Below are 57,671 nucleotides of genomic sequence, written 5' to 3'. Positions count from 1 at the left end.
AAAAGGCGTTTTTACTGGAAAAGTTGAAATAAAAGCAGGAATATTCGGTTTAAAAATCACAGAAAATGTTCCTATAAAAGGAACAATTACTGAAGGCGGTAGCATTAAAGTGTATGAAGAATATATTGGACCTTTTCTAGTTGTTATCGTTTTAACATTAGAAACATTGAATAGAGCTTGTGCAGAGGTAACGGTCTACTATAGTGGATTTAGTGCTAATGATAAAGTTTGTGTAACATTTTAGAATAAAAACTAGTCCATCATAATGGTTTCGAAAATAGTGGATTAAGTGGACAAAGAGATTAATAATTATCAAGTTAACCTCGAATAGATAAATTAGTAATTCGAGGCCCACTTCATCTTCATGAAACCTAACCGACATGAAAAACGGAGAATTAAAGAAATGTATTAATTCTTATATAATAAAAAATGTAGACAAAGCTATTCAAATTTGAATAGCTTTTTTTTGAAAGAATTTACGTATATTTTGTATCTTTGCTGATCCTAAAATAAATTCTCAGATTTGTTTTAGAAATCTATTTTTCGCAGCCATTTAACTCTATTTCAATTCATGTCAGATCAAGATTTATTTTATTTATTAGCCTTATTAAAAGTGGATGGAGTTGGGGATATAATGGCAAAAAAGTTACTGACACATTTTGGTAATGCAGAAGCCATTTTTAATACTAAAATGAATCAAATTGCTGCTATTGATGGAGTTGGAACAGTTTTATTAAGGAATTTAAAAGATAAAAGTGTTTTTGAAAAAGCAAATCTGGAACTTGAATTCATAAAATCGAACAACATAAAAGTATCCTTTTTTAAAGATGAAGATTATCCTGAGCGACTTAAACATTGCATAGATTCTCCAGTTTTAATTTTTTCTTCGGGAGATATAAATTTAAAGGGTAAGAAAATAATCAGTATTGTTGGAACTCGCCAAATAACAGGTTATGGATCAGAATTTTGCAGGAAATTAATTGAAGATCTTGCACCGCTTGATCCAGTAATTGTAAGCGGTTTTGCTTATGGTGTAGATATCGTTGCACATCAATTAGCGATGGAATATAACTTACAGACTATTGGTGTTTTGGCACATGGTTTAAATCAAATCTATCCAAAATCACACAAAAAATATGTTGCAAAAATTGAGGACAATGGTGGGTTTATTACCGAATTCTGGAGTTCGTCAAATCCGGAAAAAGAAAATTTTGTGCGCAGAAATCGTATTGTCGCCGGTATGAGCGAAGCTACAATCGTCATAGAATCAGCTGATAGGGGAGGATCGCTAATAACTGCAAATTTAGCAAACGATTACAATCGGGATGTTTTTGCCGTTCCTGGTCGTGTTAGTGACAAGTACAGTCAGGGATGCAATAATCTAATTAAAACGCAGAAAGCAAATGTACTTACCAGTGCGGCAGATTTGGTTTATATACTAAACTGGGATATTGAAAATAAAGCCAAACCTGTTCAGAAACAGTTATTTGTAGAATTAGAAGAAGAGGAGCAAAAGCTTTATGATTTTTTACTAAAAAACGGGAAGGAATTATTAGATACTATTGCCTTAAAATGCGATTTCCCAATTTATAAAATCTCAGGTATGTTGTTGAATATGGAGTTAAAAGGTGTGATTAGACCTTTGCCGGGGAAATTGTTTGAAGCAATTTAAAAAAGTAAAAAGTTGCCACGAATTACACAAATCAACACAAAACTAGTCTGTGAAATTAGTGCAATTTGTGGCGATATTTTATTTCCCAAAGCCCAACACTTCACGAACTTTTGCCAGAACGCCATCAGCAACAACTGATGCTTTTGCAGCACCTTTTTTCAATAAGGCATCAACTTCGTCCAGGTTATTGATATAGTAATTGTATTTTTCTCTTTCGGTTTTAAATTTTTCGGTAATCAATTCAAACAAAGCTTGTTTTGCGTGACCATAACCATAATTTCCACCTAAATAATTAGCTCTCATTTCAGCGATTTGTTCTTCAGTTCCTAACAAAGAGTAAATTGCAAAAGCATTACAAGTATCAGGATTTTTCGGTGCTTCAAGCGGTGTACTATCTGTTTCGATGCTCATAACCTGCTTGCGCAATGTTTTATTATCAAGGAAAATATTGATAATATTATTGGCCGATTTACTCATTTTTCCGCCGTTTGTTCCTGGAATCAACATACTGTCTTCCTGAATTTTAGCTTCAGGAATTACAAAAGTTTCTCCCATTTGGTGATTAAAACGAGAAGCGACATCACGAGTAATTTCTAAATGCTGCAACTGGTCTTTTCCAACCGGTACAAATTCAGCATCATACAATAAAATATCTGCAGCCATTAACATAGGATATGTAAATAATCCTGCGTTTACATCTTCTAAACGATCCGCTTTATCTTTGAAAGAATGTGCTAAAGTCAAACGTTGAAACGGAAAAAAACAACTTAAATACCAGGTCAATTCAGCAGTTTGAACTACATCAGATTGTCTGTAAAAAGTAACTTTATCAGGATTTAAACCACAAGCCAGCCATGCTGCAGCGGTGCTATAGGTATTTTCTCTTAATGTTTTTCCATCTTTAATTTGTGTAATCGAATGTAAATCAGCGATAAATAAATAAGATTCGTTCGCAGGATTATTTGATAATTCGATTGCAGGAATAATTGCTCCTAATAAATTGCCTAAGTGTGGCGTTCCAGTACTCTGAACACCAGTAAGTATTTTTGCCATTCTAGTTTTTTCTTAACCGCAAATTTCGTTTTTTTACCCCAAAGTGCATAAAGTTTTTTACGCAAAGTTTATTTTGACGTTTTTTTACCTCAAAGAGCACAAAGTTTTTTCGCAATTCCATGATATGCCAGAGCGATTTTTAGCTTCTATAATCAGGAAAAATCTAATATTCTAAAAATCTCACTATCTAAAAATCTAAATTCACTTCTGTTTTCTTACATTTGAAACCATGAAAGGAATTAAAATTGTTTTTTGGGTTTTATGGCGCGTTTGGTTTTACATTTTGATGGCCATTCCAATATTGATTATGCTGCCGTTTTTACTGATTTCTATTATTTCAGAAAGCGGATACCCCTATTTTTTTAAAATGGCCCGCATTTGGGCTAAATTCATCCTTTTCGGGATGGGTTTCTATTATAAAGTCGAGCGTGAGCAAAAGCTGATCAAAAATAAGAGCTATATGATCGTGGCAAATCATACTTCGATGACAGACATTATGCTGATGTTGGCTGTCGTTAGAAATCCATTTGTTTTTGTTGGAAAAAAAGAACTTTCAAAAATTCCATTGTTTGGTTTTTTCTATAAACGAACTTGTATTTTGGTAGACAGAAATTCTTCGAGAAGTAAAAATGAAGTTTTTAAAAGAGCACAAGACAGACTTAATCAAGGACTTAGTATTTGTATTTTTCCCGAAGGCGGAGTTCCGGATGATGAAACTATTTTATTAGATGAGTTTAAAGATGGAGCTTTTCGTTTAGCAATCGAACATCAAATTCCAATTGTACCCGTTGTTTTCGCAGATAACAAGGAACGATTCTCTTATACTTTTTTAAGTGGAAGTCCTGGAAAAATGAGAGGAAAAATTCTTCCTTTTGTAGAAATGGAAGGACTGACAAGCGAAAATCGAAAAACACTTCGGGATGAGGTAAGGCAATTGATTTATAAGGGATTGCTTGAATTTAAGAAAGAGAATAGAGGAAAGAGAATAGAGGAAAGAGAATAGAAGAAAGAGAATAGAAGAAAGATGATAGAGAATAAATAAGAAAACCCGATAACTTTACTGAGTTATCGGGTTTTCTTTTGAATTAAAATCCCCCATTTTATATTCAAAATGCTATCGATGAATTATTTTTTCTGAAATAAAACGCAATACTTTTTTAAATTTTAATTTGGTTTTTCTACGGTTTTTATTGTACAACACTTCTATTTTCTCTTTCATGGTTTCAAAATATTAAGGATTGATAATAAAGAGCTTATCTTAAACTCAGTTAACGTCTCAATATAATAGAGAGCGAAAACTGAAAAAGGTTGCGTGAATCATGGAATTTTTTTTCGATAATAATAAAAACCCGTTAACACCAAACAGTTAACGGGTTTTATCGAACAAACAACCAAATTTATTCTGAAAAAAAGTTCAATTTTGGTATTATGGCCTAATACCTAATCAAATCTTATGTCTGTTTACTAGATGAACTTATTATAAAATGGTTGCGTCATTTTTATTCTTTTTTTGAAATAAAAAACCCGATACGCTTTTAAATGCATATCGGGTTTGTATAAAATCTTAATAATAAGTGTTTTGAATAATTTAAGCGTTTGCTAAATCTTTAATATGCGCTTTAATTTTTATTTCTAATTCATCTGCTAATTCAGGATTATCTTTAATCAAAGATTTTACAGCATCACGACCTTGTCCTAATTTTGTATCTCCGTAGCTAAACCATGATCCAGCTTTTTTAACGATCTCAAATTCAACAGCTAAATCAAGAATTTCTCCGGTTTTAGAAACTCCTTCTCCGTACATAATGTCAAATTCAGCAGTTTTAAAAGGCGGAGCCACTTTGTTTTTAACCACTTTCACTTTAGTTCTGTTACCAATTACGTTTTCACCGTCTTTAATTTGTGATGAACGACGAATATCTAAACGTACTGAAGCATAAAATTTCAATGCGTTACCACCTGTTGTAGTTTCAGGATTACCAAACATAACTCCAATTTTCTCTCTCAACTGGTTGATGAAGAATACTGTACAATTTGTTTTGCTGATAGTTCCGGTTAATTTTCTCAAAGCCTGAGACATCAAACGAGCATGAAGTCCCATTTTAGAATCTCCCATTTCTCCTTCAATTTCACTTTTTGGAGTCAACGCAGCAACAGAGTCAATTACCACAATATCAATTGCTCCGGAACGAATAAGGTTCTCTGCAATTTCTAAGGCTTGTTCACCGTTATCTGGCTGAGAGATGATCAGGTTTTCGATATCTACGCCTAATTTCTCTGCGTAATTTCTATCAAAAGCATGTTCAGCATCTATAAAAGCTGCAATTCCGCCTGCTTTTTGAGCTTCTGCAATTGCATGTAACGTTAATGTAGTCTTACCAGAAGATTCTGGTCCGTATATTTCGATAATTCTACCTTTTGGGTAACCATTTACACCAAGAGCTAAATCTACACCAAGAGAACCTGAAGAAATAGTTTCAACTTCTACAATGGCTTTATCCCCCATTTTCATTACGGTTCCTTTTCCGTAAGTTTTATCTAATTTGTCAAGCGTAAGTTGTAGCGCTTTTAATTTGGCATCTTTTTCTGAACTCATCTTTTCTTTCTCTTTTTCTTTTTCTTTTTCTTTTTCTTTCATGTAAAATATTATAATTTTTTCATTCTCATAAACAAATCAGAAAAACTAAAGATCCTGATTTAGATTTTTACGGCTTGTAAGGTTGTAAAATTAGTTCTTTTTTTTGGAGTTTGATTTCTCCAAATTGTTCCAAATTGTACCAAAATTAGTACTATAAAAACAAAGCCTTTAATTCTGTGGCTTCAGAAGGTTTTATTTTACCGGCCAATAATAAACTCAATTGTTTACGACGCAAAGCAGCATCAAATCGTTGTATTTCAAGGTCAGTTTGCGGGGCAATTGGCGGAACTTCAACTGGTCTTCCGCTATCATCCACTGCAACAAAAGTATAAATGGCTTCGTTGGCTTTGGTTCTGCTTCCGGATTCACGGTCTTCTACCCAAACATCGATGAAAACTTCCATAGAGCTTTTAAAAGATCTGGAAACCTTTGCTTCTATTGTCACTACGGCTCCCAGAGGAATAGCCCTGTTGAATGCTACGTGATTTACAGATGCCGTAACTACAATTCGGCGTGAATGTCTGCGGGCAGAAATACTTGCTGCGCGATCCATACGGGCTAATAATTCGCCACCAAAAAGGTTATTTAAAGGATTTGTTTCGCTCGGTAAAACTAAATCGGTTAAAATAGTTAGAGATTCTGAAGGATGTTTTGGACTCATTTTTTTAATAATAAAATTTTATTTTTTTACTCGCTATGCGAGCATTTTTTTGCCACATGTTAAAATGATTTCATAAATCTTTTTAACATGTGAAATCAGTGGTATATTTTTAATTCAACCAGTAAACAGCCATTACAGCCGGGATAAAATAGATGACAATGGTTCTTGCGCCATCATAATCTTTGGCTAATCTTTGTCCAAAAAGCATCATTAGCAAACTGATGCAGGAAAAAATAGCGCCATAAAAACCAAATTCGCGACCGCTGTTTGTCAATAATTGTATTGCCCCTACAACGCATAAAATCCCTGAAATTAATTCAAGAATCAAAAGATGTAAAAGCGCAAGCGGCACTTGGTTTTTTAATGGTGTTTTAGCAAAATGTCCTTTTAGCCAATCGACATTATCTTTCCAGTAAAATATTTTTTCATATCCTGATTGTAAGAACGTTAAGGCTAAAAATGCCAATAATAGAATGGAGGCAACATTGTTATTCATTTGAAACTATTTTTTATGAATTAAACGAGTAAGTTTTATAGATAAATCTGTCAAAATTATTTTCGCATTTCCATTTCTTTCAATGTGATACATAGCGTCAGAAAGTTCTTTGAAAATTTCGTGAATATTATTTCCGTTTACAAAAGGCGCAAAATTTTCAAGTTTAAATTTTTCTACTTTTGGTTCGATATAAACTAAACTTGGAGCTTCATAATTAAGCAAAAGTGCCTGACGAAACATTTCGATACAAAACTGAATGAATTTTTTCTGGCTTTCGCGACCAAGAGAAGCAATTTCTTCACTCCAGGAAATTAAATCCTGAATAGCAGCAGCATTTCCCTTTGCCCTAAAGGCAGCGCGAACCCAATTGACAAACCATTGTTCAAAAGGATATTCAGAATCGTCTTCTTTCAATAATGAAATCGCTTTATTGAAATTTCCTTGTGCCTGATGTGCAATTTTAAAAGCGGACTTTTCGTCTAGATTTTCTTTAGAAATTAATGCTTCGGCAATGATTTTTTCCGGTAATCCGTTAAAGTGAATTACCTGACAGCGAGAACGTATCGTTTGTATTATATCTTCTTCATTTTCAGAAATCAGAATAAAAATAGTTTTATCCGAAGGTTCTTCAAGGAGTTTTAATAATTTATTTGAGGCGGCGATATTCATTTTATCGGCCATCCAGATAATCATGATTTTATATCCGCCTTCGTAAGATTTTAACGAAAGTGATTTTAAAACTTCCTGTGCATCTTCGACACGAATTTCACCCTGCTTGTTTTGAACACCTAAAACTTTGTACCAGTCGAACAAGCCTCCATAAGGCATTTCCTGAATAAAAGTGCGCCAATCCTGAATAAAATCTAAACTTTTTGGTTTCGTTTTCACGTCCTCAGTAGTGACTGTTGGGTAGATAAAATGTAAATCCGGATGCGAAATGTTTTGAAACTTCAAATTACAGGAATCATTTCCGTTTGAATTTTCGTTTCCTGTGTTGTTACATAAAATATATTGCGCGTAAGCAATTGCAGTTGATAATGTACCACTTCCTTCTGGCCCAATGAATAATTGTGCGTGCGGAATTCTTCCGGAAGATGCACTTTTTATCAAGTGACTTTTGATGTAATCTTGACCTAAAATTTGAGAAAATTGCATGAAGCAAAGATAGAAGAAAATGATGTAGTCAAAAATTTTAGACAGAAAGTTTATCGCTTGGTTTTTATTTATGCCGAAATAAATTTTTTTTGTTTTTTGGAGTTTATTAACCAACTTTTGTTAATAACAATGATAAATGGAGTAGATATGGGTGTTTTTTGGTGATATTTTTTTTCCAAAATTGGCTAAAAGTAAGTTTTTTTTGGTTATTTTTTTCGGAAAATCATTTTTTTTTATAGTTAATATCTTACGGTTTGAGTTTTAACAAATTTAACAAAAACCTCGTTAAAACGCACATTTTCTCGACATAACGCTGGTTTTTAAGCTTTTTTTAAGCTTTTTTTTTGAAAAAAGAAATCAATAAAGTTGCAATTTAAGTTAATTTATATATTTTTGTTTTCATCAACAACCATTTATAAAAAGAATCTATGAAAGGGAAAATTATTTTATTAAGCGCACTTTTTTTCATGACAACCGGAGCTATTTCGGCTCAGGCAAAAAATGCTCCAAGAAGTATTATTAGTACGACAGCTCTTATCCGTAAATACCACGATCAAAAAGAATTGAGCGGTATGCAAAAGGGAGAACTTTTAGAATTATACATTGAGCGTATTAAAGTTTTGGTAAAAACCCTTCCTTACATAGCTTTGGTTACTAAACCTGGTGTTACAATGGCAGATTTAGGTATTCCGGACGACAGTGAACACAAAAAAGTATTAGACGCGCAGGCTGTTGGTACTACAACTTTCTTAGATACTACGGTAGAATTTCAAAGAAAAATGATGCCATATTCTGATAAAGGAAACTTAATCGCTGCGATTTTATTTTACGAAAGCACATTGAAATCTTTACATGAGTTCAACGAATTGAACGAAATGTAATAAATAATTATATTTTTTAAAACCTTTTTTAAAGTGTTTACGTAGATCATTAAAATTTTTTGCGTCATTTTGAGAAAAGAGATAAAAAAGCAACTCGTTCTCGATGTGTTCTGAAAAAAAACAGAAAACTCGAGATGAGTTTTTTCATTTACGCATACGCATACCCAAATTTATTATTAACCGTAATACCCCCTTATCATGAAAAAAATTACTCAAATGATCTGCGTTCTTTTGACTGTTACTGCTATGAGTGCTCAGCAAGAGAAAGGAATTATGGGCTACAACAATTGGTTGAACAACTGGACCGAATTTAAGCCTAACAAAGTAGAGTATGGAGAAGCAAACCAAATTTTAGCAGGAAATATTTCTGTTAATACTAAATTGCTGAAGAGGAATATTTATGTTTTACAAGGCAATGTTTATGTAACCAACAACGCTGTTTTGACTATTGAGCCAGGAACTTTGATTATTGGTGATTTTGAAACAAAAGGAGCCTTGGTAGTTACAAAAGGTGCACAACTTATTGCAGATGGTTTAGAAACTGATCCAATTGTATTTACTTCTAACCGCAGCCAGAAAAAAGCTGGTGACTGGGGTGGAGTTGTAATTCTTGGTGATGCTCCAATAAACAAATTTGGAAACGTAGGTTCTTACAACATGGATCTTGATCCTACTTTGACTACTTATGGTGGTGATAATGCAGCTTCTAATTCAGGAGTTTTAAGATTTGTGAGAATCGAATTTGCAGGAAAAAAAGTAAAAGGAGTTGATACTTTCAACGGTTTAACTCTTGCAGGTGTTGGAAATAAAACAATTCTTGAAAACATTATGGTAAGCTACGCTGGTGGAGATTCATTTGGTCTTTTAGGTGGAGATGTTAATGCTACAAAATTTGTTTCTTATAAATCAATAAATGACGATTATAAATTCTCTCAAGGAGTTCAATGTCGTTTCTATAACTCATTAGCTGTTAGATCTTCTTATTTTTCTAGTACTAAAGACGGATCTCGTTGTATGGAAGTAAAATCATACGAAAAGAAAAGTGAAACTGATTTTACTAAAAAACAGACTTTAGTAGTTGCAACTAATATTACAATGCTTAATGACAGTGAAAACATTAAAGCTGATATTCAGGCAGGTTTAGTAAAAGAAGCTGTATATGTGGCTGAAAATGCTTCTCTTGAAATGAAAAGAAGTGTAATCTCTGGATTTAATCCTGCAGTATTATTAGACAGCAAAACAGAAATCAATGATGCCAACCTTAAAAAAATCAAATTTGAGGAAATGTATTTCAACTTATGTAACGGAAATATCTTTACAGAATACAACTCTAACAACGAAGATTTAGAAAGCTGGTATGGAAACAGTGTATTCTTTAACGTATACTCTCAAAGTGACAATAAAGAAACATTTATTGATATTTTCAACGCGAAAAAACCTGATTTCAGACTTCAATTAGGTAAAATCACAGCTTCAAGCGGAAATAGATAAATAGATTCAGATTTTTATTTTAAAGCGTAAATTTTATTAATAAAGTCCCCAGACACAATTTATGTACTCGTCTTAAAACGGACCAAATAAAGATCAAGACATAATGGCTCAATCTAGAAAAAAATATTTTTTATATATAATATTTTTGGTTTCACCTATTACGTTAAGTCTATATGCACAAAGTTCATTAGAAAGACCTACGGCTTCTATTGATGCTATTTGCAACCTGACTGCGGCTACAAACCAAAATGATAGTGCTGATACAATAATCAGCAAATTAGATAATTCTAATCAGTTTATAGTAGGGCCATCCATCCCCAAGGATGGCCTTGTTATGGCACTTGATACGAATAAAGAAGACAGCTCAAACTGTGAAGAAAAACCTTTTATAGCAGCTTTTTATTCTGTTCTTGCTAAGGACATTATTGAGAACTATAAATACGATTTTTCAGAAACATTTATTGATATTTTGTTTTTTGAGAATATAGATTTGGCCAGAAAACGCACTATATGATTAAAAAAACTACTCTATCTTTAACTAAATGCTTTCTGTTTTTGAGTATCCTTTTTGTTGTTAATTCAAAAATACAAGCGCAAACTATTGTACCACAAACACTTGATGGTCTGGAGAAGTTATGCGCGGGTAACAATTTCAACGAATTTTATGCAACATTTAGTTATATAGATTTTCCTGCAGGAACTACTTTTGTGATTGAACTTTCAAACAGTCAGGGTAGTTATGCAACTCCTATTGCTACTACGAAACTTCTGGCAACAGATCTTTCTTCTACTTCACAAACTATAAAATTTGCTGTACCAACTACTATAGTTGGTGCAGACACTTATAGTTTCAGGGTTAAGAGTTCTTTAGCAAGTGCTCCGGCGAGTACCAGCTTTAAAAACACTTTAGGTAATACCTCTTTCCCTATATATTTTAAAGACTACGAAGGCTCATTTTTTATCAATAATAAAAATGATGTTGCGTTATTATGTGCTGGCGGCAGCTTGACATTATCTATTAATAACGATACACCTGATGTTGTAAATTCATCTCCGGTTAATTATCCAAAAGTTAAATACAAATGGTATAAAGATGATGTTGCAATTGCAGGACAAAGCTCTAAAGAGTTAGTTGTAAATGCTCCCGGAAAATATTATGCTGAGATTGATTATGGTTTATGTTCTGATGTAAACTTTAGTTCAAATCGTGTTACCGTTAGTACTTCAGGTTCTGGCGGATCAGCTGTTTCTATTACTTCCAGTTTAGGAAATCCTTTTTGCGCAAGCGTTGACGGTACAGTTTTAACAGCAACTCAGGGTAATCATTATGTATGGAAAAAAGATGGTGTTGCATTTGGTGGTGACACTCGTACAGTAACCGCAAAAGATGCCGGAGTTTATACTGTTGCCGTAGATTTTGGCGGTTGTAGTTCTACTGGAACAATTGACCTTAAAAACAACGGTTTTAATGCCAGTATCGACGTAGCTGACGAATTTGAACTAATAGAAGGAGGGACTCAAAATGTTACGGTAACAACAGATGCTGTAAGTCCAACATTTGAGTGGTATTTAAACAATAATCTTATTTCTGGCGCAACAACAGATACATACGTAGTTACGGCAATAGGTACTTATAAAGTAAAAATTTCTCAGGTTTCAGGATGTTTGTCTTCTAAGGAATTCATCTTTAGAGCAAAAGGCGAAGTTGGACCGGCAACTGTTATTCCAAACGTAGTTAGCCTTTCAAATCCATATTGGAACATTCCTGATGCATACAAAACAGCCTCGACTAAAATAATAATTTTAAGTTCGAATGGTGAAATAATGTTTGATGATGTGGGCAGTAATTATGACCCAGAAGTCAATTCGTTTATAAAAGATTTTAAAAATGTAAATCCAGTATATTACTATGTCATTCAAGCCGACACAGGTGAAAAAAAAGGATCAATAACTGTGATAAGATAATATGAAGAAAATTTTACTATTCATAACTTTATTTTACGGTTTTTCAAATACACTCTATTCACAGACAGCTTCTGAGGATGGAGTTGTTTCGTTTTCGTTACCTATCAGAAATTCTTTAAAGTTTAATAGATATTTAATTAACCCTGCATTCAGTTTTGTTCGTGAAACAAATGCCTATGCAAGTTTTTATAACAAAAGACAATGGGTGCAATTTGAGAATGCACCAAATACTTATTTAGCCAATTATTCCGGACGTTTTAGAGAAAATGAAGCATTTGCTTTTGGCTTATTCCAGCAAAATTATGGTGTGATGACTGTTTTTGGCGGAATAGGAAACTTTGCACACAACATCGTTTTAGAACAGGATAGTAATTTAACTTTTGGTTTAAACGTAGGTGTTTATCAAAGCGGCCTGGACAAAGGGAAACTTATCACGGATGATCCAAATCTTCTAAATGGTGATTATCCTTCACACACTTTACTTACAGTAAATCCGGGTATCAATTACGGGACAGCATTTCTTGATTTTGGAGTATCGGTAAACAACCTGATCCTATATAATTTTGGTGGTGGTATTGTAAAAGAAGATCCTGAAAGAGCAATCGAACTTCATGCAATGTACACCGGATATATTGACAGTTACGGTTTTTTTGACAGAAGTAAATTTTCTGGAATCGTAAAAACAGAAATTAAACAAGAAAAAACAGTTATTTCAGGACTTGCCATGATCGCTATTCCGCAAGGAGTTTGGGCACAGGCCGGATATAATACTTTATATGGAGTTTCAGCCGGACTTGGTGTTAATATAACTCCAAGTATTGCTATTGAATATAACTATGAAAGAGGAATGGGTAATTTCACGAACATGGGAGGTTCTCATGAATTTGCGATTGCTTATAAATTCAAAAACAAAAACTATTATTATGGTGATGACGAAGAAGGAGCATTATTAGATCCGTCTAAGCCAAAAGCCGTAATCGCGAAACCATCAAGCGCTACAACAGCAGCGAGAGCTGATGGTGTAGAAAAAGCAAGACTGGCAGCAGAAGCTAAAGCGAAAGCTGATGCCGAGGCAAAAGCAGCAAGACTTGCCGCTTCAGAAAAAGTGAAAGCCGATGCTGAAGCTGCTGCAAAAGCAAAATTAGAAGCCGACAATAAAGCAAAAGCAGATGCTGAAGCTATTAAAATAAAATTAGCCGCCGATGCTAAAGCCAAGGCAGATGCCGCAGCTGCAGCAAGAGCACAAACAGCAACTGCAAACAGAGCAGTTGGTACAGAACAAAGAACACAAGCACAATTGGCCGCTGATAAAGCAAGAGCCGATGCTGAAGCGCGTAGAATAAAATTAGCTGCAGATAATAAAGCAAGAGTGGATGCTGCTGCTGCTGCAAGAGCACAAGCCGTTGCCAACAAACCAGGAGCTACTGCTGCACAAAAAACACAAGCACAATTAGCTGCTGATAAAGCAAAAGCCGATGCTGAAGCGTTGAAATTGAAATTAGCTGCTGATGCTAAAGCGAAAGCCGATGCTGAAGCTGCTGCAAAAGCAAAAGCTGCTCAAAATGCAACACCTCAAAAAACGCAGGCACAACTTGCTGCTGATAAAGCGAAAGCAGACGCAGAAGCGTTGAAATTGAAATTAGCCGCAGATGCCAAAGCGAAAGCAGATGCTGAGGCTGCTGCAAAAGCAAAAGCTGCAGAAAATGCAACACCTCAAAAAACACAAGCACAATTAGCCGCTGAAAAAGCGAAAGCTGATGCTGAAGCTGCCGCAAAAGCAAAATTAGCTGCAGATGCAAAAGCAAAAGCTGATGCAGAAGCACTTCAGGCAAAACTAGCTGCTGATGCAAAAGCAAAAGCAGATGCTGCCGAAGCAAAACGTAAAGCAGATGCTAAAGCAAAAGCGGAAGCTGCAGATTTACAATCTATTTTAGCTGCAGATGCAAAAGCAAAAGCAGATTCAGATGCTTATCAGGCAAGATTAGCAGCTGAAGCAAAAATAGCTGCTGCCGCTGCTGCAAATACAAAAGCAAATGTTGATGCTGCGAATAAAGCAAAATTAGCTGCTGCTGCAAAAGTGAAAGCTGCGGAAGAAGCTGCATTAAAAGAAAAATTAGCTGCTGATGCAAAAGCAAAAGCTGATGCTGAAGCAAGAGAAGCAAGAATCGCTGCTGAAGCAAAAGCAAAAGCCGATGCTGAAGCTCTTAAAATAAAACTAGCTGCCGATGCAAAAGCGAAAGCAGATGCTGATGCGCTTCAGGCAAAATTAGATGCTGATGCTAAAGTTAAAGCAGATGCAGATGCATTGCAGGCAAAACTTGCTGCTGATGCAAAAGCTAAAGCTGACGCAGAAGCATTACAAGCGAAATTAGCTGCCGATGCAAAAGCAAAAGCCGATGCAGAAGCATTACAAGCAAAATTAGCTGCCGATGCAAAAGCGAAAGCAGATGCTGAAGCACAACAAGCGAAATTAGCAGCTGATGCAAAATCTAAAGCGGATGCTGAAGCATTACAAGCAAAATTAGCCGCTGATGCAAAAGCCAAAGCCGATGCAGAAGCTCTTAAAATAAAATTAGCTGCCGATGCAAAAGCCAAAGCAGATGCTGATGCACTTCAGGCAAAATTAGCTGCAGATGCAAAAGCAAAAGCCGATGCTGAAGCACAACAAGCGAAAATAGCTGCAGATGCGAAAGCAAAAGCGGACATGGAAGCATTACAAGCACAACTTATGGCTGATGCTAAAGTTAAGGCGGACGCTGAAGCAACTGCAAAAGCAAAAGCTGATGCTGAAGCGAAAAAATTACAAGAAGCAGAAGATGCTCGTTTAGCAAAATTAGCTGCCGATGCAAAAGCGAAAGCAGATGCCGAAGCACAACAAGCCAAAATAGCTGCTGATGCAAAAGCCAAAGCAGATGCAGAAGCATTACAAGCAAAATTAGCTGCCGATGCCAAAGCGAAAGCCGATGCTGATGCACTTCAGGCAAAATTAGCTGCCGATGCAAAAGCTAAAGCAGACGCTGATGCATTACAAGCGAAATTAGCTGCCGATGCAAAAGCCAAAGCAGACGCTGATGCGTTGCAAGCGAAATTAGCTGCTGATGCAAAAGCTAAAGCAGACGCTGAAGCATTACAAGCGAAATTAGCGGCAGATGCCAAAGCTAAAGCAGATGCAGAAGCACAACAAGCGAAATTAGCTGCCGATGCAAAAGCCAAAGCAGACGCTGATGCATTACAAGCAAAATTAGCTGCCGATGCAAAAGCCAAAGCAGATGCAGAAGCGTTACAAGCGAAATTAGCAGCAGATGCAAAAGCCAAAGCAGATGCAGAAGCACAACAAGCGAAATTAGCTGCTGATGCAAAAGCTAAAGCAGACGCTGATGCGTTACAAGCGAAATTAGCTGCTGACGCAAAAGCAAAAGCAGATGCCCAAGCATTACAAGCAAAACTAGCAGCCGATGCAAAAGCGAAAGCAGATGCTGATGCAGTTCAGGCAAAATTAGCTGCTGATGCAAAAGCCAAAGCAGATATGGAAGCAGCACAAGCTAAATTATTGGCAGATCAAAAGGCTAAAGCAGATGCTGAATCTACAGAAAGATTAAAAGCTGAGGAAGAAACAAGACAATTGAGATTGGCAGAAGAAGCACGTGAAGCAAAATTACTAGCTGATGCAAAAGCTAAAGCAGATGCTGAGGCTCTTCAGGCTAAACTTGCTGCAGATGCGCTTGCAAAAGCGGCTTCAGCTCCAAAAGACGATACAGCTAAAGCGATAGAGAGTTTGACGGAATCTATTGAAAGTTCAAGTAAAAATCAAAAAGATTTATTATCACAGTTTAATACAACAGTGGCAAATAAACAAAGAGACTTGAATGACTTGAGAGAAGAGAATGATTTAAGTGAAAAAGGAATTTACAGAGAGCCTAAACCATTTAAAAGTGTTGCGGCAGAAAATAGTCAGTTAGAGGCATTGAAAGCACAACTTGCTGAAGCAAACAGAGCTCAAAAAGATGAAATTGACAAGTTGACTAATTTATATAACGAAAGACTTAAAAAAGTTCCTAATAAAAATGATGCTCTGAACAAAGCTTATCTTGAAAAGATAAATCAGTTGAAAGCAGCACAATTAAAAATGGAACAAGACAGCGCTACTTTACTTTCGAATTTAGAACGTATTAAAGCGGAAACTGAGATAGAGAAAAAACGTAGAATCAAACGTGCAGCTTACGAGAATGATCAAGGAAGATATGCGCAGGACGTTGCAGCTCTTAAACGTATAAAAGAAACAACAAAATTGAGTAGTACACCATTAACCGCAAGTGATTTTGATTTTGGTGAAGACCAATCGAATATGCAAATTATCAAGAACATTAAAAATTCTGATAATGGTTATTATTTAATTATTGCCGTTCACAGCAGTGTTGAAAAAAGAGATCAATTCTTAACCAAAGCGGTGGCAGCCGGACGTTCAGATGTTAATTTCTTTTACAATGTGACAACAAGTAAATATTATATCTATTACGAGAAATTCGATGGATTATCTGAAGCAACTAAAGCATTAGAAGCAAAAGGTACTAAGCCATATAACGGGAAAATGGCTATCGTAAAAGTTGAGAATTAATACGTATAAGATTGAGTCGGTCCTTCTTAAGAAATTAAGAAGGACATAATAATAAATGTTATAGAATACTAATTGTTTTATTCACTAATGCCCCTTAGAGGATAAGATGTAAGTAAACAAAAAAATGATTATGAAAACACCTACTAACCTAAGATTGATTTTAATAGCTTTGATTTTCTTTCAAAGTTACTTTGTAATTTCTCAAAATCTTAAGTCATTTACGCCAAGATTTGACAAGAGATTGAAGGGTGATATGTTACTTATTGGTAACAATATCCTCAACAGGGAAACCAATAATAGGAGTCCAAAAGACGCTTATAATGGTAATGGATACAATTCTGATTTCAATATGAAATATATTGATGTCGATAATGATAACACTACATTCAGTTCCAGTAGTGCTACATTGACGGTACCAAAACCTGCCTGTTATAAAATTGTTTATGCTGGTTTGTATTGGGGTGCGATCCTTCAGCAAAATGATCGTACCGGTATAGAAAAAGTAAAACTTAAATTACCTACAGGTGCCTATAATGATATTACCGGTCAAATCATTTATGATGCCAATGCGGCACCAATTGGTGGTGATAATAATAAAGCATATGCCTGTTATGCAGATATTACATCTTTAGTTTCGGGACAAACTAATGCTCAGGGATTGTATACTGTTGCAAACGTTAAGTCTAGTGAAGGAACAAATGGCGGAACTGGTTTATCTGCCGGTTGGTCTATTTTTGTTGTTTATGAAGATCCAACATTGCCTGCAAAATTCATTACCTCGTTTGATGGTTTTAGCGGTATTGGAGGTGCTACAACTTTAGATATTGATGTTGCCGGATTTAAGACCATTCCTACTGGTCCTGTTCGTGTGAAATTTGCTTTTGCAGCCTTAGAGGGAGATCAGCCTATTGCGGGAGATTATCTGCAAATTAATGGTACAACTATTACGGCTACAAATGCTGCAAATGCAATCATCAGACCATCAAATAACTTCTTTAACAGTAGTGTAACTTATGTTGATCCGGCTACGGATAAAACAGAAGATTTCTTAAATCGAAATCCTGCCAGTACAAATACCCTTGGGTATGATGCCGGTATTTTGAATATTAACAATCCGGGAACGCTATTAAGGCCCGGGGGGATTGTAATTGATAATAATGAAACTTCGGCAAAAATTAAGTTAGGAAGTACTCAGGACGTTTATTTTTATTATTTTAATGCCTTTGCGGTAGATATTATCGAACCGCATATTGTACTGACAAAAATTGTAAAAAATTCTGCGGGTGTAGATATTGGAAACCAAAATGTAACATTAGGCCAACAATTAAATTATGAAATTGGTTTTAAAAACACGGGTAATGATGATGCTAAATCTTTAACGATTAGAGATCAGTTACCTATCAATATTATATTTAATTATCCTACTGATATAAATCCTTTACCAGCCGGAGTATCGATTCAAAGTTATAATCCTGCTACGAGAAGTATTGTATTTAAAATTGATGATTCAGTAGTTAAAGCAAATTCAATAGCGGATAAGGTTATCAGTTTCAAAGTTAAGGTTGTTCCTGATTGTAATTCATTGAGTGAAGCATGTTCTAACAGTATTGATAACTCGGCTTACGCAACTTATAAAGGAACATTGAATCCGGATTTTCAAATTTCTGATGATCCAAGTGTTAATACGAATACAGGATGTATATTAACTCCAAAAGCAACTAACTTTTTAGTAGGTGTTGATGGTTGTAAATATACAGCAACTGCTACTTTATGTAAAGATGATGTAAATCTTGTAGCTGCAAACGGGTATACTTCTTATACCTGGTTTAGTGACGAAGCTCGTACTAAACAAATAGGTACAGGACAAACTCTTACTGTTAAAGAGCCTGGAATTTATTATGTTTATAATTTAGCCGCAGCTCCATGTAGATCAATTTACCAGGCTTTTACTGTAACAAGATTTGGTGCTACAACAACAAATCCGGTTATTCCATATGCAAAAGCTCCATATAAAGGTGAGGTATTAATTTGTCCTAACAACGGAAAAGAGTTACCTAATCTTTTCTTGTGTGGTGCAAATGATTCGAGATTAATCGAAACTCATATTTCAGATGGTTCTACTCTTGTTTGGGAAAAACTGGATGAGGCAAGTTGTGCTGCTCCAATTAGTGCAAGTTGTGCTAATGAAGGTACTTCATGTTCCTGGACGCAGGTTGCGACCGGACCAAATTATGAAGCTAAGATAGCGGGACAATACAGGTTGACATTAAATTATGCAGGTGGTTGTTTTAACCGTTTCTATTTTAATGTATTCACCAACTCATTAAATCCAACAGAAAAACATACAGATATTATTTGCGGAAAACCAGGTACTATTACAATTGGTGGTGTTCCTGCAGGATATGAGTACAGTATTGATGGTACAAATTATCAGCCAAGTAATATTTTTAATGTAAATACTGCAGGATTCTATACGGTATACATCAGACAAACTGGTGTAAATCTAAATCCTTGTATTTTTACAGTTCCTAATATTCAAATCAGACAAAGAAATTTTGCTGTAGTTTCAGAGGTAACACAACCATTGTGTTATGGTGAAAAAGGTAGAATTAAAGTAGCGGTGAATGATGCAAATCCACAATATTATTATAAGGTTTACAGTGATGGAAACTTATTATATAATATAGGACCAGTTGCTGCTGCTGAATATACTTTTGATAATTTAACGACCAATAAAAACTATGTTGTAGAAGTTTCTACAGATGATGGTTGTAAAGACACAAAATATATTTATATAGGTCAGGTTTGGAACGAGTATAAAGCAACGGCTACTTTAGTAGAACCATTGACAGCTTGTAGTGATGGAAAAATTAAAATTACTGCAGAAGGTGGAAATACTCCGTATTCTTATTTTATAAATAGTGATACTGTTTTTCAAACTTCAAATGAATATGTAGTTACTGCTCCGGGAACGTATGTAATTAAAATTGTAGATAAAAATAACTGTACATTAACAAGAACTGTTGTAGTTCCTAATAGTACAAAACCAACTTATACAATTACAAATACAAACAGTACTTGTTATAATGATAACTCTGAAATTAGAGTAAATGTTACTAATGCTAACGGATATAGTATGTCTTACAGTATTAATAATGGAGGAACTTATCAAACAAATCCTGTATTCTCTAATTTACAACCTGGAACTTATAATGTAGTAGTAAGATATGGTATAGCTTATACTCCTGAATTTGGTCAGCCAACTATTAAATACTGTTCAGATCCTGCGGTACAAAAAATCATTGCCGGACCAACATCTGCTGTAACAGCATCTGGTGGTGTAGCTGCATTGGCAGGATGTACATTAGGTCAACAAGGTGGTAAATTAAGAATTAATAATGCACAAGGAGGAACTACTCCTTATCAGTACAGTTTTGATGGTGGTGCAACATGGCAGGCAACAAATGAAAAAGATGTATTGCCAGGTTCTTACATCCTAAAAATTAAAGATGCAGTTGGTTGTGAGTATACAATTCCTTACACGGTAACTCTGGATCAAAAACCAGCTGAACCAACTATTAAAGTTGAAGATCCTGTATTTAATTGTAACGGTACTGCAACAAGTACAGTAACGGTTACAAACGGTACATCTGCAAACTATAAATATGAATATTTTAGAAATGGTATTCCAAATACTCCAATTACAAATAACGTATTTGCAAATGTTCCGTCAGGAACACATACAATTTCTGTTAAGTATACAGTAACTACAGTTTCTACTTATAGTAATTTATTACAGGAAGATTTTGGTAAAGGTGGTTACACAACTACTCCGGGAATTAATCCTGCTTATTGTTTTGAAGACGAATCTACGCCACACCCAGTTGGATATCCTTGTGGAGATTTTAACGATTACCAAATCAATGATGGTAAATATGCAGTAGCAAGTTCTATTAAAACTACTTTTGGAAATTCTTGGATTTTTGCAAAAGATCATACCGTTCCACAAGATCCGTTAGGAAGATTTCTATGTGTAAACGTAGGAGGTTCTGCAGGAATTGGAGGTATTTTATATAGTAAACCAATTAAAGATGTTATTGATAATCAGTCTGTAATTATTTCGCTATGGGCAGAGAATCTTATTGTAAAAACATCGACATCTCACGCTGATCCAAAATTAACGATTCAGTTAGTAAACAATTTAAATAATGTAGGTGGGCCAGAAGAAATCGTTGCTACCACAGACACGTCTAACCCATGGGTTGTTCCTAAAACTGAAAAATGGGAATATAAAGAGTTAACATTAAATCCTGGTATTGGTAAAACTAATTTGAGTTTTGTAATTAGATCATACAGTAATGAGTTTAATGGTAATGATGTACTTATAGATGATATCTGGGTTCGCCAGATACCGGAATCTTGTCTTGCTACAAAAGATTTCCCAGTTGTTGTGGGTACGGATAAAGCATTTTCTGCTGCAATCGTAGGACATAAAGACCTTACTTGTTTTGGTGCTAATAACGGAGAAATTACTTTATCAGCTCAAAATTTTGGAACTGCTTATGGTTTTGATTATTCATTAGATAACGGAACAACGTGGACAAACTCTAAAACATCTCCTGTTACAGTTACTGGATTAACAGGTAAAACATACAATATTTTAATTCGTTATGATGATAAAGCTGCAAGTTGTAGTTTCCCATTTAGCCAGCCTATTGGTGTTCCTGCCGAATTAAAAATTGATGCAAAAGTTACTAAACTTGCAACTTGTACTACAGGAGCAACAATTACAGCTACTGCAACTGGAGGAACTCCTGCTTATGAATTCGAATTAAGAGCTGCAAATGGCGTTACAGTTGTAAGAGCTTTCCAAAACACTGGAGTTTTTGCAAATGTTCCTACAGGAACTTATACTGTTGTAACCCGTGATCAATATGCGTGTTCTTCTACTGCGTCTGCGCAAGTAGTTGTAGATGCGCCAGTATTGCCAACAGCAAGTTTGGCTGCTACTTCAAATTATTGTTTCTCATCTAATAAAGGAGCTACACTTGTAGTAACTGCAACAGGTACAGGAGCTATAACATATAGTTTAGATGGTGCACCTGCACAAAACACGAATACATTTACAAATGTTGGACCAGGTACACATACTATTACAGTTACAGATAGTAATAACTGTCCTGTAACAATTTCAAATATTGTTATTGCACCGGAATTAAAAGCGGCTGCTTCAATTACAAAAACATTAGATTGTACAACTCCTAATGCAACTATTAAAGTTGACATTACAGATGGAGTTGCTGCATATACTTATAAAGTTAAAAAAGATACCGGAGCTTATGGCGGTGTTGTAAATGTTACAGGTAATACCTTTAATTACTCAGCTACAACCGGAGCAGGACTTTATACTTTTGAAATTACAGACTCTAAAGGATGTATTACAACTGTTACTGCTACTATTAGCCCAATAACAAATCCTACTGTTACTGCTTCACCAACACAAATTACTTGTAATGGCTTACAAAACGGTACAGTTGAATTACTTGGTGCTGGTGGTTCAGGCGGATATGAATATAACTTTAACAATTTAGGTTGGTCAACAAATACGTTATACTCTAATTTAAGTCCAAACGTTGATTATACTTATCAGGTTAGAGATAGTAAAGGTTGTACTTCTGCAAGTGCAATTATAAGATTAACGCAACCTACAGTTGTAACAGGATCAATTGCTGCTACAACAATTAAATGTAGTGCTACAGGAACAGTTCCTGCAGTAGTTACAGTTACTGCTGGTGGAGGAACTGGTGCTTATACGTATAGTTTTAACGGAACTACTAACTTTACAACAACAAATACATTCTCTACAACAACAGCTGGAACAGTGACAGCTTATATTAAAGATGCTAATAATTGTCAGCTTGGACCATTATCGATTACTATTGGTGCTTTAGATCAAATCACAGATATCACTATTGTTGATAGCGGATACGATTGTTCTACAACTCCTCCAGGCGGACATGTAACTTTAACAGCTGTAAAATCTGGAAGTTTAGCGACTATCACATACCAAATTATTTCAGGTCCTGCCGGATTTAATCCTGCGACAAATACAACGGGTGACTTTAAATCATTAGCTCCTGGTGATTATATTTTCCAGGCTACTGATACTGCTACAAATTGTTTATTTACAAAAGGTCACACTATAAAAGGTACTTCTGATATTACAGCAGGAGGATCAGTACTTACTAACATTAAATGTTTTGGATCTACAGGAACTATTGAATTTACAGTTAGTGGAGTAAAAGCAAGCGGATTCGACTACATTATTAGAAACGCTGCTAATACAATTATTCAACAAGCTACAAATGTAAGCCAGGCAACAACAACTATTGCTGTTACTGCGGCTCAGCCTGCAGGTACTTATACAATTACTGTAACAGACAGATTAACAAAATGTCAGGCTACTTATTCAGTTATTTTAGCGCAGCCAGCTGCGGTGTTAGACGTTACTGCAACGGCAACTACAGTAAATTGTAATAAATTTACAGCTGAAATTACAGCTACTACAACAGGAGGAACTCCTGCTTACACCTATGCTGTTGCAAGACAAGGAGCTCCGGTTCCTACAGTTTATGATGATGTATTGACAGTTAATACTGTGAATGGTACAGTATTAAACTGGATCGTTTACGTTAAAGACGCTAATGGTTGTACAGATAATTTCCCAATCACTATTGCTGTAGATGCCAAACCGGTAATTACTTCAGTTACGGTTGACAACCAATGTCAGACAGGTTCGATCTCAAGCTTTACGATTACGGCAAATGCTACGGGATTAAATCCTCTATCTTACAGTATTGATGGAACGAACTTCCAGCCAGGTAATACTTTTACAGTAACTGCAGGAACATACACAGTTACAGTTAAGGATAAAAATGGTTGTACAACTAGTGCAGCTACTCCGGTAACTGTTTATCCTCAGGTATCTGCTTTGGCAGGTGTGACTAAAGAATTAGATTGTACAGGTACTCCAGACGCGACTATCAAAGTTGATGTTAAAGGAGGAAAAGCACCATATACTTATACAGTAACAAAAGGATCGGGAACACCAAGTTCTCCGGTTGGTCCTATAGCTGGAACATCATTTACAATTTCTGTAACTCCGGCTAACGCTGATGGTTACACATTTGTAATTACAGATGCTAACGGATGTTCTACTACTACATCGACTACTGTTGCCCCAATTACAAACCCAACTGTTACTGCTGTAAAAGTTGATGCTTCTTGTAATGGTTCAGCAACAGGTTCTGTTCAGTTAACAGGAGCTGGTGGTTCAGGAGGATATACATACAGTTCTAATGGAACAACTTATGCTTTAACTTCATTATTCGAAAATTTAGCAGCAGGTTCATATACTTTCTATGTAAAAGACAGTAAAGGCTGTACAAATACTGTAGCTGTAACTATTGCTCAGCCTACTACTTTAACAGCTACTGCTACTGCTACTAATTTTACTTGTAGTGTTACAAATACAAAACAATCTGCTACGATTACAATTGCAGTACCAACAACTGGTACAGCTCCGTATGAATATAGCTTCAATGGAAGCCCATATAGTAACAATAATACCTTAACAATTAATGATAACGGAAATGATCAAACGATCAACTATTCTGTTAAAGATGCAAAAGGATGTACAACAGCAATTCAACAAATTGTTGTAAAAAAATTAGATCCACCAATTATTGCATCAATTACCGGTACACCAATTTTATGTGCTCCTGCTGCAAGTACTACAAGTACAGTAACAGTTACTACTACAAATGGTGTTGGAAGTTTAGCTTATGTAATTACTGCTCCGGCTTCTGCTGTTACAAATGTAACAGGAGCTACAACAGGAATTTTCACAGGATTAACTCCGGATACTTATACTTTTAAAGTTACTGATGCAAACGGATGTTTTGCAATTCAGTCTTATACTGTAAATAGTCTTACACCAATTGCTGTTACAGCATCTAAATTAACAGATGTTTTATGTTTTGGAGGAAATACAGGTTCAGCAAGATTCACTATTAGTGGCTTTAGCGCAACAGGAAATTATGCTGTTGCAGTAACTTCTACTCCTGCAGGATTACCTTATACAACTGCAACAACAGGTGATGTTATTACATTAAATGGTTTAGTTGCCGGTACTTATAATCTTGAGGTAACTGATAACACTACAAATTGTAAAGACAATAAATCAGTTACAATTACACAACCAACTCAAGCTCTTGCAGCTACTGTTGATGTGGTAAATGCGAATTGTAATGTAACTACTTCAAAAGTAACAGTTAATGCTACTGGAGGAACTACAGCATATTCTTATGCTTATGTACAAAATAATGTTGCACCTACTTCAGCTGATTATGTATCAAATAACACGGCTAACCTTAATGCAACAATTACAGATTGGGATATTTGGGTAAAAGATGCAAATGGTTGTTTGATTAAACTAGATGTAGCAGTTACTACAGATGTAGCACCTACTGTTACGGCTTCGGTTACAAATCAATGTACTTCTACAGGAACATCTTTTATAATAAAAGCTGTTGGTACAGGAGGTGTTGCACCTTTAACGTATTCTATTAGTAATGGTGTTACACCAAGCCCTGCAGATACTTTTACAGTGACTTCTCCTGGAACATATATTGTTACGGTTAAAGACGCTAATAATTGTACAGCTACTGCTACAGTTACAGTTAATTCTGTTTTAACAGCAAATGCTGTTTTAGTTAGCGATATTACTTGTTTAACTCCAGCTGGAGCAAGTATTACTATTAATGCAGGCGGAGGTTTAGCTCCTTATACTTATTTAGTTTCTACAGATGGTGGAGTTACTTATGGTACTTCTCCGGATTTGGTAGGAAATACATATACAACAACTGTTGCCGGTGATTACTATTTTGAGGTAACTGACGCAGCAGGTTGTAAAAAAATCACAAATAAAGTTACTACAACAACACCGCAAAGTATTGCTGTAACAGCTACAAAAGTTGACCCAACTTGTAACGCTTACACAGATGGTTCTATCAAATTGGTAGCTACATCAGGAGTTTCTCCTTTTACTTACAGTATTGATAACGGTGCTACTTTTGTATCTACAAATGTTTTTGGTGGATTATCTGCAGGAACATATAACTATGTGGTTAAAGATGCTAAAGGCTGTACTTCTGCACCTGCAACAATTACGTTGAATAATCCAGCTCCAATTGTTGTTAATATAGTGCGTAATGCAATTTTATGTAACTTAAATACGCCTGGTAGTTTTGACCTTAATGTAGTTTCAGGTGGAGTTGCTCCATACGTTTACAGACTATACGATAATACATTTACACAAATTGATACTTATACTGAAACAGGTGCTGCTGCAACTGCGGTTCATAAATTTGCAAACTTAAACTTTGGAGATTATTATATTACCGTTGTAGATGCAGTAGGTTGTGAATTTAAAAGTGGTAAATTAAGAATTGAAACACCACCATATTTAAGTATGACTGCCGTTGTAGATTCAAACAATTGTGCTACAGGTGTTAATGTTACAGTGACTACTTCAGGAGGTACACCAGATTATAAATATTCTATTTTTGGACAACCTTTAACTGAAAGCCCTGCACAAACAAGTCCTACTTATACATTTATAGGTTTACAACACGGAACTACTTATTACTTACAAGTAAAAGATGCTAATGATTGTATCTCTATTTTAGAATTTAAAACTCCTCCTCCTCCGTCAGGAATAGTTATTACAGGTACAACAGCGACTAATGTTACTTGTACAGGTACTTCAACAGGAACTTTACAATTTACTGTTAGCGGTTACGACTCGTCAGTTTCTGTAATTAATTATGTTGTTTTAAATGCTTTAACTTTATTACCGGTTACTCCGGCAATAGCTGGAACATTAACAGGTTCTCCAGGTGGTCCGGTTTCTCATACGATACCAAACTTACCAGCAGGAAACTATGTTCTAAAAGTTTCTGAGTCTACAGGTACATTATGTTCTAATGCTTATACATTTGACATAACGCAACCAGCTCAACCTCTTAAAACTGCTATCACTGCAGTTGTAGATGCTACTTGTAATGTTAATGCTCAGGTTACTCTGACTACAACAGGAGGAACAGGTCCTTATAAATACGCGGCTGGAGCTGTTGGTTTCACGCCTACAGTTTTCAATACAGGCAATGTTTTAAGCCTAAATTATGCAACAAGAACTAATTGGGATATTGTTGTACAAGATGCAAATGGCTGTACAGACAGAGTTAGTACGACTATATCTTTAGCACCAAGTCCGGTAATTGCTTTAGCAGTTGTAGACAAATGTGTGGCTGAAGGAACTTATGTAGTGAGAGTTTCTCAAACTACTGCAGGTGTTGCACCTTATTCTATAAGTGTAAACAACGGTTTATATGCAAGTATTCCTGGTTTACCATATGATGTTACAGGTCTTAATTCAGGTTCAAATACAATTAGTATCAAGGATGCTAACGGTTGTATTGACACTAAATCGATCGTAATCGAAAAACCTCTTTTAGTAGTACCTGCGATTACTAAATTACCAACTTGTGCGAATAACGATGGCGTTATAACATTGACACCTTCAGGAGGTTCAGGTACTTATTCATATAGTATCACTCCTAATGTGGGAACTATTTTAGGTAATGTTATTTCAGGTGTTCCTGCAGGTGCTTATACAATTACTATTACAGATACAAATACATTGTGTACTGCAAATGCTCCTGTTGAGTTATCTGCTCCAACACCTGTAGATTTTACTGCTGTTGTAATCGATGCTTCTTGTAACGGATCTAGCGATGGTACGATTACTGTAAATCTTGCTGCTAACAGCGATAATCCAGTTTACACGTATTCTATCTTACCAGTTCCTCCGGGATCAGTACAAACAAATAACATATTCTCTAATTTACCACAAGGAACGTATTCAATTACAGTATTCTCAGGTAGAGGATGCTCATTGTCTAAACCTTTCACAGTTGGACAACCGGCAGTTCTTGCAGCTACTGCAGCCGTAACACCGTATTCTTGTAATACAAGTAATGTTGCTCAGCCGGCAGTTGTAACAGTAAATGTTACTACAGGTACAGGAACAGCTCCATACAAATATAATTTTGATGGTTCTGCGGTATACAATGACGCTAATACATTAGCAGTTCTGGATAATGGTGCAGTACAAACTATTCACTATTATGTTAAAGATGCTAAAGGGTGTACGTTTGATAATACGGTAACGGTTAATCCATACCAAAAAATTACAAACTTAACTTTTGCTGGTGCTGCAATCACTTGTAACGCCCCAACAACAAGTATTACAGTTTCTGTAGTAGGTGGATATGCAATTACTAAATATGAAATCGTATCGCCAATTACAGTGGATAACGGCACATCAAATGTTTTTGCAGGACTTGGGCCAGATACTTATGTTTTCAAAGTAACTGATGCAAATGGATGTTCATTCCAAAAATCATACACAATAAAACCAGTAACAAATATTACAGTTTCTGGTCAATTAATAAAAGATGTGAGCTGTAACGAAACAGCGGCAACTCCAAATGGTTCTGTAGAATTTACAGTAGGTAATTTTGCCGGATCATATACATATTCAATCAACGGTGTTGCCGTTGCAGGAACACATACAAACCCTAAAGTTACTCTTGTAAATTTAGCTGTAGGTTCTTATAAAATTGATGTTGTAGATGTTGCAACAGGTTGTGTCGCTACAAATACTGTAGTGGTTAGCCAACCGGCTGTACCATTAGATTTATCATTAGTTTCTAATGTTAATGCAAACTGTAGTTTTGGTGCAAAAGTGAGTGTTATAGGTTCTGGAGGAACTCCAAACTATACTTATGCTTTCGTTGCAACTCCTGCAACTCCGGTTGCCAGTGATTATAAAGCTAGTCCTAATGCTATTTTAGATCCGTCTAAAACATGGATTGCTTATGTAAAAGATTCAAAAGGATGTATCGCACAATTACCATTGACTATCGTAACAGATCCAAGACCAACAATAGACCCAATTACAGGTGTTTGTTATGATGGCGCTCCGGTAAATGTTACTTTGGTAGGTCACGGAGTAGGTCCTTTAATGTACAGTATTGGTAACGGATTTAAATCTAGCCCAGACTTCGTATTAAATGCACCGGGTTCTTATACTTTCTATGTAAGAGATGCAAACAATTGTGATGCGGTTACGCCTTATGTTTACAACCTTGATCAGGAACTATTGTTAGAGGCTAAATTACAGGATTTAACATGTGCCGCTCCTAACTTGGCTACAATTACATTGACAGCTACTCAGGGATCATTGACATATAATAATTATCAGGTTTCATTTAATGGAGGTGCACCTTCACCGGCAACTTCTCCATACACAACAAATATTCCTGGAACATATACTTTTACAGTAACAGATAGTAAAAACTGTCAGGCAGTTTCACTTCCTGTAGTTGTAAATCCTATTGTAATGCCTACAATTTCTACAACTAAATCAGATGTAAGTTGTAATGGTGGCAATAACGGAAGTATTACAATCACAGCCGGAAGCGGACTTCCTGCTTACGAATACAGTATTAACGGTACAACATATCAGCCATCTAACATTTTTGCTGGATTAACTGCAAATACTTACACAGTTTACGTAAGAGATGCTAAAAAATGTGTTGTAAGCGAAACTGTTGTAATTTCACAGCCAGTTGTATTAACAGCAACGGCAGTAGTTACACCATTTGGTTGTAGCTTAACTAATGCTCCTCAGGATGCAGTTGTTACCTTAACTGCTGCTGATGGTACACCTGGATATAAATATAGTTTTGATAACGGAGTTACTTTTGGAGATTCTCCAACATTAACGGTAAGTACTATAGTGAGTCCAAAAACGGTTTACTATGTTGTAATCGATTCTAAAGGATGTAGAGTTACTAACTCTGTAGTCGTAAATCCTTACACGCCGCCAACAGATATGAATATTACTGCAACACCAATTTACTGTAACACTGTAGGAGGAACTTCTACAGCTACTGTAACCGCAGTAACCGGTGGTGTAGGACCATATAAATATGAAATTGTTTCACCTGCAACAGCAGTAGCAAACAATACAACGGGTATTTTCCCTGGATTATTACCGGATAATTATCAAATAAAAGTTACAGATGCTAACGGTTGTAGTACAACTAAAGCGATTGTAATAAAAGAGTCTGATAAAATCAATGTAACTGCTCAGTTATTAAGCGATGTATTATGTAATGGTGGTAATACAGGTTCAGTAGCCTTTACGGTAACGAACTATATTACTCCGGCTAATTATGGATATAGTATCTCGCCAATTGCAGGAACTGCTACAAAAGTTGGAGATGTTATTACATATACAGGTTTAACAGCAGGTAGTTATACATTTACTGTTTTAGATAATATTTCAGGATGTCAGCGTCAGGTAATTAATTTTGTAGTTGGTGAGCCGGCTGTTCTGGATTTCACATCTACTGCAACAAATATTAATTGTAACAATAAAAAAGCTATAATTACAATTACTGCTACAGGCGGAACGCAAGCTTACGGTTATGCAGCAGTAGTTCAGGGATCTCCGGTTCCAACAACGTTTGGAGCTAATCCTACGATTGTGGTAGATACAAACAATGGAGCAAACATGGTTTGGGATATTTATGTAAAAGATCTTAACGGATGTCCTGCTACAAAAACTCAAACAATTATTGAGGATGCATTACCAACAACTCCAAGTGTAGCTCCGTTCAGTCAATGTCCGGATGCAACAAACGGAACGTATACATTTACGATTACCGGAGTTACAGGTGTAGCACCAATCCTTTATAGTATTGGTAACGGATTCCAATCTAATCCAACATTCACAGTTACTGATGCTCGTTCCTATGATGTAACAGTAAAAGATGGTAATGGTTGTGAAGTAACAACAACAGCTGTAGTAAATATTTTACCACCATTAGTTTTAGATGTTGTGGTAACTAAATTGCCAGGTTGTAACTTCGTAGATGGTATAGTTACTGCTACGGCTACCGGAGGAGCAACTCCTGCAAATTATAGCTATAGTTTAGATGGTAACTTTGGTCAGACGTCAGGAACATTTAATAATGTTAATCACGGACATCATACTATTATTGTAACAGATTTAACAACTAATTGTACAGATACAGTTGAGTTTGATATTGAAAAAGCTACAGACATTCAAGGTTTACTTGTAAAAGGAACTGATGTAACTTGTAACGGATTTACAGATGGTACTATTACTGCTACTATTGATGAAACAGGTGTAAATAATAACCCTATTTATTACTATAGTATTACTGCTGGACCAGTTACAAGACCAGATCAAACATCTGGAGTGTTTACAGGATTACCTGTAGGACAATATACCGTAACAGTTACTTCAGGTAGAGGTTGTAAAGCATTAGAAGATGTTACAATAGGTCAGCCAGCTGTAATTACAGTTCCTGATCCGGTTGTTACTCAATTTGGCTGTACTCCTGGAACTAACGGAAATAATCTGGCTACAATTACAGTAAACAATGTAACTGGTGGTTCTGGTAACTTCATTAAATATGAATTTATTAAAGGAGCAACAGTACTTCAAAGCAGTACATCAAATGTATATACTGTATTTGATCTTACAGGAGGTATTTATACTGTAAATGTTTATGATGAAAACGGATGTGTTGGATCAGCAACATCAATAATCGATATTAAACCTTTCATTAGTTTAGATGATATTGATATTACAATTAATAAAAACATCACATGTATTAACAATGAAGATATAACTGTAACTGTTAAAACAACAGGTACACCGGCTCCGGCATTCTTGTTATACAAAATTGAAGGTATTGGCGGAAGCACATTTACAGATAACAATACAACAGGAGTATTTACAGGATTACCAATAGGAAATTATTTAATTACTGTTGAAAACCCTGATACACATTGTTCAATACAAGAAGCACATTATGTTTCAAATCCTAACACATTTGAAATTAAAGTTAATCCAATTGCAACAGAAATTTGTTATGGTACAAGTACCGGAAGCGTTGAATTAACTTTTGTAGACAATCAAACAGATCCTCTTGATGAAGCTGGTCCTTTTGATTACACTATCACTGGTGGTCCTGCAGTAATCTCAGGAACAACTACAAGTGCTGGTCCTGAATTGATTTCAAACCTTGTTGCAGGTACATATACCGTAACGGCAAAATTAAGAGCATTACCTGAGTGTACTGTTTCGACTGTGTTTACAATAGCACAGCCTTCAGCTCAATTAGAGGTTAAAGTATTAACTAGCCCAATTACGTGTACATCTGCAAATTATGATGACGGTGAAATCTCTGCTTCTGCAGTAGGTGGATGGGATAATAATTATACTTATGAATTAGTATTAAACGGTGCTCCAATAGTTCCTTACAGAACTGATGGAAACTTTACAGGATTAAAAGCTGGAGTTTACACCGTAAATGCTAAAGACGGTAAAGGATGTATCGATACTGAAATCGTGACATTAGTTGTACCGGATCCAATTCAGGTAAATGCTACACCAAATGCAGCAATGTTATCTTGTTTTGGTGGAAGAGACGGTATCATTACTGTTCATACAACTACAGGTGGTCAGGGAAGTAACTATAAATATACATTAAATTACTTATCAGTAAACCCAGTTGCTGTTTCAGGTCCGCAAACTGATCCTGTTTTCGCAGGATTACCTGCCGGAACATACAGTATTACAGTTTCTGACGGATATAACTGTTCAATAACATCAGCTAATATTGTTATTACAGAACCTACAGAAATTGTTGCTGATTTAACTTTAGCAACAGCGCAAACATGTGATACAGAAACTACCCTTACATTAAGTGCAACGGGCGGATCAGCTCCTTATACTTACAGTGCAGATGGTACAACATATAATGTTACTCCATTTATAACTTCAGTATCATTCCAGGTGCCGGTTGGTAAATACCAGTACTTTGTAAAAGATGCCAATAACTGTGTGGCTAGTATTTCTAACGAAATTAGAATTGATGCTTTAGAGCCTCTGTTATTAGAATTAGATATTACAAATGCAGTTGTAAAATGTACAGGTGAACAAACAGGTGTTATCGTTGCTGAAGGAAAAGGTGCTTTAGGAAACTATGCCTATACTTTAGAAACTACAGCTGGTGTTATATTACAAGGACCTAAAGCTGATGGAAGATTCGAAGGTCTGATTGCAGGAAACTACAATGTTAGAGTGGTAAGCGGTGATTGTGATGCAGTTGTTAAATCTGTAGAAATTAAAGAACCTGCTGTTGGTCTGAGCACAACGCACGTAGCAACAAATGTTTCTTGTTTTGGAGAAAACAACGGTCAAATCGTAATGAGTTATGCAGGTGGTACAGGTGTTGTTAAATATGCTATCTCACCTGACTTGAACCAGTTTGATACTAAAAATACATTCGAGAAATTAACTGCTGGTATCTATACTATCGTTACACAAGATGAAAACGGTTGTTATGTAGTAGACGAAATAGAAATTACACAACCATTACCTCTTATCGTGAAAGAACTTGCAAACTCTATGATTCCTGAAGTTTGTAAAGACGATAAAGACGGAGCATTTAGTATCGAAATTAAAGGAGGTACAGCACCATATAGCGTAAGTCTTGATGTTAAAAACGGAACTTATACTGTAGGAGCAATTGGTCAGACTATCTTTGACTTTACGAATCTTTCAGGAGGTGTTCATACCGTTTATGTTAAAGATGCTCAAGGATGTACATCTGAGTTTGTAGAGAATATGCCTTTACCGGTAGTTCTAAACCCAACTGTTGAAGTTAATTATGACTGTGTGAACAATGCACAATCTAACATGGTAACTATTACAGTTGATACAAGCAATACAGATCTTACTCAGATTGATTATGCACTTGATAACGAAGCAGGTCCTTTCCAGACAAGTCACATCTTTACAAATGTTGCTCCGGGAAGACACTTTATCGTGACAAGACATACAAACGGATGTATCGTACCAACAATTAGTTTCGACATCAAAGCATATGATCCGTTAACTCTTATCGAGGCTACAGGACAACAGGAAATGAACATTATTAATGTTACTGCTGCTGGTGGTTCACCTGCTTATGAGTACAGTTTCAACGGAGAGCCGTTTACATCTTCAAACAAATACAAAATCTACAAAACAGGAGATTATGTAGTAATAGTAAGAGATCAAAACGGATGTACAGCGACAATTACTGTTCATGCTATTTACGTAGATGTTTGTCTTGATAATTACTTTACCCCTAACGGAGATGGTATTTATGATACATGGGGTCCTGGTTGTACTAATATTTACAACAACCTTGAGTTCTCAATCTTCGACAGATACGGTCGTGTAATTGCTAAGTACCACTACGGTCAAAAATGGGATGGTAAATACAATGGCGAAGAATTACCAACAGGAGATTACTGGTATGTTCTTAAATTGAAAGACGAGAAAGATGCAAGAGAGTTTGTAGGACATTTCACTTTATACAGATAACAAAATAAGAGCCCCTGATGATGTTATCTAAAAAAATTATTACAATGAAAAAGTTTATTTTATCTTTAGTACTCATGGCTGTAACAACAAGTTACAGCCAAGAGTTAAACCTACCAGTTTTTACACAATATTTGGCGGACAACCCCTTTGTTATCTCACCAGCATTTGCCGGTATCGGGGATAACCTTAGAATTAGGGCAAACGGTCTTACACAATGGGTGGGGATTAAAGATGCGCCGGACAACCAATCGGTTTATGCTGATTTTAGAGTACTGGATCGTTCCGGGGTTGGTATAAATGTTTATAATGATAAAAATGGTTATACGCGTCAAACTGGAGCTAAAATTTCATTTGCGCACCACATCATTTTAGATTACTATTCTAAGCAATATCTGTCTTTTGGACTTTCCTATAATATCAATACTTTCCGTATTGATACAGATGAATTTAATAGTACACCCAATCAGCCTTTTATTGATCCGGGAGTTACAGATAATCGTTATAATGCGAATAGTAACTTTGATATTAGTGCTTTGTACCGTAATAAAAGTTTCTATGTGAGTTTTAATGCCAATAACGTTTTAAAGAAAAATACAGATAAATACAGAGGAGTAGAACCATCTTTACTTTCCAACTACCAGGTATATTCCGGATATGTATTTAAAGATGGAGAAAACAGCCGTATCGAATACGAGCCGTCTGTTTACTACCAATATTTTGCAAGTGATAAACGTTCTACAACCGATTTCAACTTCAAATACAGACGTTACAATCGTTACGAAGATTACTACTGGATAGGAGTTTCATACCGTTTCCTAAACGACCAGTTTCCTAAACCATTATCAGTTGGGCCAATGGTAGGTTTCATGAAATCTAAATTCTATTTTGGATATTCATACCAGGTAATGTTCAACGATTTGGGTAACTATAACACAGGTACACACTCGATAACTATTGGTTTCGATTTCTTACAGGCAATCAGTAACTGTCCTTGTACACAAAGTCCGGTTCACGATTAAAGAACATTTTCAACAATTTAACAGCTAATTTGTTTTTTTTCTTAACTTATAACGTTTTCGTTATTACAGATAGGTTATTTTTATATTTATTGATACTTTAAAAGTTCTATATTTGTTTTTCTTTCAAAAAAACTAAAAAATTATCTAATGAAAACTTTAAACGATTTCGATTTTAAAAATAAAAAAGCAATTATCCGTGTTGACTTTAATGTACCACTGGATGAAAATTTTAATGTAACTGATGCTACACGTATCGAAGCGGCAAAACCTACAATTGATGCTATTTTAGCACAAGGTGGAAGCGTAATTTTGATGTCGCATTTAGGAAGACCAAAAGGTGTTGAAGAAAAATATTCGTTAAAACATATTTTAAAAACAGCTTCAGAAATTTTAGGAGTTGAGGTTAAATTTGCTGAAAATTGTGTTGGAGAAGTAGCTCAGGCTGCTGCCAAAGATTTAAAGCCCGGAGAAGTTTTATTACTTGAAAATTTACGTTTTCACGCTGAAGAAGAAGCTGGAGATGTTGCTTTTGCAAAAGAATTGGCTTCACTTGGAGACATCTATGTAAACGACGCTTTTGGAACAGCACACAGAGCACACGCTTCAACAACAATCATTGCACAATTTTTTCCAACAGAAAAATGCTTCGGTACATTATTGGCCAAAGAAATAGAGAGCTTAAACAAAGTACTTAAAAATAGCGAAAAACCGGTAACTGCAGTTCTTGGAGGATCAAAAGTATCTTCTAAAATCACTGTTATCGAAAACATCCTTGACAAAGTAGATCACATGATCATTGGCGGCGGAATGACTTTTACATTCATTAAAGCGCAAGGTGGTAAAATTGGAGATTCTATTTGTGAAGATGACAAACAAGAATTGGCACTTGAAATTTTAAGATTAGCCAAAGAAAAAGGAGTTCAGATTCATATTCCGGTTGATGTAATTGCTGCAGATGATTTCTCAAACACAGCAAACACAAAAGTGGTAGATGTTACAGAAATTCCTGACGGATGGCAAGGTCTTGACGCAGGTCCTAAATCTTTAGAAAACTTCAAAAAAGTAATTTTAGAATCAAAAACTATTTTATGGAATGGTCCTTTAGGAGTTTTTGAGATGGAATCATTTGCAAAAGGAACAATTGCTTTAGGGGATTATATTGCCGAAGCAACAGAAAATGGAGCATTTTCATTAGTTGGTGGCGGAGATTCAGTTGCTGCCGTAAAACAGTTTGGTTTCGAAGACAAAATGAGCTATGTTTCCACTGGTGGCGGGGCTATGCTAGAAATGTTAGAAGGAAAAGTTTTACCTGGAATCGCTGCGATTTTAGACTAAAATATCACAATTAACATTTTTTTACATAATTTACATCCATAAACTGGTTAAGTTTGCAAAAGTAAGGTTTCTATAATAGTTTGATTTATAGAATTTTAAAAAAATGTTATATGATTGTAAAAAAAATATCATTAGTTGTTTCTGCTTTTTTTTCAATTTCGATGTTTGCACAAGATGTTGCAAAGACAGATCTGGAAATTAAGCCAATTGTAAAGATATCGTATTTAGATTCTGTTAAAAATTCTTTTAAAAGAGACGAGATGGCAACTCGCGTAGATAGTCTCTGGATGAACGAATTAGTAAGTTTAGATATTTACGATGATCTCACGAAAGACATTCAAACCATCAACACAGATGTTACTGTAGATGAAGAACTGCCAACAGAATTGCTTAAACAGCGTCTTCAGGCAATGAATGAGAAATCACCTTTTGAGATTGAATACAATCAAGGTTTAGAAAACATAATAAAGTCGTTTCTTAAAAATCGTAAAAAGTCATTTTCACGATTAATGTCTTTATCAGAATATTATTTTCCAATTTTTGAAGATGCCTTTGCAAAACAAAATGTGCCTTTAGAAATTAAATATTTAGCCGTTGTAGAATCTGCTTTAAATCCTAAAGCAGTTTCTAAAATGGGCGCCACGGGACTTTGGCAATTCATGTACGGAACCGGGAAACAATACGCACTTAAAATAGACTCATACATCGATGAACGCAGTGATCCGCTTAAAGCAACAGCTGCATGTTCAGAGTACATGACTAAAATGTACAATATTTTTGGTGATTGGGAGCTGGTTTTAGCTTCATACAATTCAGGTCCGGGAAATGTTACCAAAGCAATTCGTCGTTCAGGCGGAAAAACAAAATACTGGGACATTCGTAACCACCTTCCAAAAGAAACCCAAGGTTATGTTCCCGCTTTTTTAGCCACAATGTATCTTTTTGAATACCATAAAGAACACGGAATTAATCCTCAAAGAGCTGTAGTCAAAAACTTCGAAACAGACACCGTTCAAATCAAAAACCAAATGTCATTCAAACAAATTGCAGATTTGTTAGACATGCCACAATCTCAAATACAACTTTTAAATCCATCTTATAAATTAAACGTTGTGCCTTTTTATCAGGGAGAACCACATTATTTACGTTTACCAAAAGATAAAATCGCCACATTTGTTTCAAACGAGGATAAAATTTACGACTACGTAGCCTATCAGTCAAGAAATAAAACCATGCCGGTTCAATTAGCTTTAAAGGTAACCCCAAAAGCAAAAGCAAAACTGGAAAAAACAATCGATACAGATGTTAAGTGGTATAAAGTTCAAAAAGGAGATAATTTAGGAGCCATTGCCTCAAAGTATAATGTAAACATTATCGACTTGAAAAAATGGAACAATCTTAAATCTAATGCCGTTGCACTTGGAAGAAATCTAAAGATTAAATCAGATGTTGATCCTATAATCAAAAATCCAAAAGAACTAAAAGCAGCACTTGCAGTAGAAAAAAGATCTGAAGAAGCAATTGCCGCTGCAGATGATAAAGATAAAAACAATACACAATCACAGGAATATGTTGTAGTAGCCGGAGATAATTTAGGAAGCATTGCTAAAAAATTCGGTACGACTATTGCGGAGTTAAAAGAACTGAATAGTCTAACTTCAAATAATATTGGTTTAGGTAAAACACTGGTAGTTTCTAAAACAACACCTGAAATTATTGACGAAAATGCTGTAAATACAGCTATAGCTTCAAATTCTTCGATTGATTCATTCAAGAAAAAAGCAACTTCAGCCAAAGATCTTGGAGAAGACTATTACGTTAAAAAAGGAGATTCGTTATATAGTATTTCAAAAAAATATCCTGGAGTTACCATTTCAGATATTAAAAAATGGAATAATATAAAAGACGGAGACATTAAACCCGGAATGAAACTTAAAATAAACGGATAGTAAAAAAATCTTACATAAATTTGGGTTTTATTTCATAAATTAAGAAAATGAATAAAACCCATTTTTTATTGCTGCTAATTCCATTTGTACTCATTTCATGTTTCAGGAATGAAAAGCAGTCCCAACCAGTATCCGGCAAAACAAATTCGATCTCTATTATTATAGACGATCAATTGTGGTATGGAGAAGTAGGCGACAGTATCCGGAATAAATTTGCCTCACCGGTTTTGGGCCTTACCCAGGAAGAACCCCTATTTACCATAAATCAATATCCTGCCCGTTTGCTAGAAGGTTTCGTGACCGACAGCCGTAGTATAATTGTAGTCAAAAAAGCCGTTACAGACAAATTCGAAATCAATCACAGTAGAGCATTACCCCATAATACATTTCGTATTTATGGCAAATCTGTAGATGATATTATTTGTAGTATTGAACTTAATTCAGGACAAATTATTAAGATCATTCGGGATGCCGAAATAAAAAAAATCCAGGAAGATAACAGCAAATCACTTCTAAACCCTGCCGTTATAAAAAACAAATTCCATATCGATTTACAAATTCCAACAGGTTATGAATACATGTTGCACAAAAAGAATTTCATTTGGCTAAAAAAAGATATCATCAGCGGCAATACAAGCTTACTTATTTACCAGATACCTTTGCGTAGTTTTAAGAAGAACTCAAATACGATAACCAATATTATCAAAATGCGTGATTCTATTGGAAGCTACATTAAAGGACGCGAACCCAATACCCGAATGATTACCGGTGAAGCTTATGCACCTTATTTTTCTGCAACAACCTTAGACGGCAAAAATGCATATGAGACCAAAGGAACCTGGGAACTTAAAAATGATTTTATGTCCGGGCCTTTTATCAATTATGCCATTGTAGATGAAATGTACAATAGGATTTTGGTTATTGAAGGGTTTTGTTATTCGCCTTCAAATCAGGAACGCGATTTGATGTTCGATTTAGAAGCAATTATAAAATCAGTTAAAATTGATAAACGTTAAGAATCAGATCAGAACACAATGAACTAATATTTTTCTTATTTTTGTTTTGTAACAAACATTAAAACAAAGAGTTATGAAAAATTCAATCACAGTATTAGTAATGTTACTACTGTTTTTTGCTTCCTGCAAGAAAGAAGTAAAAACAGAAGTTGGAACCGTAAATGCTACAGACAGCATTAGCACAACAGAACCAATTGCCGAACAACTGGTAGATTCAGCAACAGAAATGAAAGCCTGGCAAGCATATGCCAAACCCGGTGAACCTCATAAACTAATGACAGATGAAGTAGGAACCTGGAATTGCGACATGACTTTCTGGTATGAGCCAAATGGAAAACCCGAAAAATCAAGTTCTACGGCAAATGTCAAAATGATTCTTGGCGGACGTTATCAGGAAACCAGTTATGAGGGAAAAATAATGGGACAGCCATTTGAAGGAAAAAGTACCCTTGCTTATAATAATGCCAGCAAAGAATATACTACAACTTTTATCGACAATATGGGTACAGGAATGATGGTGGCAAACGGTACATACGATGACAAAACAAAAAGTATGGAACTGAAAGGAGATGTGGTAAATCCTGTAAGTCAGAAAAAAACGCCCTTTCGTGAAATTTATACCATTGTAGACGCGCAAACGCGTAAAATGGAAATGTTTGACGTAAAAAATGGAAAAGAATATAAAAGCATGGAAATCATAATGAAGAAAAAATAAGTTTTTTATTCAATCAAAAAGTATAAATCCTGATTGCAGTTTGTAGTCAGGATTTTTATTTAATGTAATTTTGCTTAACTTTTATTAAAACAGAATATACAAGAATACACAATGGAATTAAAATGGAAAATAAAGCCGTTTGAGGCATTAACAGTTAACGAACTATATGATTTACTCAAAGTAAGAAGTGAAATCTTTGTAGTAGAGCAAAATTGCGTTTATTTGGACCTTGACGGAAAAGACAAGAAAGCATTACACCTAATTGGGGAGTACGATGGTAAAATTGTCGCTTATGCACGTATATTCGATGCAGGAATAAGCTTTGATAATGCCTCGATTGGCAGAGTAGTTGTAGATGCGAATTATCGCGACAAAAAATGGGGACATGATTTAATGCGTGAAGCTATTGCAGGAATAAAATCTAATTTCAATACAGATAAAATAACTATTGGCGCTCAATTGTACCTGAAGAAATTTTACGAAAGCCATGGATTTGTCCAAACCAGCGAAATGTATCTTGAAAATGATATCCCGCACATTGAGATGATAAAAGAATAATTTTTAAGCAATTTAAAATTCATTGAACTAAGAATAATTTATAGTGCAAAAATTAATGACACATTGTTGCGTTTGTTTCTATAATTGTATTTTAAATTTATAATTCATTTAAAAACAATCGAATAGTAGTTTTTCTTAGAGTTAAACTTTAAGTCAGAAAGCTATAATTTGGTAATTAAAAATTCTACACGACGATCAAGAGCATCGCCTTTTCCCAAAGGATATTTATTGCCACAGCCTCGATAAGTCATTCGGTTTTTAGAAATTTTTTTCGAACTCAGATAATTAAAAACTGTCTTTGCACGATTCCGGGAAAGCTTTCTTTCTTTTGTGTCTTTGTCAATTCCGTCACTATAAATTGGGGGAGTGCAGCAAACATGACCTCTTATTTCGAAATGCATGTTCTTTTGTTTTTCTAAAATAACTACCACTTTGTCCAGTTCTTTTTTAGCAATTGAAGTAAGTTTTGAGCTTCCAAGATTAAATAGAATATTTTCGAGGAAAACTTTATCGCCAACTTTGATTTTATTGCTAAACGAATTATATATTCCTTTTCCAAGGTTGTTTTTCTTAACAACAATCAAATCAACCCTACGATTTCTGGAACGAGTTTCATGAAGATTTTCAACCGTGTCAGCTTTAATCCTGACGCGCCCTTTTCCTTCAATAATTATAATTTTAGTCTGATTATTAAACCCGGCCGAAACTAATAGCTTCTGAATAGTTTTGGCACGATTATTTGATAAACGGAAATTGTATTCGTCATTCCCGCGGTCATCACAATACCCATAAATTTCTATTGACTCTACTTTAGAGCTGTCAATATCTTTAATAAAACAAGTTACAACTTCGGTTTGTCTGGGCGTAAGATCGAATTTATCAAATTCGAAATAAATGGTTTCAATAGTGTTTTGCTGTGCCGATAAATTGTAAAGAATAAACAGAAAAATGGCGCTACAAAGTTTCATTTTTACATCTTTAAAATCGTTTTATATTCAGTTTGATTATTTAAAACATTTACCGCTTTCTTAATCTCTGAATTGTTCCTAATATAATATTGATATAATCCCTCCTGATATTGATATCTCTTAATCAGTTCTTCCTGAATCAGGTTTCTAATTTCCTTTTGGTTTTTATCCAATAAAGTTGTTTCACTTTTTTCAAGTGCTGCCAATAATTGTTGGTATTCCGGAGCTATCGTTTCATCAATTTTTTCGTTTTTGGCTGCAGCCAAAGTATTCTTCAAAGCTACTTCAGTCTCCGTATCAAAACTAATTTTGTTTGCTTTTAAGTATTGTTTGAAACTAGCGTAATCAGCATCTGAAACCGTTGGGATTTTATCACCAAGATTCGGGTTCTTGTAATAATAGGTTGTTGCGTAATCAAAGATTCCGTCATTTTTTAGTAACGCAGTCGTGATCGGGCTCATTTTAGCTTCGTCTAATTCAATATCCGGCAAAACACCACCGCCATCATAAACCGTTCTTCCTTTTCTGGTTTTAAAAGCATTAAAATTTTTAGCATCCGTTTTTTGAGCAACACCATTTTTATCCTTATGGGCATAATCTAAAGCCTGAATACAACGGCCTGAAGGAGTATAGTAACGGGAGATAGTTACTTTTAGCTGAGTTCCGTAAGTCAGATCAACTGAACGCTGCACCAAACCTTTTCCAAAACTACGGCTTCCCAAAACCACTGCACGATCTAAATCCTGCAAAGCTCCCGAAACAATTTCAGAGGCAGAAGCACTTCTTCCGTTTACCAAAATAGCTAATGGAATCTGAGTATCAATAGGTTCTTTAGTCGTTTTATACGTATTATTATGCTTTTCGATTCTTGATTTTGTAGTTACAATAACTTCATTCTTAGGAACAAATAAATTACAAATATCAATGGCTTCATTTAGTAAACCACCTGGATTTCCTCTTAAGTCAAGCACGATTTGCGTAGCTCCGTCAGCTTTTAGTTTTTCCAGCGCTTCTTTTACTTCAGTTGAAGCTTTACGGCTAAAATGTGCCAGAACAATATAACCCGTTTTATCATCAATCTTTCCGTAGAACGGAACGGATTTAATATCCACTTCATCCAAAACCAATTCAGTTGTAAATGTTTTTCCCTGACGTAGATATTTAATCTGGATTTTAGTATTCTTAGTTCCTTTCAGCAATTGCGAAGCATCATCTTTAAAATCAGCAATCAAAACATCACCAATCTGGATAATTTCGTCACCCGCTTTTAGTCCGGCTTTATCAGCAGGATAATTTTTATAAGGTTCACGAACAATTAAACGATCTTTTTTTCTGGATATCAAAGCACCAATTCCGGTATATTCTCCCGTATTATTGATCTTGAAGTTTACAACATCCTGCTCATTAAAGTAAACCGTATAAGGATCTAAACTTCCTAACATGCTCTTAATGGCTTTATCCATCAAGTCACCAGGATTTGTTTCGTCGACATAATTGGTATTAACAGCTTTAAATAATGTGGTGAAGATTTCGATTTGCTTGGCAATCTCAAAAAAGTCGTCTTTGAAACTGGTTCCAATAAATAAAAATCCTGCCGCAACAGTTGGTATGATGAATTTCTTTTTGAAATAAGGATACATGATTATAATTTTTTTCTTTTAAATCTTTTTCTAATAAAATAGGCGAATACGCAAAATAGTATAATAAATGGCCAAAGGCTAATGATGGATATTAAAAATTCGGATAGGCTAAAAAATCCGGATTGAATGGCAGTCCAGATTTTTGATCCGTACGAAGTTTTTACCCCTTCTTTTTGAGCAATGGTTTTGTAGAATTCGATTGTAACAGTGCTTTCTGATACACGATTTTCCAGGTATTTTAGTTGCCCTTCTTTAGCTTCAATTTCTTCGCGAATGGCTGAAATTTGCTTTTCAATTTCCAGAATCTCACTTATTTTAGTCGCTTTTTGTAATATTTCTAAGTAACGGGCTTCGAGTTTACGTTTGTTATTTAGTCTTGTGGTTAGGTCAATATATCGTTCGGTTACATTTTGAGCCGAAATATCTTTTCTTTCAAAATAAGAGACACCTTTTGAAACAGAATTTATAAATGCATCAAAATTCTCACTTGGAACACGAATGGTTAGATTTCTATAAATGTTGTTATAATCTTTTCCTTCAGAATCATTTTCAATCGTAGCTTTATTTGTAGCAATTGCAGTTTGAATTTGCTTAAAAGTTTCTTCTAAATCATTAGTTTCAAATCGAAGAGAAGCTTCTTTGATAATTTTTTGAGGAATTTGAGGAGAAGCAGGCTCAGCTTGTACATCTGAAATGGGAGCAGATTCATTTTTTGCAGGAAGTTTAATGGCACTAACTGCCATCTCTGCAATTGGCTCTTCGTGTTTACCACAACCCGTAAAGCTAAAAAGAACAAAGAATAAAATGGAAATATATTTCATATCTATTTCAAATTAAATCTAAAACTACAATTTTTTTATAAGCGTTGGTCTAATTTGATAAATAAAGTTATGATTGAAACATTACAACTCCGTTTTATTTTCAGAATCAATAGTTTTGTTTACCTGTAAAAGGAATTTCTCGAACAACTGAATCGTTTTGGTATTGATTTCCTCGTATGTTAATTTGTCTTTCGTCTGATAAAAAAACATCAAAGAATACGGCTGCTGGATATTGTCTAAAAGCAAATGTTTGTTCAAACGATACGTTTCTCTCAAAACGCGTTTGAAATAATTGCGATCAACCGCTTTTTTAAAATATTTTTTAGAGACCGAAACACCAATTTTTATTTTTTCATCTGCATCAACTTCCGCTTCACGGTAAACCAAACGCAATGGATATTTAGAAACCGATTTTCCTTCAGAAAATAGTAAACCAATTGTCGTTTTGCTCTTTAAGCGTTCATTTTTGGGGTAAGTGAAGTTCATTTAATTCAGAAAAAATTTGCAATTTTATAGGCAAAGGTACAATTAAACCAGAAAAACGGTTATTGTTTTCAATTTTTATACGGCTAAAAATTTATTTATTACTTTTGGGCATTAATTTTTTAAGCATGCAAAAAATAATTTCCTATCCAATATCTGTCATATACTATATCATTTTTAGTTTGTGTTTGCTTGTATTTCATCCAATACAATGGATTTGCCTAAATGTTTTTGGCTATCAGGCTCATAAAAAAAGTGTCGACTATTTAAATTTTTTCCTTTTAAGATGTACAAACCTTGTCGGAACAACCTATAAAATCGAAAACAGAGAAACGATTCCAACCGGAGTTCCAATTATTTTTGTTTCTAACCACCAAAGTATGTACGATATCATCGCAATGATTTGGTACTTTAGACGTTTTCATTGTAAATTTGTAAGTAAGAAAGAGTTAGGTAGCGGAATTCCGAGTGTATCTTATAATTTACGCCACGGAGGATCAGTGCTAATCGACCGTAAAGACCCGAAACAAGCTATTCCTGCGATCAAAGGATTGTCTGAATATATTGAGAAATACAATAGATCTGCTGTTATTTTTCCTGAAGGAACGCGTAGCAAAACAGGAAAACCGAAAGAATTCGCTCAAAATGGTTTAAAAATTCTATGTAAATATGCCCCTTCTGCATACATAGTACCAGTGAGTATCAACAATTCATGGAAAATGGTAAAATATGGTTTTTTTCCTGTAGGTTTAGGAAATCGCCTTACCTTTACAGCACATAAGGCTTTGGCCGTAAAAGACTATAACTTTGCCGAGTTAATGGAGATGACAGAGAAAGCAGTTGTAGAAGGAGTAAACGAGTATAAATAGATTTTTGATTTCAGAAATTAAACTGAAACAAAAATCCCAAATCTAAAATAAGTAATGTCTATAAAAAACATTAGATTAGAAGTAATGCAGTTTTTGGAAAAAAACGTGGATAGCTTCGTTGAACAGTATTTAATTCCAGTTGAAAAAATTTGGCAGCCGTCAGACTTTTTGCCTAATTCTGAAGGAGAAAATTTCTTTGAGGAGGTTAAAGAGTTACGTGAAATTGCTAAAGAATTACCATATGATTTCTGGGTAACCCTTGTAGGTGATACAATCACTGAAGAAGCTTTGCCAACATATGAATCGTGGTTAATGGATGTAGAGGGAATAAATCAAATAGAAAACGGTGGAAATGGATGGTCTAAATGGATCAGACAATGGACTGGAGAAGAAAACCGTCACGGTGATTTACTAAATAAATATTTGTATTTGTCCGGTCGTGTGAACATGCGTGAAATCGAAATGACAACACAGCATTTAATCAACGACGGTTTCGATATTGGAACTGGATCTGACCCATACAAAAACTTTGTATATACAAGTTTCCAGGAATTAGCAACATACGTATCACACAACAGAGTAGCCCAAATGGCGAAAAAATTTGGTGATAATAAGTTGTCTAAAATGTGTAAAATGATTGCAGGTGACGAAATGCGTCATCACCATGCTTATAGTGAGTTTGTTACTCGTATTTTTGCAGTAGATCCAAGCGAAATGATGTTGGCGTTTCAATACATGATGAAACAAAAAATCGTTATGCCCGCACACTTTTTAAGAGAATCAGGACAAAAGATCAGTTCTGCTTTCGAACAATTCTCTGATTCTGCACAACGTATAGGAGTTTATACCGCAAATGATTACGTAGATATCATGCAAAAATTAATTGATAAATGGGAAATTGATAAGATTTCTAATTTAACAGATGAAGCAGAAAAAGCACGTGATTACTTAATGAAATTACCGGCTCGTATGGCAAGAATCTCAGAAAGATTAGTAATCCCGCAAGAATCACATATCTTTAAATGGGTTGAACCAGCGAGACTTTAAATAATTTTAGATTGCAGATTTTAGTCCCGAAGCCTCGGGATAGATTAAAAATTGATTTCGCAATTAATATTTGATATTGACATTTAAAACATATTGTTGATTGTTGAAGCTTCAAAACTTTGACAATCAACATTTTTTATTTAAAAAGTATTAAATAAAACAATCAACATTAATCCGCTTAAATCTGTCTCATCTGCGTGCCATTTCTCAATTCAAAAACACAACTATGAATAACCCTGAATTAATAAACAAAACAATCGCTTTTGTAAAAGAAAAACTAAATGATGCCGAAGGTGGACATGATTGGTTTCATATCGAACGAGTTTATAAAAATGCACTTCTAATTGCAAAAGATACTGATTGTGATTTAGTTGTAGTGCAATTAGGCGCTTTGCTTCATGATATTGCCGACAGTAAATTTCATAACGGAGATGAAACTATCGGACCTAAAACTGCCCGTTTATTTTTAGAATCCGAAAGTGTTTCAGAAGACATTATTCAACATGTTGTAAATATCATCGAAAACATCTCATATAAAGGCGGAAATTTCGAAAAGAAGTTTTCCTCTATAGAATTGGATATCGTTCAGGATGCGGATCGTTTAGACGCAATAGGAGCGATAGGAGTAGCAAGAGCATTCAATTATGGCGGATTTAAAAACAGAACTCTTCATAATCCTGAAATTGCCCCGATAAGCAATATGACAAAAGAAGAATACAAAAAGAATAATGCGCCAACAATAAATCATTTCTACGAAAAGCTTTTACTCTTAAAAGATAAAATGAATACCGAAACCGGAAAACAAATCGCAGCAGAAAGACATAAGTTTATGGAAACTTTCCTGGCTCAGTTTTACGCAGAGTGGGAGGGGATTAAATAAGTTTTCAGTCTCTCCCGATAGCTATCGGGATCAGTCTCAGTCTCAGTTTTCAGTAATAAAAAATGGCCTCATGATTGAAGCCATTTTTTTATGTTTTAATTCTACTTTTAGAGATAGCTCTGTGGTACAAAACCTCAGAAACTTAGAATCTCAGCAACTCAGAACCTTCTAAGAACACCCACAATTACCGTCACCGCAATCTTTTTTCTTTTTAGATTTCCAAAAGAACTTTTTGATCAAAAAGCCAACGGCGATAAGTAAAATGGCAAAAGCTATAATTTCTTGTATCATGGCAATTTATTTTAAAAGTTGATAAGCAAGTAATGCCACAAAATAGGCAAGTCCACTCATAAGAACAAGTTGCATTGCCGGCCATTTCCAAGAGTTGGTTTCTTTTTTGGTAATAGCAAGCGTACTGGCACATTGCATTGCAAAAGCATAGAAAAGGAGTAAGGAAATCCCAGAGGCAAAATTAAAAATCTTTTTACCGGTTTGCGGATTTATTTCTTCCTGCATTTTGCTTTTTATAGTTGCTTCATTATCACTATTTCCTACACTATAGATTGTAGCAAGAGTTCCCACAAAAACCTCACGTGCAGCAAACGAACTTATAATTGCAATTCCAATTTTCCAGTCATATCCTAATGGTGCAATAGCAGGTTCGATTACTCTACCCATGATTCCAATGTAAGAGTTCTCCAGTTTTTGGGAAGCAACTTCGTTTTCGAATTCTATTTCTGTCAGGGGTTTGTCTGTAAATCTTTCTTTTACGATGGTTTCTGCTTCATTAAAGTTTTCGCCGGGTCCAAAAGAGGCAAGGAACCACAGAATTACTGATATCGCTAAGATGATTTTACCGGCTCCAACAACGAAAGCCTTTGTTTTCTCGACAACATTAATGGCTACATTCTTAAAAAGAGGCAATTTATAGCTTGGCATTTCGACAACGAAATATGTTTTAGCACTTATTTTTAATATTTTATTTAAGATATAAGCTGATAAAATTGCGGTTCCAAAACCTAATAAATACAACAGCATCAAGGCTAAACCTTGTACATTTAGAAAACCAAACAAGCGTTCTTCCGGGATAACCAATGAAATGATGATCGTATAAACCGGTAATCTTGCAGAACAAGTCGTGAATGGAGTTACTAAGATCGTAATAAGGCGTTCTTTCCAGTTTTCGATATTTCTGGTTGCCATAATTGCCGGAATCGCACACGCAGTTCCTGAAATTAAGGGTACGACACTTTTTCCTGAAAGTCCAAACTTGCGCATGATTTTATCCATCAAAAAGACCACACGACTCATATAACCGCTTTCTTCGAGAATGGAAATGAACAAGAACAGAAAGGCAATTTGAGGAATAAAAATAATAACACCGCCAATTCCCGGTACAATTCCCTGAGAAAGTAAATCGGTAAGAATTCCGCTTGGCAATTCCTGAGCAACCCAACTGCTTAAAGAAGCAAAAGTGCTGTCGATGAAATCCATCGGGATAGTTGACCAACTGAAAATCGATTGAAAAATTAAAAATAATATCGCTAAGAAAATTACGTAACCCCAAACTTTGTGCGTTAAAATACGATCAAGTTTAGCCCTAAAGTCTTTTGCATTAGTGGCATCGACTTTTAAGCCTTCTTTTAAAACATCATTTATAAATTGATAACGTTTTATCGTTTCTTTTTGCTGTAAACGCTTTAATTCTGAATGTGATTTCGTAAAAGTACTTCTGATTTCATTTCGGTCTAAATTCAAAAAGTTAACATCCTGCGTAATTACCAGCCACAATTTATACAATAATTGATTTGGAAATGCCTTTTGTAAACTCTCAAAATAGTCTTCGTCAATAACTGAAGCATTAAGGCAAGGTTCGTGTGGAATCGTTTTATAAGAAACAATTAATTCCTTCAATTCATCAATTCCCAAACCTTTACGGGAACTTACTAAAGCAATCTTGGTTTTTAGTTTTTCTTCCAGATACGGAATATCTAAAGTAATTCCTTTGCTTTCCATACGATCCGACATGTTAATGACTAAAATCGTTGGAATCTCAAGGTCTTTTATTTGCGTGTAAATTAGTAGATTTCTTTTCAGATTTTCAACATCTGTAACCACTACAGCTACATCCGGATATAATTTATCGTTTTTGTTTAATAAAAGCTCAATCACCACACTTTCGTCCATAGAACTCGCGTTCAGACTATAAGTTCCGGGTAAGTCAAGAATGTTGGCTTTAATATTGTGAGGAAGTTTGCAGAACCCTATTTTTTTCTCAACAGTAATTCCGGGATAATTCCCCACTTGTTGATTTAGCCCTGTAAGCTGATTAAAAACAGAAGTTTTTCCTGTATTTGGATTTCCAATAAGGGCAACATTGATATTTTGAATGCTCATTATAAGTTGGTTTTGATAAGTTCAACTTCAATTTCACGAGCAGTTTCAACACGAATGGCAACATGCGAACCATTAATGTCTAAATATAATGGATCTCCAAAAGGAGCAATCTGAAGCAATTCGACTAAGTTGCCTGGCAAACAACCCATTTCTAATAATTTTAGAGGAATAAGATCGATATCAAAATCTTTGATAATGGCTTTCTCGCCTTTTTTTAGCGTGTGGATAGTATTTTGCAAAGCTTATTTAGATTGAATTTAGATTGCAAAAGTAGGCAATTATTCTTTATTTCAAGGTATTTAACACTTTTGTAAATGCTAAATGTTTCTAAAAATAAGGGATTTTACTCCTGACACAAGAAATTGATGTCTTCTAAAAGACGTTTGATTTCCTCTTGATTTGTTCCGTCATAAAAACCTCGTACACGACGCTTTTGATCTACCAAAACAAAATTCTCCGTATGCACCATATCATACAATTGATCGGGACGACCAAGCTTAACCGCCAGATATGATTTTCTGGCCATTGTATAGATTTCTTTTTTGTCTCCCGTTACTAAATTCCATTTACTGTCTACAACACCATATTTTATAGCATATGCTTTTAATACGGGAATACTGTCGACCTCAGGAAAAACGGTATGAGAAAGCAGCATTACCTTAGGATTATTCAAAACTGCTTTTTGAACTTCAGTTAAATTAGTACTCATTTTTGGGCAAATAGATCCACAAGTCGTGAAGAAAAAGTCGGCTACATAAATTTTACCTTCATAATTCTTTTGGGTAATTGTATCTCCATTTTGGTTTACAAATTTAAAATCAGCAATGGTGTGGTATTTGCTTTTATATTGAATCGTACTATCAACCAGTTCTGGATTTACATCAGCAGGATTGTAAATTGGTAATGTTTTTTGTGGCTTTAAAGCCGAGTAAAATAAGGATATAGTGACAGCCGAAAATACAATTAGAACAATAAAGAATTTGCGGTATTTGTAAAAAAACGATTTCATAAAAATAATTTGGTGCAAAAGTACAAAAAAGGGCATTTTAAAATGCTAGTTGCATGTGGTTTTAACAAGTTCGCTTTTTTGAATTGTCTCCAGCTTTAGCCAAATTAATACTGTTTGGCTAAAGCCCTTTCACTTTTACTATTTTACCTCCCGCTAAAGCTGGAGGCAATTCAACAATAAAAAATAAAATTTCCTGACTCAACGGCATTAAATAACTTTATTTTTTCTAATCGCTTTATTGACCAGATACAATCCAACTAAAGTTACGGCAGCACCAATAACTATTGCCTGTGTTAAAACCTCACCAAAAATAAAAGAGCCTAAAACCATCGCTACGATTGGATTGATGTAAACATAAATGCTGCTTATTTCTGTTGGAAGATTTTGCAGGGAATATATAAAAGCAATAAAAGTTAGAACAGAACCAATAATTACCAAATAACCAATTGACCACCACGAAGCCAAAGGTATTTCGCTAAGCGGAATATTAATTCCTGAAGCTTCTGTGATTCCAAACAGTAATACACTTGAGATCAGCATTTGCAACCCTAAACTAAAATAAGGATTAAAATTTGCGGCTTGTTTTTTAGTTTCCAATATTCCAAAAGCCCAAGTAATTGTGGAAGCAGTCATCAATATAATTCCGAATTGAAATTCAGGTTTTAGAAAATCAGCGATATAGTCAATGAAAATGATACAAATACCTGCAAAACTAATAAGAATTCCAAGCAAAGCCATTCTTGCAATTTTCTTACCGTTAAAAAAGTTGATAATGATAATCCAAATTGGGAAAAGAGCACTAATAATGGCGCCCAATCCACTGCTCATATATTTTACGCCCCAAGTACTTAACCCGTTACTCAATGCAAAATTTAAAATACTTAAAACAATAATCGTACGCCATTGTTTGCCTTTTGGCCACGGTTGTTTTTTTAGAATAAAATATCCCACATAAAGAACTCCGCCCAAAAGCTGACGAATATTTGCCAATTGCAAACCAGGCATATGTCTAACACCTTCTTTAGAAGCTAACCACGTAGTTCCCCAAAAGAAACTTACCCAGCACAAAGCCAAAATAGGTAGTCCAATGGCATCAATTTTTCCTGAAACGGCATTCTGAATTTTTGTTCTCACTTTTATTTAAATTCTTTGTAACAAATATTCGAAAAACAATTCTAATATTCAGATATAAACCGGTAATAAATACATGAAAATATTCGATCATATCTATTAATGATTTTAGGATAAATTGCTTTTTGCGATTATTTCAAAAATTTTAACATAGCGTTTCAAATATTAGGAATACGTTTGTATAAAGACCACAAAATTAAATATAAATGAAAAAACACATTTGCAGACCTTTATTCTGCGCCTTTTTTGTAACCGTTTCATTAACGGCTGTTAAAGCCCAAAATGCAGCTTCAAAAGAACCGGGTATTAACGTTTCATACATGAATAACAAAATTAGTCCAAGTCAGGATTTTTTTAAATATGTAAACGGAACCTGGCTGGATCAGACTCAAATTCCAAATGATCGTACAACATGGGGAAGTTTTAATGAACTGATCAAGAAAACAGATAAAGATGCAATGTCTATCCTGAAAGAAGCATCTAAAAATCCAAAATATAAATCAGATACAGATCAGGGAAAAGCAATTAACTTATTCTCTACGATTTTAGATACAGTGGGTAGAAATAAAGCGGGAATAAAGCCTTTAGAACCTTATTTTAAAAAGATTGATGCAATCAAAAACATTGCTGATCTTCAAAAATATTTGGTAGAAATGGAGCCGGAAGGCGGTTCTGGCTTTTTTGGGATATATATTGGTGCTGATGAAAAAAACAGTTCTAAAAACTCTGTATATCTTGGCGTAAGCCGATTAGGTTTGCCTGATAAAGATTATTACACATCTGAAGATAAAGACTCTAAAGAAAAGAAAGCAAAATATGAATTGCATTTAGCAAAGATGCTTCAGATTATTGGAGAATCTCCTGAGAAAGCAAAGCAAAATGCAACCGGGATTTTGGCTCTGGAAACAGAATTGTCTAAACCAAGATTAAATCGTGTTGAAAGCAGAGACAGCCGTTTGCAATATAATCCAATGACAATTGCCCAGCTTCAAAAATTAACACCGGCTATTAAGTGGGATGCTTATTTTGCAGGTATTGGTTTGACAAAGTTAGATACCGTAGTGGTTATGGAGCCTAAGTATATGAAAGCTTTGCAAACTGTTTTTACTGAAAACAAAGTAGCACTGTGGAAAGAATATCTAAAATGGGATTTACTAAACACAGTTTCTACAACATTATCTACAGATATTGAAACTGCCAGTTTTGATTTTTACAGCAAGACTTTAAAAGGTGCGATCAAACAATTGCCACGCGAAGAAAAAGCATTACAAGTTGTAAACAACAGTATTGGTGAAGCACTTGGTAAATTATATGTAGAAAAAGTATTTCCTGCCGAAGCAAAATCTAAAGCAGTTGATATGATTCATAATGTTATTTTGGCATACCAAAATCGTATTAATAACCTGACCTGGATGTCGGCAGCTACAAAAGTAAAAGCGAATGAAAAATTAAATAAGATTACCATAAAAGTTGGTTATCCTGATAAATGGAAAGATTACTCTGCCCTTGAAATTAAAAGTGTAGCCGATGGAGGAAGTTATTTCGAAAATGTGCGTAATCTTTCTAAATGGAACTTCAAGAAAGGAATCGAGAAATTAAATAAACCAGTTGATAAAACAGAGTGGGGAATGTCACCACAAACCGTAAATGCGTATTATAATCCATCGTATAACGAAATTGTATTTCCAGCGGCAATTTTACAACCTCCGTTCTACAATTATCAAGCAGATGAAGCTGTAAATTATGGCGGAATTGGAGCTGTAATTGGTCATGAAATTTCTCATGGATTTGATGATTCTGGAGCACGTTATAATGCCGAAGGAAATTTAGTAGACTGGTGGACACCAGAAGACTTAAAACAATTTACGGCACTTGGTACTGCTTTAGCAGATCAATATAGTGCATTAGAACCATTGCCTGGAATTCATGTAGATGGTAAATTTACACTGGGAGAAAACATTGGTGACTTAGGTGGTATTAATGCAGCTTATGATGGTTTGCAATTGTATCTAAAAGCACACGGAAATCCAGGATTAATTGACGGGTTTACACCAGAACAGCGTTTCTTTATTTCATGGGCAACCGTTTGGAGAACAAAAACGAGAGATGAAGCACTTAAAAACCAGGTAAAAACAGATCCGCATTCTCCTGGAATGTACAGAGCAGTTGTGCCAATTCAGAACGTAGATGCTTTTTATGATGCTTTCGGAATTAAAAAAGGAGACAAAATGTATATCGATCCAGCTAAGAGAGTTAAAATCTGGTAAAATATAAAGAGTATAAAAACGGCGCTGATTCAGCGTCGTTTTTGTTTGCATTATTTAGTAAATTATCCGGAAAGTTATTTGCTCTGTTGTTTTTTTAGTCAAATTCTGAACAAAAACAGAACACCATTTTCCAAAACCAATTATTTGCCAAATTTAACATAGATTTTGAAATAATTGCAATATGTTTGTGTATATACTAAAAACTATAAATTAAAATGATTAAACAACTACGAAAACCTATGTTTTGTGTTGTTTCTGCAATGATTACCATTACTGCAGTAAACGCTCAGGATGCAAAAAAGAAAGAACCAGGTATCAATCTTTCTAACATGGATACAAAAGTTAGTCCGGGACAAGATTTCTTTCGTTACGTAAACGGAGCCTGGCTGGATAAAACTGAAATACCAAGTGATAGAAATTCATGGGGAAGTTTCAACGAATTACGTCAAAAGACAGATAATGATGCACTTGCAATCTTAAAAGAAGCTTCAAAAAATCCTAAGTATAAATCGAATACAGATCAGGGTAAAGCAATTGCTTTGTTTAATACAATTATGGATACTGTTGGGCGTAATAAAAATGGCATCAAACCACTTCAGCCTTATTTGAAGAAAATTGATGCAATTAAAAACGTAACAGATTTGCAAAATTTCTTCATCGAAATGCAGCCTCAGGGAAGTATTGGTTTCTTTGGTGTTTATGTTTCAGCTGATGCAAAAGACAGTAATAAAAATTCTGTAAGTCTTGTTCCCGGAGGTTTAGGATTATCTGATAAAGATTATTACAACGCCGATGATAAAGACTCAAAAGAAAAACGTGAAAAATACGAAGTGCATCTTGCCAGAATGATGCAATATATTGGAGAATCTCCAGCAAAAGCAAAGGAAAGTGCCAAACAAATCGTTGCTTTAGAGGTTGAATTATCAGCTCCAAGATTAGATCGTGTTGAAAGAAGAGATCGTAGAAAACAATACAATCCAACTGCTGTAGCTGATTTAAAGAAGAATACACCTTCAATTCAATGGGAGAAATATTTCACCGGAATCGGGATGTCAAAACTAGATACTGTAAACGTAGCGCAACCGCGTTATATGATTGCTTTAGAAAAAACTTTGACAGATAAAAAAGTAGAAGCATGGAAAGAATACTTAAAATGGTCTATATTAAATAAAACAGCCGCAACTTTAAGTACAGATATTGAAAACGCTAATTTCGATTTTTACGGAAAAACCTTAACAGGAGCTTTAAAGCAACGTCCGCGTGAAGAAGTAGCACTTCAGGTAATCAACGGAGCAACAGGAGAAGCTTTAGGAAAACTTTATGTAGAGAAATTATTTCCTGCAGAAGCAAAAACAAAAGCTAAAGACATGATCAACAATGTTATGTTAGCTTATGAAAACAGAATTAATGCTTTGCCTTGGATGTCTAAGGAAACTAAGATTAAAGCAATTGAGAAACTAAAGAAACTTACCGTAAAAATTGGATATCCGGACAAGTGGAAAGATTATTCTGCTTTAGAACTTAAAAATGTTAGTGAAGGCGGAACTTATTTTGATAATATGAGAAATATATCAAAGTGGTCTTATGCAGAAAATTTAGCCAAATTAGGCAAACCGGTTGACAAAACAGAATGGGGAATGTCTCCACAAACTGTAAATGCATATTTTAATCCATCTTATAACGAGATTGTTTTTCCTGCTGCAATTCTTCAGCCGCCTTTCTACAATTACCAAGCTGATGAAGCGGTTAATTATGGTGGAATTGGAGCTGTAATAGGTCACGAGATTTCTCATGGATTTGATGATTCTGGTGCACGTTACAACGCTGATGGAAATTTAGTTGACTGGTGGACTCCTGAAGACTTAAAGCAATTTACAGCTCTTGGCGGTGAACTTGCTGCACAATACAGCGCTTTAGAACCACTTCCCGGAATTCACGTAGATGGTAAATTTACATTAGGTGAAAACATTGGAGATTTAGGAGGAACGAATGCTGCATATGATGGTTTGCAATTGTATTTGAAAGAACATGGTAATCCGGGATTAATTGACGGATTTACACCTGAACAGCGTTTCTTTATTTCCTGGGCTACCGTTTGGAGAACTAAATCGAGAGACGAAGCTATAAAAAGTCAGGTTAAAACAGATCCGCATTCTCCTGGAATGTACAGAGCTGTTGTGCCAATTCAGAATTTAGATACTTTTTATCAGGCTTTCGGAATCAAGAAAGGGGATAAGATGTATGTAGAACCAGAAAAAAGAGTTAAAATCTGGTAATATATCCAATCATAAAAATAAAAAACGGCGCTAATTTTAGCGCCGTTTTTGTTTGTATATCTTATTGAATTGCAATATAAATAGCCACTTCTGCATTTTCCGGGTTTTGGGTTTTCTCTCCATAAACCTCAAAATCTGCAGTGAAACTTCGATCTAAATCTGAGTTCCAAATTTCAAGCCATTTGTTAAACACAATTCCTTCAGCTAAATTTCCTTTGGCAATCCATTGTTCGTAATCTGCGGATTCAATTGTTATTCCGGTCATGTTTTCAGGCACGAAATCTAAGCTCTCAACCCTGCATCCTAAAATAGTCGTATAAGGTTTGGTATGATCTTTTTCGTAATCCGTATAAATGCAGAATAGATCTTCTGAAACTTTGCCTGGAATTTTATGCTGAATTTCTTTACTCATAAATTTGTTCCAAAGCGCTGGAATATCTTTTGATGAGGTGCCATTTTCATTTGTAGTTCTTACCGAAATACCAATTACATTGAATTTTTGAATTATCATTTTACGTCATTTTTGTTAAGCTGTAAATGTAAAACCATGTAATGACAACAGTATGTCAGCAGAAATGATAAATACTACTTTAAATGGCTGTAAATATAAGCCTCAATAGCTTTCAATTCTTCGTCAGACATTGCCTGAGTTACAGGAAAATTCGTTTTCATAACCGCAAACTGACTTGGATCTACAATTGGTTCAGCATTTCCTTTTAAGAAAGTAGTGATATCTCCTTTTTTGTCTTTGTAGATTTTGGCAATTTCCTGAATACTCGGACCAATCACTTTTTGATCAGCCTGATGGCAGGAAAAACAATTTCCTTGTCCTTCAAAAATTTGTTTTCCCAACGCTTCCGGAGTTTTGGCTTCTGCCGAATGTCCTTCTGAATAGTTTTCTACAGGTTCCTGAACAGTGTTTTCTGTTGTTTCTTTTTTACAAGAAGTCAAAGCTAAAACGGCAGATAAGAATAATAGTTTTTTCATTATAGATTTAATTTTATTTCATCGCATCAAACTTATAGCCATTGTAAAGAAGTTTGGCTACGATTTGTTTTGAAAGAA

The 57,671-nt window shown here is 35.0% G+C and carries 37 protein-coding genes (2 of these 37 cut by a window edge); 20 read left to right on the top strand and 17 right to left on the bottom strand.

Annotation, left to right across the window (positions count from 1 at the left end; all coding sequences use genetic code 11):
- Together RC62_RS08450 and dprA are read left to right on the top strand one after the other, a co-directional pair.
- On the top strand, positions 1-244 hold the 3' portion of the coding sequence (locus RC62_RS08450; protein ID WP_055094460.1) for a hypothetical protein. 389 nt of this gene lie to the left of the window's left edge; only the last 244 of its 633 coding nucleotides appear in the window; its start codon lies off the left edge, out of view; the stop codon is at positions 242-244.
- Between the two features lie 327 nt (positions 245-571).
- Entirely contained in the window at positions 572-1,672 is a 1,101-nt protein-coding gene (dprA, locus tag RC62_RS08445; protein WP_055094458.1) for a DNA-processing protein DprA, read from the top strand.
- A 78-nt stretch (positions 1,673-1,750) separates the two neighbouring features.
- Here the strand turns inward: dprA and trpS are convergent, their stop codons facing one another.
- Positions 1,751-2,725 carry a tryptophan--tRNA ligase gene (gene trpS, locus RC62_RS08440; protein WP_055094456.1) on the bottom strand — a complete coding sequence of 325 codons (975 nt, stop codon included), beginning with the start codon at positions 2,723-2,725 and terminating at the stop codon, positions 1,751-1,753.
- Positions 2,726-2,954: 229 nt separating this feature from the next.
- Here trpS and RC62_RS08435 point away from each other — a divergent pair, with 229 nt between their 5' ends.
- On the top strand, positions 2,955-3,728 hold the full coding sequence (locus RC62_RS08435) for a lysophospholipid acyltransferase family protein (protein WP_055094454.1): 774 nt from the start codon (positions 2,955-2,957) through the stop codon (positions 3,726-3,728).
- A gap of 585 nt (positions 3,729-4,313) precedes the next feature.
- On the opposite strand, the gene recA is transcribed toward RC62_RS08435, so the two are convergent.
- The 4 genes from recA to RC62_RS08415 form a co-directional block, all read right to left on the bottom strand.
- Positions 4,314-5,321: a recombinase RecA gene (recA, locus tag RC62_RS08430; RefSeq protein ID WP_055094550.1), complete on the bottom strand. Its 1,008-nt coding sequence runs from the start codon at positions 5,319-5,321 to the stop codon at positions 4,314-4,316.
- 193 nt (positions 5,322-5,514) lie between these two features.
- Entirely contained in the window at positions 5,515-6,024 is a 510-nt protein-coding gene (locus RC62_RS08425; RefSeq protein ID WP_055094452.1) for an acyl-CoA thioesterase, read from the bottom strand.
- Between the two features lie 109 nt (positions 6,025-6,133).
- Positions 6,134-6,520 (bottom strand): DoxX family protein, encoded by a 387-nt coding sequence (locus RC62_RS08420; RefSeq protein WP_055094450.1) that lies wholly within the window; start codon positions 6,518-6,520, stop codon positions 6,134-6,136.
- 6 nt (positions 6,521-6,526) lie between these two features.
- A complete protein-coding gene (locus RC62_RS08415; RefSeq protein WP_055094448.1) occupies positions 6,527-7,675 on the bottom strand; it encodes an ATP-binding protein in 1,149 nt (382 codons plus the stop codon).
- A 428-nt stretch (positions 7,676-8,103) separates the two neighbouring features.
- On the opposite strand from RC62_RS08415, the gene RC62_RS08410 reads away from it, so the two are divergent.
- From RC62_RS08410 to RC62_RS08355, 12 genes are all read left to right on the top strand, one after another.
- Positions 8,104-8,556 (top strand): hypothetical protein, encoded by a 453-nt coding sequence (locus tag RC62_RS08410; RefSeq protein WP_055094446.1) that lies wholly within the window; start codon positions 8,104-8,106, stop codon positions 8,554-8,556.
- A 198-nt stretch (positions 8,557-8,754) separates the two neighbouring features.
- Positions 8,755-10,047 (top strand): hypothetical protein, encoded by a 1,293-nt coding sequence (locus RC62_RS08405; RefSeq protein WP_055094444.1) that lies wholly within the window; start codon positions 8,755-8,757, stop codon positions 10,045-10,047.
- 103 nt (positions 10,048-10,150) lie between these two features.
- Positions 10,151-10,561: a hypothetical protein gene (locus RC62_RS08400; protein ID WP_055094442.1), complete on the top strand. Its 411-nt coding sequence runs from the start codon at positions 10,151-10,153 to the stop codon at positions 10,559-10,561.
- A gap of 41 nt (positions 10,562-10,602) precedes the next feature.
- Positions 10,603-12,012 (top strand): gliding motility protein SprC, encoded by a 1,410-nt coding sequence (gene sprC, locus RC62_RS08395; protein ID WP_316932854.1) that lies wholly within the window; start codon positions 10,603-10,605, stop codon positions 12,010-12,012.
- A 1-nt stretch (position 12,013) separates the two neighbouring features.
- Entirely contained in the window at positions 12,014-16,627 is a 4,614-nt protein-coding gene (locus RC62_RS08390; RefSeq protein WP_055094438.1) for a type IX secretion system membrane protein PorP/SprF, read from the top strand.
- Positions 16,628-16,757: 130 nt separating this feature from the next.
- Complete coding sequence (locus tag RC62_RS08385) at positions 16,758-34,226, top strand: T9SS type B sorting domain-containing protein (protein WP_167343850.1); 17,469 nt, start codon at positions 16,758-16,760, stop codon at positions 34,224-34,226.
- A gap of 44 nt (positions 34,227-34,270) precedes the next feature.
- A complete protein-coding gene (locus tag RC62_RS08380) occupies positions 34,271-35,245 on the top strand; it encodes a type IX secretion system membrane protein PorP/SprF (RefSeq protein WP_055094548.1) in 975 nt (324 codons plus the stop codon).
- 147 nt (positions 35,246-35,392) lie between these two features.
- Entirely contained in the window at positions 35,393-36,580 is a 1,188-nt protein-coding gene (locus RC62_RS08375; RefSeq protein ID WP_055094434.1) for a phosphoglycerate kinase, read from the top strand.
- A 110-nt stretch (positions 36,581-36,690) separates the two neighbouring features.
- A complete protein-coding gene (locus tag RC62_RS08370; RefSeq protein ID WP_055094433.1) occupies positions 36,691-38,529 on the top strand; it encodes a LysM peptidoglycan-binding domain-containing protein in 1,839 nt (612 codons plus the stop codon).
- A gap of 47 nt (positions 38,530-38,576) precedes the next feature.
- A complete protein-coding gene (locus tag RC62_RS08365) occupies positions 38,577-39,545 on the top strand; it encodes a DUF4837 family protein (protein WP_055094431.1) in 969 nt (322 codons plus the stop codon).
- Between the two features lie 73 nt (positions 39,546-39,618).
- Complete coding sequence (locus RC62_RS08360) at positions 39,619-40,260, top strand: DUF1579 domain-containing protein (RefSeq protein WP_055094429.1); 642 nt, start codon at positions 39,619-39,621, stop codon at positions 40,258-40,260.
- Positions 40,261-40,371: 111 nt separating this feature from the next.
- Positions 40,372-40,818 carry a GNAT family N-acetyltransferase gene (locus tag RC62_RS08355; protein WP_055094428.1) on the top strand — a complete coding sequence of 149 codons (447 nt, stop codon included), beginning with the start codon at positions 40,372-40,374 and terminating at the stop codon, positions 40,816-40,818.
- A 161-nt stretch (positions 40,819-40,979) separates the two neighbouring features.
- On the opposite strand, the gene RC62_RS08350 is transcribed toward RC62_RS08355, so the two are convergent.
- The 4 genes from RC62_RS08350 to rnpA form a co-directional block, all read right to left on the bottom strand.
- Positions 40,980-41,786 carry an OmpA family protein gene (locus RC62_RS08350; protein ID WP_055094426.1) on the bottom strand — a complete coding sequence of 269 codons (807 nt, stop codon included), beginning with the start codon at positions 41,784-41,786 and terminating at the stop codon, positions 40,980-40,982.
- A gap of 2 nt (positions 41,787-41,788) precedes the next feature.
- Complete coding sequence (locus RC62_RS08345) at positions 41,789-43,426, bottom strand: S41 family peptidase (protein ID WP_055094424.1); 1,638 nt, start codon at positions 43,424-43,426, stop codon at positions 41,789-41,791.
- A gap of 2 nt (positions 43,427-43,428) precedes the next feature.
- Positions 43,429-44,247, bottom strand: a complete 819-nt coding sequence (locus tag RC62_RS08340; protein ID WP_055094422.1) for a DUF4349 domain-containing protein — start codon at positions 44,245-44,247, stop codon at positions 43,429-43,431.
- Between the two features lie 81 nt (positions 44,248-44,328).
- Positions 44,329-44,733 (bottom strand): ribonuclease P protein component, encoded by a 405-nt coding sequence (rnpA, locus tag RC62_RS08335; RefSeq protein ID WP_055094420.1) that lies wholly within the window; start codon positions 44,731-44,733, stop codon positions 44,329-44,331.
- 125 nt (positions 44,734-44,858) lie between these two features.
- Here rnpA and RC62_RS08330 point away from each other — a divergent pair, with 125 nt between their 5' ends.
- The 3 genes from RC62_RS08330 to RC62_RS08320 all read left to right on the top strand — a co-directional run bounded on the left by RC62_RS08330 (position 44,859) and on the right by RC62_RS08320 (position 47,526).
- Complete coding sequence (locus tag RC62_RS08330; protein WP_055094418.1) at positions 44,859-45,599, top strand: lysophospholipid acyltransferase family protein; 741 nt, start codon at positions 44,859-44,861, stop codon at positions 45,597-45,599.
- A gap of 54 nt (positions 45,600-45,653) precedes the next feature.
- On the top strand, positions 45,654-46,646 hold the full coding sequence (locus RC62_RS08325; RefSeq protein ID WP_055094415.1) for an acyl-ACP desaturase: 993 nt from the start codon (positions 45,654-45,656) through the stop codon (positions 46,644-46,646).
- A gap of 226 nt (positions 46,647-46,872) precedes the next feature.
- Positions 46,873-47,526, top strand: coding sequence for an HD domain-containing protein (locus RC62_RS08320; protein WP_055094414.1), 654 nt, complete (start codon positions 46,873-46,875; stop codon positions 47,524-47,526).
- 168 nt (positions 47,527-47,694) lie between these two features.
- Here RC62_RS08320 and RC62_RS22725 read toward each other — a convergent pair whose 3' ends face one another.
- The 5 genes from RC62_RS22725 to RC62_RS08300 form a co-directional block, all read right to left on the bottom strand.
- Positions 47,695-47,817 (bottom strand): FeoB-associated Cys-rich membrane protein, encoded by a 123-nt coding sequence (locus tag RC62_RS22725; RefSeq protein ID WP_082421244.1) that lies wholly within the window; start codon positions 47,815-47,817, stop codon positions 47,695-47,697.
- A 6-nt stretch (positions 47,818-47,823) separates the two neighbouring features.
- Positions 47,824-49,923 (bottom strand): ferrous iron transport protein B, encoded by a 2,100-nt coding sequence (gene feoB, locus RC62_RS08315; RefSeq protein WP_055094412.1) that lies wholly within the window; start codon positions 49,921-49,923, stop codon positions 47,824-47,826.
- Positions 49,923-50,162 carry a ferrous iron transport protein A gene (locus RC62_RS08310; RefSeq protein WP_017495803.1) on the bottom strand — a complete coding sequence of 80 codons (240 nt, stop codon included), beginning with the start codon at positions 50,160-50,162 and terminating at the stop codon, positions 49,923-49,925. Before RC62_RS08310 ends, feoB begins: the two co-directional genes overlap by 1 nt.
- Before the next feature lie 104 nt (positions 50,163-50,266).
- A complete protein-coding gene (locus RC62_RS08305; RefSeq protein WP_055094410.1) occupies positions 50,267-50,932 on the bottom strand; it encodes an SCO family protein in 666 nt (221 codons plus the stop codon).
- Between the two features lie 207 nt (positions 50,933-51,139).
- Positions 51,140-52,066 carry a DMT family transporter gene (locus RC62_RS08300; protein WP_055094407.1) on the bottom strand — a complete coding sequence of 309 codons (927 nt, stop codon included), beginning with the start codon at positions 52,064-52,066 and terminating at the stop codon, positions 51,140-51,142.
- Between the two features lie 203 nt (positions 52,067-52,269).
- On the opposite strand from RC62_RS08300, the gene RC62_RS08295 reads away from it, so the two are divergent.
- Positions 52,270-54,330, top strand: coding sequence for a M13 family metallopeptidase (locus RC62_RS08295; RefSeq protein ID WP_082421243.1), 2,061 nt, complete (start codon positions 52,270-52,272; stop codon positions 54,328-54,330).
- Positions 54,331-54,545: 215 nt separating this feature from the next.
- Entirely contained in the window at positions 54,546-56,606 is a 2,061-nt protein-coding gene (locus tag RC62_RS08290; RefSeq protein ID WP_055094405.1) for a M13 family metallopeptidase, read from the top strand.
- Positions 56,607-56,667: 61 nt separating this feature from the next.
- On the opposite strand, the gene RC62_RS08285 is transcribed toward RC62_RS08290, so the two are convergent.
- The 3 genes from RC62_RS08285 to RC62_RS08275 form a co-directional block, all read right to left on the bottom strand.
- On the bottom strand, positions 56,668-57,117 hold the full coding sequence (locus RC62_RS08285; RefSeq protein WP_055094403.1) for a GyrI-like domain-containing protein: 450 nt from the start codon (positions 57,115-57,117) through the stop codon (positions 56,668-56,670).
- A gap of 74 nt (positions 57,118-57,191) precedes the next feature.
- Positions 57,192-57,593: a c-type cytochrome gene (locus RC62_RS08280; protein ID WP_055094401.1), complete on the bottom strand. Its 402-nt coding sequence runs from the start codon at positions 57,591-57,593 to the stop codon at positions 57,192-57,194.
- A gap of 13 nt (positions 57,594-57,606) precedes the next feature.
- On the bottom strand, positions 57,607-57,671 hold the end of the coding sequence (locus RC62_RS08275; RefSeq protein ID WP_055094399.1) for a hypothetical protein. 853 nt of this gene lie beyond the right edge of the window; 65 of the gene's 918 nt are visible here — the last part of the coding sequence; the start codon falls outside the window, past its right edge; its stop codon occupies positions 57,607-57,609.

This window comes from Flavobacterium aquidurense, assembly GCF_001404985.1.
Lineage (GTDB): Bacteria > Bacteroidota > Bacteroidia > Flavobacteriales > Flavobacteriaceae > Flavobacterium > Flavobacterium aquidurense_B.
The sequence above is the reverse complement of the archived record's forward strand: the minus strand, read 5'-3'. Positions and strand labels throughout refer to the sequence as shown.

Excerpts from the sequence above, each read along its gene's own strand:
- dprA (WP_055094458.1), top strand. The coding sequence starts at position 572 with ATGTCAGATCAAGATTTATTTTATTTATTAGCCTTATTAAAAGTGGAT.
- trpS (WP_055094456.1), bottom strand. The coding sequence starts at position 2,725 with ATGGCAAAAATACTTACTGGTGTTCAGAGTACTGGAACGCCACACTTA.
- RC62_RS08435 (WP_055094454.1), top strand. The coding sequence starts at position 2,955 with ATGAAAGGAATTAAAATTGTTTTTTGGGTTTTATGGCGCGTTTGGTTT.
- recA (WP_055094550.1), bottom strand. The coding sequence starts at position 5,321 with ATGAGTTCAGAAAAAGATGCCAAATTAAAAGCGCTACAACTTACGCTT.
- RC62_RS08425 (WP_055094452.1), bottom strand. The coding sequence starts at position 6,024 with ATGAGTCCAAAACATCCTTCAGAATCTCTAACTATTTTAACCGATTTA.
- RC62_RS08420 (WP_055094450.1), bottom strand. The coding sequence starts at position 6,520 with ATGAATAACAATGTTGCCTCCATTCTATTATTGGCATTTTTAGCCTTA.
- RC62_RS08415 (WP_055094448.1), bottom strand. The coding sequence starts at position 7,675 with ATGCAATTTTCTCAAATTTTAGGTCAAGATTACATCAAAAGTCACTTG.
- RC62_RS08410 (WP_055094446.1), top strand. The coding sequence starts at position 8,104 with ATGAAAGGGAAAATTATTTTATTAAGCGCACTTTTTTTCATGACAACC.
- RC62_RS08405 (WP_055094444.1), top strand. The coding sequence starts at position 8,755 with ATGAAAAAAATTACTCAAATGATCTGCGTTCTTTTGACTGTTACTGCT.
- RC62_RS08400 (WP_055094442.1), top strand. The coding sequence starts at position 10,151 with ATGGCTCAATCTAGAAAAAAATATTTTTTATATATAATATTTTTGGTT.
- RC62_RS08390 (WP_055094438.1), top strand. The coding sequence starts at position 12,014 with ATGAAGAAAATTTTACTATTCATAACTTTATTTTACGGTTTTTCAAAT.
- RC62_RS08385 (WP_167343850.1), top strand. The coding sequence starts at position 16,758 with ATGAAAACACCTACTAACCTAAGATTGATTTTAATAGCTTTGATTTTC.
- RC62_RS08380 (WP_055094548.1), top strand. The coding sequence starts at position 34,271 with ATGAAAAAGTTTATTTTATCTTTAGTACTCATGGCTGTAACAACAAGT.
- RC62_RS08375 (WP_055094434.1), top strand. The coding sequence starts at position 35,393 with ATGAAAACTTTAAACGATTTCGATTTTAAAAATAAAAAAGCAATTATC.
- RC62_RS08370 (WP_055094433.1), top strand. The coding sequence starts at position 36,691 with ATGATTGTAAAAAAAATATCATTAGTTGTTTCTGCTTTTTTTTCAATT.
- RC62_RS08365 (WP_055094431.1), top strand. The coding sequence starts at position 38,577 with ATGAATAAAACCCATTTTTTATTGCTGCTAATTCCATTTGTACTCATT.
- RC62_RS08360 (WP_055094429.1), top strand. The coding sequence starts at position 39,619 with ATGAAAAATTCAATCACAGTATTAGTAATGTTACTACTGTTTTTTGCT.
- RC62_RS08355 (WP_055094428.1), top strand. The coding sequence starts at position 40,372 with ATGGAATTAAAATGGAAAATAAAGCCGTTTGAGGCATTAACAGTTAAC.
- RC62_RS08350 (WP_055094426.1), bottom strand. The coding sequence starts at position 41,786 with ATGAAACTTTGTAGCGCCATTTTTCTGTTTATTCTTTACAATTTATCG.
- RC62_RS08345 (WP_055094424.1), bottom strand. The coding sequence starts at position 43,426 with ATGTATCCTTATTTCAAAAAGAAATTCATCATACCAACTGTTGCGGCA.
- RC62_RS08340 (WP_055094422.1), bottom strand. The coding sequence starts at position 44,247 with ATGAAATATATTTCCATTTTATTCTTTGTTCTTTTTAGCTTTACGGGT.
- rnpA (WP_055094420.1), bottom strand. The coding sequence starts at position 44,733 with ATGAACTTCACTTACCCCAAAAATGAACGCTTAAAGAGCAAAACGACA.
- RC62_RS08330 (WP_055094418.1), top strand. The coding sequence starts at position 44,859 with ATGCAAAAAATAATTTCCTATCCAATATCTGTCATATACTATATCATT.
- RC62_RS08325 (WP_055094415.1), top strand. The coding sequence starts at position 45,654 with ATGTCTATAAAAAACATTAGATTAGAAGTAATGCAGTTTTTGGAAAAA.
- RC62_RS08320 (WP_055094414.1), top strand. The coding sequence starts at position 46,873 with ATGAATAACCCTGAATTAATAAACAAAACAATCGCTTTTGTAAAAGAA.
- RC62_RS22725 (WP_082421244.1), bottom strand. The coding sequence starts at position 47,817 with ATGATACAAGAAATTATAGCTTTTGCCATTTTACTTATCGCCGTTGGC.
- feoB (WP_055094412.1), bottom strand. The coding sequence starts at position 49,923 with ATGAGCATTCAAAATATCAATGTTGCCCTTATTGGAAATCCAAATACA.
- RC62_RS08305 (WP_055094410.1), bottom strand. The coding sequence starts at position 50,932 with ATGAAATCGTTTTTTTACAAATACCGCAAATTCTTTATTGTTCTAATT.
- RC62_RS08295 (WP_082421243.1), top strand. The coding sequence starts at position 52,270 with ATGAAAAAACACATTTGCAGACCTTTATTCTGCGCCTTTTTTGTAACC.
- RC62_RS08290 (WP_055094405.1), top strand. The coding sequence starts at position 54,546 with ATGATTAAACAACTACGAAAACCTATGTTTTGTGTTGTTTCTGCAATG.
- RC62_RS08285 (WP_055094403.1), bottom strand. The coding sequence starts at position 57,117 with ATGATAATTCAAAAATTCAATGTAATTGGTATTTCGGTAAGAACTACA.
- RC62_RS08280 (WP_055094401.1), bottom strand. The coding sequence starts at position 57,593 with ATGAAAAAACTATTATTCTTATCTGCCGTTTTAGCTTTGACTTCTTGT.